Here is a 57671-nt window from a genome sequence, read left to right as displayed (position 1 = left end):
CGGAGGGCGGGGCGGTCGGGGCCGCGGTCTCCTCGGGGAGCGGTGACTCGGCGGCGGAGTCGGAGGTCCCGCTGCCGAAGGGGTCGCCCGGCAGCAGCGACGGCTTCAGTGCCACGACGGCTACGACGAGGGCGAGGAGCAGACCGAGGACCGCCCACACCCGTCGGCCGCGCTTCTTCTCCTGCAGGGGCGGCCCCGGACGCCAGCTCTCGGGCGTCTCACCGCGGGCCTCCTGCTGCCGCAGGCGCTCGGTCACCATGCGGGCGCGCGCGGAGGGCTCCTTCGGAGCCTCCCGCTCGTTGGCGCGGGTGAACTGTTCCCAGACGTCGTCGGGGACTTCGGGGGTCGAGGAGGAGTCCTCGGACGGCTTGTCAGACACGACGGCAGTTCTATGGGCTGGGAAAGCACTTTTACAAGCGCAATCGAAATGTGACTCAGGCCACATAAGGTTTCTGTGAATGCGGGGGCAACCATTCACAGGCTTCGCGAATCAAACCAGGCGAACCAAGGGCCACACCCGCACCCCACAGGCGGGGCCCACCACGCCCCACTCGCGTGCCGCGCGTCGCAGCACGCCGGACTTCCTGAGGTCATTCATGAAGCTTCGCCGTGCCATGGCCGCAGCGGCCGCGACGGCTGTCATAGCCCCGCTCGCGCTGCTGTCCGCGCCTGTCGCGTTCGCGGACGAGACGACTGCGACTCCCACCGAGACGGTCACCACCACGCCGACGGACGAGCCGACCGACACGGCCGACCCGACCCCGACGGACACCTCGCTGCCCACCGACACCGCGCTCCCGACCGACACGGCGACGGCCACCGCCACCGCCACGGCGACCGACACCGCGACGGCCACCGCCACGGCCACCGAGTCGGACGAGCCCGAGCCCTCCGAGTCGGCCGAGCCGAGCGAGGAGCCGACCGACCCGGACGTCCCGTACTGCGAGGAACTCGACGAGGACTTCACGGACGCCAAGGTGTCCGCGGACATCAAGGGTCTGCCCGGCAAGATCGTCGCCGGTGACGGCTTCCACAACTTCAAGCTGGCAGTCACCAACGACTCCGGCACCACGGTCGACGGCGTCGCGTTCTACGCCGAGATCGAGAACTACGAGCTCGACGAGGCGAAGTTCCTGAGCCCGTACGTCGACCTGGAGTTCAAGAACACCGAGACCGGCACCTGGGACCGCATCGGCTCCGACGAATGGGCCGGCGACTACTTCTTCTACGTCGACTCGCTGAAGGCCGGCAAGACCAAGTCGGTGGACCTGCGCGTCAGCATCGGCTCCAAGGCCCCGGCCGGCGACGCCTACTCCTTCGGCTCCGGCGCCTACCTGGACAACATCGACGGCCAGGACTGCATCGCCGAGGGCTGGGCCCAGTACGACTTCGAGGTCCTGAAGGCCGGCTCGGACAACCCGGACCCCGGTACGGCCGACCCGAGCGACAACGGCTCCAAGGACTCGGTGAAGAAGCCGCAGGGTGACGTCTCCGAGCTGCCGACGGGCAACCTCGCCGACACCGGTTCCAGCTCGGCGCTGCCGACCATCGGTCTCGTCGGCGGTGTCGCGATCGTCGCCGGTGCCGGCGCCGTCTTCGCCATGCGTCGCCGCAAGGTGGGTGCGGAGGGCTGAGAGCCCCAGAAGCATCACCGCAAGAAAAAGAGAGAAGGACCTGCGTTCGGAGGGGGATGCAGGTCCTTCTCTCTTTGCGCGTGCGCTACTTCTTCGGCGGCACCGCCGGCATCCCCAGGAACGGCAGCCGCAGCGCCCCGAACGCCTGCGCCGGTACCGCCGCCGTCCGCGGCTCGACCGGCTTCAGACGTTCGTACGCCGCTCCCTGCGCCGGACGCGGGTCCGCCTCGCCCTTGTTGGGCCAGTACGACATCGCCCGCTCGGCCTGTGCGGTGATCGTCAGGGACGGGTTCACCCCGAGGTTCGCCGAGACCGCGGCGCCGTCGACGACCGAGATACCGGGGTGGCCGTAGAGGCGGTGGTACGGGTCGATCACACCGTCCTCGGCGGTGGCGCCGATGGGGCAGCCGCCGAGGAAGTGGGCGGTGAGCGGGGTGCCCATCAGCTCGCCGACGTTGGAGCCCGCGAAGCCGTTGATCTCGGCAGCGATCGCCGACGCGCCCTGTGAAGCGGCCCTGATCTGCTTGGGGTTGGGGGCTCCGTGGCCCTGGCGGGCGGTGAGCAGGCCCTTGCCCACGCCGTCCGGCTTCAGGTACGTCGTCAGGGAGTTGTCCAGCGACTGCATCACCAGGCCGATGATGGTCCGCTCCGACCAGCGGCGGTTGGAGAGGGAGCGCAGCACCAGCAGGGGGTGGCGGGCCGCGTTCGCCACCCAGCCCAGGACCCGTGAGGAGCCCTCGGTGTAGGGGACCTGGAGGATGGACAGGCCGCCCATCGAGTTGGAGCCCTTGCCGTAGCGGACCGGCTCGATGTGGGTGTTCGCGTCCGGGTGGATGGACGAGGTGATGGCGACGCCCTGGGTGAAGTCGGCCCTCTTGTCGCCGGTGGCCTTGCGGTAGCGCCGGTCGCTGGTCTGCGCGCCGACCAGTGCCTCGGAGTTGGTGCGGGTCAGCTCGCCCAGCTTCTCGGAGAGGTGCGGCAGTTGACCGCCCGCCTTCATGCGGTGCAGCAGGGTCTGGGTCCCGTAGGTGCCGGCGGCGAGGACGACACGGCGGGCCTTGAAGGTCCGGCCCTTGCCCTTGCGCTGCTGGTCCGTCGGCAGGGTGGCGATCGCGTACCCACCCTGCGAGTCGTCCGTGACCGAGACGACCGTCGTCATGGGGAACACGACCGCGCCCGCCTTCTCGGCGAGGTAGAGGTAGTTCTCGTTGAGGGTGTTCTTCGCACCATGACGGCAGCCGGTCATGCACTCACCGCACTCGGTGCACGCCTTGCGGTCCGGTCCCGCGCCACCGAAGTACGGGTCCGCGACCCGCTCGCCGGGTTTCGCCCTCCCCGTGCCGTCGGCGTCCCGACCGTCGCCGAAGAACACCCCGACGGGCGCCATGTGGAAGGTGTCACCGACGCCCATCCGCTGGGCCGCCGCCTTCAGATGGACGTCGGACGGGGTCATCGTCGGGTTGAGCCGTACGCCGAGCATGCGCTGTGCCTGGTCGTAGTACGGCTTCAACTCCTCTTCCCAGTCCGTGATGTCACGCCACTGCGGGTCCTCGAAGAACGGCTTCGGCGGTACGTAGAGGGTGTTGGCGTAGTTCAGGGAACCACCCCCGACCCCCGCACCCGCGAGCACCATCACGTTGCCCAGCAGATGGATGCGCTGGAGCCCGTACATGCCGAGCCTGGGTGCCCAGAGGTAGTTCTTGATGTCCCAGGAGTTCTTGGGGAGGGTGCCCGGGGTGAAGCGGCGGCCGGCCTCCAGGACGCCTACGCGGTAGCCCTTTTCGGTGAGGCGGAGGGCGGTGACGGATCCGCCGAAGCCGGATCCGACGACGATCACGTCGTAGTCGTAAGCGTCCTGAGGCACGTGCGTTCTCTCCTTTGAGCGTGCAGTGCGGGTCGGTACTAGCGGAACCGGAACGCCTTCATGAGGCGCAGGCTGCGGCTCATGAACTGGGCGTACGCCTCGTCACTCATCCCCAGCGACGGCGCCATCGGCAGCAGCCGCTGCTGGGCCACCGTCTGGGCCTCCGTGTACTTGAGGATGCCCTCGGAGCCATGGCGGCGGCCGAGGCCGGAGTCCTTCATGCCGCCCATCGGGGACTGGACGCTGCCGTAGGCGGGCGCGTAGCCCTCGTTGACGTTGACCGTGCCGGTGCGCAGCCGGGAGGCGACCTCGCGGCCGCGCCTGCCGTCCTTCGTCCAGACCGAGGAATTGAGGCCGTACGACGTGGAGTTGGCCTGTGCGACGGCCTCGTCGTCGGTCTTGAAGCGGTAGATGGAGACGACCGGGCCGAAGGTCTCCTCGGCGCAGATCGCCATGGGCTCGGTCACGCCGTCCAGGATCGTCGGCTCGAAGAAGTACGGGCCGATGTCCGGGCGGGCGACACCGCCGGCGACGACCTTGGCGCCCTTGGAGACGGCCTCCTCGACATGCCGGGTGACGGTCTCCAGCTGGCGCTCGCCGACGAGGGAGCCCATGTCGGCGCCGTAGGCGAGGGACTTGCCGAGCCGCATGGCCTTGGTGCGGGCGGCGAAGCGCTCCAGGAAGGCGTCGGCGACGGACTCGTGGACGTACAACCGCTCGATGGAGATGCAGAGTTGGCCGGCGGAGGAGAAGCAGGCACGGACCGCGCCCGCCGCCGCCTTCTCGATGTCGGCGTCCTCCAGTACCAGCATCGCGTTCTTGCCGCCGAGTTCGAGCGAGACGCCGACGAGGCGGGCGGCGGCGCCCTGGGCGACCTCGCGGCCGGTGCGGGTGGAGCCGGTGAAAGAGACGTAGTCGGCGTGCCGGACGACCTCGGGGCCGACGACAGGGCCCTCGCCGAGGACGATCTGGAAGACGTCGGCGGGCAGCCCGGCCTCGATCAGCAGGTCACGCGCCCACAGGGCGGTCAGGCAGGTCTCGGTGTCCGGTTTCATCACGACCGCGTTGCCCGCGACGAAGGCGGGGAGCGCGTCGCCGACGGACAGCTCCAGGGGGTAGTTCCAGGGGGCGATCTGGCCGACCACGCCCCGCGGGTGGCGCAGCTCGGTGACCTTGGTGAGGGTCGGCATGGCGCCCGCGTGCCGCTTGGGCCGCAGATAGGAGGGCGCCCTGCGGCCGTAGTGGCGGGCGGCGACCGCGACGGCCTGCACCTCCTCATGGGCGTGCAGACGGGCCTTGCCGGTCTCCAGCTGGATCAGGTCGAGGACCTCGGCCTGGCGGGCGAGCACCAGGTCGTGGAAGCGGAGCAGCACGGCCGCGCGCTGCCGTACGGGCGTCCGCTCCCACACGGCCTGCGCCTTGCGGGCCGCCGCGTAGGCCTTCTCCACGTCCTGCGGCGTCGACTCGGGCAGGTCGGCCAGCTTCTCGCCGGTGAACGGCGTGTGGTTGGCGGTACGACCGGAGCCGACCACACCCTTGGTGAGCTGTGCGACCAGCTCCGGGGTGACCACGTCGGCGGCGGTCCGGGCGCCCTCAGGGGCGGGGGCGAGGGGGTTGGTGGCCTGAGCCGAAGCCTTCGAGTCCGTCATGACGCGCAGGGTATGCCGGAGCGGGGGCTTTGGGTACCCGTCGGTAATCGGGATTCACCGAGTACGCACACGCCGCCAGTGATCACTGGCGGAAAAGCCGCTGATCAGTGCGTTGTTCGGTGTCGATCACCGGCCGTTCACCCTTTTTCGATCACGAGCCGGTCACGGGCCGCCTTGAACAGCGCCATGCCCTCCTTCTCGGCCGCCGTCCCCTTCGGCATGTCGACACGGAGCTCGTAGAGACGGCCGTCGTCGGTCATGACGAACACCTGCATGACCCGGGCCGGGCCGGCGCCCTTGTCGTCGTAGGTGGTGTCCGCCTGGACGGCGAAGTCGCCCTGGAGACTGGTCTGCGTGAGCTGGGTATCGGCCTGCGCGTGCGTCGCCCAGGCCTGCTTCTGCTGGGCCGCCCGGCCCATGGGCGAGGTGGCGGCCTGGTCCCACATGCTGAGGCGGAGGTCGATGCCGCCCTCCCCGTAGATCACCATCCGCGGCTGGTCGGTGGCGCTGCCCTGCCGATGGGTCTCCCCGTACCGGCTCGGGACGGCGAGCGTGGCCTTCAGGGCCTTCTCGGAGTGCTTGTCCCAGGGCTCGTCGGCGATGTCGGTGGCGGCGGGCGTGAGAGGGGCCGAGGTGTACGTCGGCTCGGCCACGTCGGCGGGCTCGGGCTCGGCGAAGAAGTAGGACGTACCGAGCCAGGCGCCGCCGACGAGGGTGACCCCGAGCAGGGCGGCCGGGAGGGGACGGCGCAGGAGGTGGGGCTGCGGTGGCGACGTCGTCGGTACGACGGTGGTGTCGGGCTGCTTCGGTTCGGGCTCGGGTTGCGGCCCCCGCAGGCGTAGGGTGCCGGAGTCCTCGCCCAACTCCCTTATTCGGTCAGGAACTTGGGGCGATGGTGTGGCGGGCAGCGGTGGCACCGGCCACCCCTCCGCCGCCGCCTCCAGGATCTTGGCGGCCTCCTCGGCGTCCGGCCGCAGATCGGGGTCCTTCCCCAGCAGCCCGCTGATCAGAGGGCTCAGCGGACCGGCCCGCCTGGGCTCGGGCGGGTCGAAGGAGAGGATCGCGGCGAGGGTGGACTCCAGCGTCGTACGCCGGAAAGGCGGTTCACCCTCCACGGCGGCGTACAGCAGGACGCCCAGGGACCACAGATCCGAGGGCGGGCCGGCGCCCCGCCCGGACATCCGCTCGGGGGCGACGAAGTCGATGGAGCCGACGAACTCGCCGCTGACGGTGAGGGATTCCTCGCCCTGGACATGCGCGATGCCGAAGTCGGTGAGGACGACCCGGCCGTGCGGGCCGAGCAGCACGTTGGCGGGCTTCACATCGCGGTGCACGATCCCGACGGCGTGCGCGGCGCGCAGGGCACCGAGGACGGCCAGGCCGATCCGGGCGGTCTCGGCCGGGGCGACCGGGCCACGCCGGAGCACCTCGTGCAGGGACTCCCCGCGCACCAGCTCCATGACGATCCAGGGCAGTCCGTCCTCGACGACCACGTCATGGATGGACACGGCGGCGGGATGGTCGACCCGGGCGGCGGCACGGGCCTCCCGGTAGAGCCGGTGAGAGGCCCGCTGATGGGCCTCGTCCTCCGGATCACCGGGCAACCTGGGCTGCTTCACCGCGACCTGGCGGTCCACCAGCTCGTCGTGGGCCCGCCAGACGGTGCCCATGCCGCCCGACCCGATGCGCTCGGCCAGACGGTAACGGCCGCCTATCAGTCGGCCCTTCGGGCTGGTGCCGCCCCGGTCGTTGCTCATGCCCCATCAGTACCTTGTGGGGCGGTTGCTTGTCGACGCGGGTCAGAGCACGTCCACGTCGAGGTTCGCGATCGTCGTCCTCGCCACCTCTTGCCCGCGCTTGGTGAAGTCGCCCTTGCCCGGGTAGCTGATGGTGAGCTTGTACATGTCGCCCTTGGAGGTCTTGTAGTAGAAGATCTGCATCTCGCGGGGGCGCGGGTTCTGGCTGTCGTCGGTGATGTACGTGATCGTGTTCTTGGCGGCCTGTTTCCCCTGGTACGTCACCTCGTCGTCGGTGTCCGTCGTCGGGTTCTCCGGCATGCTGAGCCCGTACTCGCCGTTCTCCTTGAACTTCTTGTCGTCCTCGTACATCTCCGCGGCCGCCGAGCCCGCGATGGTGTTGCCCGAGTCCTCGGCCTTCCTGTCGAGCCTCAGCCCGATCCAGATGCTGCCGCTGTCATCGGTGTACGTGACCCAGTGCGCCTCGTCCGTCTTCCGGTCGGGCACGTCCTCCTGGTACGCGTGGGGCACCGCCAGCGTCGCGGCGACGTCCTTCACCTTCTTCGTCGCCCAGCCGTCCGGCAACGGCCCCGCGAACGGGTCCGCGACCACCAGATACGCCGCCACCGCGGCCGCGACGACCGCGGCACCGAGCCCGATCAGCGACTTGCGGCCCAGCCGCACACCGCCCTTCGGGGCCCCCTCGGCGAGCTGCACGACCTGCGTCGCCGCCGGAGCCGGCGGGTTGGCGGCCGTCTCCAGCAGCGCCCGCACCTGGGCCGCGTTCGGGCGACGCGCGGGGTCCTTCTGGAGGAGGCCGGTGATGACGTCGGCCAGCGGACCGGAGGCGGAGGCCGGTGCGGCGGGCGTGGCGTTGAGGACCGACTGGAGCGTGGCCGGCGTGTTGCTGCGGCGGAACGGCGAGACGCCCTCGGTGGCCGCGTACAGGACGACACCGAGCGACCACAGGTCCGACGCCGGTCCCGGCCGCTGCCCCAGCACCCGCTCCGGCGCGATGTACTCGGGCGAGCCGACGAAGCCGCCCGTGTCGGTCAGATTGGTCTCGCCCTCGATCTGGGCGATGCCGAAGTCCGTGAGGACGACGCGGTCATGACGGCCGAGCAGCACGTTGTCCGGCTTGACGTCCCGGTGCAGGATGCCCGCCGCGTGCGCGGCCTCCAGCGCGCCGAGCACCTCCAGGCCGATTCTCGCCGCCTCCCGCGCCCCGAGGGTGCCCTCCTGCAACGCGTCGCCCAGCGAACGGCCCCGCACCAGCTCCATGACGATCCACGGCTGGCCGTCGACGACGGCGACGTCATGCACGTTCACGACGGCGGGATGGTCGAGCCGGGCCGCGGCACGCGCCTCGCGGCGCATCCGCTCGAACGCGTTGGCGCGTTCGCGGTCGGGAAGATGATCGGGTACACGGGGCTCCTTGACGGCGACCTCGCGGTCCACCGTCTCGTCCTTGGCGCACCAGACCGTACCCATGCCGCCGTGCCCGAGCTTGGCGAGCAGACGGTAACGACCACCGATCAACCGGCCGGTACCCGGCTCCGGTTCGGGCGCGGAGGGTGCCGTCTGGTGCGGTACGACCTGGGTGGGCGCCGCGTACGGGTTGTCCGGGTGCGGCACGGCCGCGGGCGGGTTCGGCGGTTGCAGACCAAAACTCGTTGGCTCGTCGGACCCGTAAGGGGCTCCCCCGTTGCTGCTCATGGGTCCGTTCATATCGCGCCAGCAGCGTCCGAATCCACTCAGAGGGCGTTGCGGTCACAGACCCGTGACTCAGGAGGTCGCTTATCTCCCTTTTATGTGAGCTCGCTATGGAGTCTCGGATTCAGTGAAGGAAGGTTTCGCCACAGAGGGCGCCACGGAGTGCGTCACGGAAGGCGTCACCGTCGGACTCGAACCGGCCGAGCCGCTGACCGACGTGGGTGACGGCGACGGCTCACCCCCGCCCCCCTCCTGATGCATGATCAGCGCCGCCCCCGACACCCCCGCCCCCGCCATCGCGGCGACCAGCACCACGGCCGTCAGCACACCCCGCAGGGAACGCCGCTCGGCGACCGGCAGGCGCCCCGTCTCCAGAAAGGCCCGCAGCATCCGCTCGGCCGACTCCGCGTCCAGCCGGTGTGCCGGATCGCGCTCCAGCAGTCCTCGTACGACGGGCAGGATCGGCGCGGCCTGCGCGGGTGGACGTATCTCCGCCGCGAGGACCGCGTGCAGGATGCCGCTCAACGAGTCCCGGCGGAACGGCGATTCACCGCTCAACGCCGTGCACAGGAGCGCACCCAGCGACCACAGGTCGGAGGCGGGTCCGGTCCGCAGCCCGGTCATCCGCTCCGGGGCCGTGTACTCGGGTGAGCCGACGAAGGACCCGGCCTCGGTGAGGGTGGTGGCGCCCGCGACCTGGGCGACACCGAAGTCGGTGAGGACGACCCGACCGGTACCGGCCTCCATCAGGACGTTCGCCGGCTTGATGTCCCGGTGCAGGACCCCGGCCGCGTGCGCCGCGCGCAACGCGCCGAGCAGATCGACGCCGATCCGGGCGGCCTCGGCGGGCACCACCGGCCCGTGCACGGCGATCCGGTCGGCGAGGGAGCCGCCGTCGATCAACTCCATGACGAGGTAGGGCCGTTCATCCTGCTCGACGATGTCATGGACGACGATGATGTGCGGGTGCCTGAGTTGTGCGACGGCCCGCGCCTCGCGCAGGGTCCGGTCGCGCTGCCACCGGGCCTCGGCCTCGGACAGCGTCCCGTCGAGGGAGATCTCCTTGACCGCCACCCGCCGCCCGAGCAGCAGATCGGTCGCCCGCCACACGACGCCCATGCCGCCCCGCCCGAGCCTGACCTCCAGGCGGTAACGGCCCGCTATGACACGGAAGTTGTCCCCCGGGGTCCCCATGCGCCCCATGATGCCGCGCCGGACGCCCTCCTTCCGCGGCACTGACCGGCCAAGTGCGCTGCCGGCCCCTCTCCGTCCTGATCATTTTCGGCCATGGCCGGTTTTTAAATAACTGCAAAGTACGGCAAATCACCAGGCCATAAGCCCCATAAAAGGTAAATGGGGTGGCCGGAATCATGCTGTCTTGTGAATCATGGAAGCCTTATCGTTCCCTTATGGGAAACACATTGAAGCGCCTTTCCGTCACAGGTGTGGCGGCGGTGGCGATATTCGCCACGACTACCGTGACCAATGCCAGCGCGGCGAGCGGTGGAGCCGCGTGCTCGGTGACGGGCGCCTCGGGAAGCATGACTTTCACCAACTGGTCGGACGACTATGTGGACATCAGCGGTTGGGTCAAGGACACCGCTGCCGACAGTCACCATGCGGCCATTCGACTCGTTTCCCTGGACGGCGGCACCGGATGGGTGACTGAGTGGCCCTGGCGTCACGAATACGACGGCAACGGAGCGACCCTCTCCTTCACCACGTACGCGGCACCCACAGTCGATGACCTCGACTACATCGGCGTTCAGGTGGCGGTCATGGAAGGCGGGACGATAGTCCGTTCCTGCACGGACTACGCCTGATTTCCCGCTCGTAATCCTCAGCTTGCAGAAGATGCCGGGGCTTTCAACCCTCCTGAAAGCCCCGCAGCATCCGGTCGAACTGCTTTTTCGTAGTGGCCCATTCGTCGGCCGGCGAGGCCGCGTAAATGGCGTACTCGGTGCCTTCACCGTTCATGTACCCGACGTCGATCGCACGGTAGGGCCCCGGGAAGTAGTGCGGCGAGTCCTTGGCCAGCGCGTCCCAGGTGTACTCCCAGCGGGCACCCGGCAGGTCACGGAAGAGTTCTTGCTTGAGGCTCAGCCGCTCGTATTCCTGAAGCCCTGAGATCCGCTCCTCGAGGTTCCTCATGTGCTCGTACGAGCTGCTGAAGTCCGGCGCGGTGTCGACGGCGACCCGCACGAGGTGCTTGCCGTGGTCGGGCGAGTAGTCGATCTGCTGAAGGCCGTCCTGGTCGATGGAGACGGTCCGCTGCCACCCCTTGGGCAGGGAGATGCTGAAGCCCACCGGGTCCTCGCGCCGTTCCCAGCCTGCGGGAAGCGCCCCCTGACCGCCCGCGTCGCTCGGCGTGGCACTGGCACTGGCACTCGGAGTCGGCGAAGCGGAGGTGCCCGTGCCGAACTGCTGCAACGCGACCGCCACACCCCCGCCGACAACCGCCGCGAGGGCGACGACCAGGGCGAACGTACGCAGCCGGTGCCGCTTGCGCGGGGCGGGAGGGGCCGGGGCACCGATCGTGACCGGCGGATAGGGGGTGGCGGCGGCCGTCTGCGCACGGGTGCCGGTCCCCGGCGTGTGCGACGGCTCGTACCGCACCTGCCCCGTGGACATATACGCCGGTGCCGCACCCGAGGACCGCCCCTCCGCCGCCTCGGCAAGCATCCGCTCGGCCTCCGCGGCGCTCGGCCGCTCGGCCGGATCCTTGCGCAGCAGTGCGGCGAGGACAGGACCCAGCACCCCGGCGTTGACCGGCTCGGCGGGCTGCTCCTCGACGACCGCCTGCATCGTGCCGATCGGCGAGGTGCGGCGGAACGGCGAGCGGCCCTCCACCGCCGTGTACAGCGTCGCGCCGAGCGCCCACAGGTCGGAGGCCGGGCCCGGATCGTGGCCACGGACCCGCTCGGGGGCGAGGTAGTCGACGGAGCCGACGACCTCTCCGGTGCGGGTGATCGTCGTATCGCCCTCGATCTGCGCGATACCGAAGTCGGTCAGCAGGACGCGCCCGTCCTGGGAGAGGAGGACGTTGCCGGGCTTCACATCGCGGTGCAGGACCCCGGCGGAGTGCGCGGCGCGCAGCGCACGCAGCACCCACAGCCCGATCCTGGCCGCCTCGGCGGGCTCGACACGCCCCTGCGCCTTGACCGCGTCGGCCAGCGAACGGCCCTCGATCAGCTCCATCACGATCCACGGGCGGGCGTCATGATCGAGCACGTCGTGGACGGTGACGACGGCGGAGTGGTTGATCCGGGCGGCCGCGCGGGCCTCGGCGCGGGTGCGGTGGAGCAGCCGCTCCTGGTCGCTCTCGGACACGTACAGGGCAGCGGTCAGCTCTTTGATGGCGACGGCCCGGTGCAGCACCTCGTCATGCGCACGCCACACACGGCCCATACCGCCGCTGCCGATGGTGTCGGCAAGCCGGTAACGACCCGCGAGAAGCAGGCCCTGCATCTGATTCACGTTGCCCCGCAATGCTCTTGACAGAGTCAGATTAGGGACCGGCCCGGGTGCGGGGAACCACAGGGGTGCCAAGGTTTCGCGGTTGTGACAGTTATCGCTTTCGACAGCCGGAAACAACCATCACCCGGTGTGACCGGGCACCGCTCAGCCGGTGACCTCGTACGTCGCCGACGCCTGCTCGAACAGCCGCGTCACCTCGTCCCGCTCGGCCTCCGGTCCGCGCACCTGCACCACGTGGTACTTCCCGTCGACGAGCATCGCGAGATTGCGTACGAACAGCTCGCGCCCCGCGTCATCGGTCCAGGTGAACTGCCCCTCGGCCATGGTCCGCCCACCCACCTGGATCGTCTTCAGCCCGCTGGCGCTGGCCCAGCTGGAGTCGCGGTACGGCTGCAGCTCACGCTCGTCCTCCCGCTGGTACGCCATGGGGTCCTCGCCGTACTCGTCGGCGCTGTCCCTTCCGGGTACGACGATCAGGTCGAAGTCGCCGTGCGCGTACACGACCTGACCGCGACCGTTCCTGGGGGTGTGGTCCCAGCCGTCGGCGACGGCGACACGGAAGCCGGCGGAGTCCGTACGCAGGGTGAAGCCGTCGGCGACGTCCGGGCTCGTGGTCCGGTGCTCCGCGGACTCGGAAGGGCTGGCCTTCGGGGAGTTCTGGTCGGGCCGCGGCTCACTGCTGGCGGGCGCCTCGCTGACCTCGCCGGCGGAACCGGTCCGGTCGGTGTCGCCCGCGCCGCCCGTCGAGTCGGCGGCTTTGGGCATGAACAGCATGGCGTAAGCGATCACCGCGGCCATCAGCAGCAGCACCAGCAGAAGCAAGGTACGCCCGAGCCGGCGCGGCGAACGCGCCACCTCCTGCCGGCCTTGCTTGGCCCGCTTGTGCCGTCCGTGCGCACTGGTCGCGGGCAGCCCGGCGCGCCGTCGGCGCACCAGCTCGCCCCGCCGTCGTACGACGGGCAGCCGGGTGGAGTCGAGGGGCGGCGCGGCGACGACGTACGCGCCTGCGTCGGGCTCGGGCGCGGACCGCACCAGCGACCGCAGCCAGCCCCGAACCTCCTCGAAGTCCAGCCGCTCGGTGGGGTCCTGGCGCAGCAGCGACTCCACGACCGGCCGCAGCGGACCGCACTCCTCGGCGAAGGCGGGCGGCTCGGCGCACACCATCTGCACCAGCTCGGCCGTCGACTCCTCCGGGTAGGGCGCGTGCCCCTGTACGGCCCTGAAGAGCAGCGCCCCGAGCGCCCACAGATCGGTGGCAGGCCCGATCGGTGCGGCCAACTGCCAGTTCTCATGCACGGGCCCGGCCTGCTCCGGCGCCCACCGTTCGGTCACCGGTCCTACCACGGCCATCCTGGCCTGCCGCGCCCGCTCGGCGGCGAGCGCGGTGGCGGGGCCGCGGGGAGCGGGGGCCGCGGCGGCGAGCTCGTCCCAACGGCTGGGGGCGGGGGCGGTCCCTCCGGGCGGAAGAGCGGCGCTACGTTCATGCCCTACCGTCGGCAGCTCCGTGCCCCCGGCTCCACCACGCGGCACGGCCCCCTGCCAGTCGGCCCGCACACCGTACGGATCGGCCGGCTGCCCCTGGGGCATGCCGCCGGAACGGGGGTGATCCCCACGGCCGGGCGACACCGCATCACCGAGAGAAGCGGAACCCGGCGGAAGCGAAACGCCGTGGCCAGGGCCGTACACCGACTGCCCCTCGCCGCCCGGCGGAAGCTCGACGCCGTTGCCCATGGAGTACGGCGCCTGAAGCCCACCGCTGCCCGAGTCGTACGGCGATGTCGGCCCCCCGGCCATCGTCGCGGGGTCGCCCTCGGGCATCGGCCGGGCTCCGGGCAGGGCCGCGCGGCCGTTCTGCTGGGCCTCCTGGACCCGGGCGGCGGCCCGGGCACCCGCGCGATACGCGGCGATCGCCCCGGCGCGCGCGGCCCGGACTTCCCCGCCGGTCTCCACGGCCCTGCGCTCGATCGCGGCCGACGCCGCACCCGTACCGTTCGTCGCATCCCCGCCGAGCCCCGGCAGCCCACCGGCCTCCCGCGCCTCGATGGCGGCCCGCCGCGCGGCCTCGGGGTCGACGGCACTCGCCCGGGCGGCGGCACCGCCGAGACCGGCCGCTGCACCACTCACCGGACCGCCGGCACCACCCGGACCGCCGAAAGTCCCCGTGACACCCACCCCGCGCCGGTCACCGAACTCCCCGTCGCCCTCCTCGGCCGGCACCGGGTCGTACCCGCACAGGGCCTCCTCCGCCGCCCCGACCGCGAGGCCGGTCAGCATCACACGGCCGTCGTCGCAGACGAGGACCGTGCGGGCGGTGATGTTCCGGTGCACCCAGCCGTGCGCATGCAGCACCCGCAGGGCCATGAGGACGTCGGAGGCGACCTCGGCCGCCCGGTACGGCGTCAGCGGCTTCTCCGCCAGCAGCGCCGCCAGTGGCCGCGCGGCCACCAACTCGCTCACTATCCACAGCGACCCGCCCTCGGCGAACACGTCGAAGACCTGGTCGAGCCGGGGATGGTCGGGTATCGAAGCGGCGGCCTGCGCGGCTTCCACGGCCCGCCGGACGGCCGGATCAGTGGGCCGCCGTGTGCTCGTAGTACGCGCCGAGGACCGCCGAACTCCCCGGTCTCTCGGGTCCCTTGCGGTGAAACCGTCGGGCAGCCCCTCCGCGTCGAGCACCTCCGCCTCGACGACCTCGGGCAACGGCACCTGCCGGACCAGGACTTCCTGACCGCTGTAGGTGTCGAAGGCCCGGGTCTCGGTCAGTTCGTACTCGTCGGAGGGGGGCAGCGGCAGGCGGTAGCGGTCGGCGAGTACCCGTCCCGCATAGTCGTCCACGTTGCCTCCCCCGGCACCCCGGATCGGTCAATTCCGTTCGCCCCGCGTGCCGTTCCGCCCATAGTTGGATGCGTACGGTCCGCAAGCCTTCACGATACGTGCCGGAGGCAACCCGCAAAGAGGGGATGCCAGATCTCACGCCTCAAACGCGGGTCGGGTCACTTCACGATTTCGGTTCGAATGTCTGCGCGAGGGTCTGCCAGGTACCCTTCCGCAGCTCACTGCCCCAATTGGCCGCTTTCGCCGTGTACATCAGCGCATATCCGAGATGGTCGTCGACGACGAACCCCCGGTCGATCGTCCGGTACTTCGTCCCGCCCTCGACATAGGTGAACTCCCAGTCGGCCGCCGACCAGCCCCGGTAGTTCACCTTCGCTATTCGGACCCGGTCGTACTGGGAACGCGCCATGTACTGCTCCTGGCTCTTCCAGTCCGCCACCGGGTCACCCTTCGGCGTGGACGTCCAGGCCACCAACAGCTTCTGCCCGTCAGGACCGGTGAAACGATCCCCCGCCGAACTCGACGTCTGGAACTTCCACCCCTTGGGCAGCCCGATCGAGTACCCCTGACCGCCCTTGTACGTCGTCTCCGCCGTGCTGTCGCCCTCGGCGGAACCGCCGCCCTCGCTACCGCCGGTCGCGCCCGGGCTGCTGCTCGGCGACTTCTCGGCCGCCACGCCGGACCCCGCGGACTCGGTCGCCTTACCGTCCGTCTGGGCGCCGCCGCTCTCGTCCTCCTTGGTGGAGGCGCTCACGCTCGCACTGGCGGAAGCCTTGGCACCGCCGCCCGCCGAGCTCGTGGAGGAGTCGCCGTCACCGTTCAACGCGATGGCCAGCACGACCGCGACCACAGCGAGCACCACGACCACCGCGATGATCACCAGCGTCCGCCTCGGCACCACATCGGTGAGCGGCGCCCTGGGCACGGGCCGCGGCGGCAGATCCGCCGGCGGCGTCATCACGGGCCACCCCGAACTCCGCCCCCCACCAGCCGCGTTGCCCCCGGACCCCGAGCCCGCACCAGCACCAGCACCAGCACCAGCACCGGACACAGCGGCACCGGCACCGGCACCGGTGACACCCACACTGCCGGACCCCGAGACAGCCGTCCCGGACGAAGAGGCCGGCCTCGCCTGCGCACCCGTCCCCGCAGCGCCCGGCCCCGAAGCCGCCGCACCACCCGACGAACCCGAGCTGCCCGACGAACCCGAAGTACCCGACGAACCCGAAATACCAGACGAGCCCGAAGTACCCGTCCCGCTCCCGGACTTGGCCCGAGCCGCAGCCGCCGTACCGGCCGCCCCCGCAGCCACGGCCGCCTTGCGCACGGAACGAAACGCCCCGCGCAACCGCTCCCCGCCCTCACCCCGGTCGGGCTGCGGAGGCAACGGCACGACCTTCGTCGCGTCCGGCGCCGGCTCCGGCTCTTCCTTGGGCTCGGGCGCATGGATCACCGCGTTGAGCATCACGCGCGCACCGGCGTCGTCGAGCCGCTTCTCGGGATCCTTGTTGAGCAGCCCGTAGATGACATCCTTGAGCGGACCCGCGTTCTTCGGCTCCTCCAGCGGCTCGGTCATCACCGCGGTCAGGGTGGCGATCGCCGAGCCCTTGTCGTACGGCGGCACCCCCTCGACCGACGCGTACAGCAGCCCGCCCAGCGACCACAGGTCGGCGGCCGGACCCGGCTTGTGCCCGCGAGCACGCTCCGGGGAGATGTAGGAGGGGGCGCCGACCAGCATGCCGGTCGAGGTGATGGACGGGTCGCCCTCCACCTGGGCGATGCCGAAGTCGGTGAGCACCACCCGGCCGTCCTCGGAGATCAGCACGTTCGACGGCTTCACGTCCCGGTGCAGGATGCCCTCACGGTGCGCCGAACGCAGCACGTCGAGCACCGCGAGGCCGACCTCCGCCGCGCGCTTCGGCTCCAGCAGGCCGTCCTCCCGGATGGCCTCGGCGAGCGACTTGCCCTCGACGAGCTCCATCACGATCCACGGCCGGTCGTCCTCCTCGACCACGTCGAAGACGGTCACCGCGCTGTTGTTCCGGATCCGCGCGATCGCCTTGGCCTCACGCAACGTCCGCGTGATCAGCCGCCGCTTCTCCTCCTCGTCGATATTGGAGGGGAACCTCAGCTCCTTCACCGCGACGATCCGACCCAGGGTCTCGTCCTCGGCACGCCACACCGTGCCCATGCCGCCGCGGCCGAGCACTGCTCCCAACCGGTACCGCCCGGCGAGGAGACGTTCGCTCTTGCCCTGACGGGATGCCCCCGCCCGCTCCGCCTCCGACATGCGTCCCCTCATACAACCCGCCCTGACAGAGCCTCCATTGTCCCTCACCCGACAAGTGCCCGACGCCCAGGGTGCCCCTGCGGACCAGCCGCCCGCCACGAGGACCGAACGCCCGCACCCCCATGAACACGGCGCGCCACGGACCCTCACACCAGGGTGACGACAACACGCCTCGCATCACGAAGCCCGCCCCACCCGAGGACCACCGGAAGACCGGATTCCGCCACCCTGCATGATGGACCGCACACAAGGAACCACCGCAGGACCGATCGCCGCCCGAGGAACCCCCGCACGAGGAACCGGCGCAAGGAGCCAGCGCAGGACCGATCGCCGCACGAGGAACCACCGCACGAGGAACCGGCGCAAGGAGCCAGCGCAGGACCGATCGCCGCACGAGGAACCACCGCGCAAGGAACCACCGCACGGCGGACCGCCGGACGAGAAACCCCGCATGATGATCTCGGCACAAGGAACCACCGCACGAGGAGCCCCGCGTGAAGGGCCCACAGGAAGGGCCGCCCGACAAGAAGCCCCGCCAGATGAGCCACCCATGACGATCCGCGACAGGGGAGGGACCACAATGCCGCCGTTCCGGACACTAGTGGCCGTACCTGTGTCCCTCGCGCTCCTCGCCCTGGCCCCGGCCGCCTCCTCCGCGCCCACGACACCCCCGACGGACGCGCTCCTCCCGCTGCTGGTCAGTGCGGGCAGAGCCCCCGCCGCGGCCCTGCTGGCCCGCGAGGAGACCGGCACCCGCTACGCCGAGGGAGGAGGGGGCATCGCCCGCGCCGACCACTTCCGCGCCGGCAGCATGACGAAGACCTTTCTCGCGACGGTCGTCCTCCAACTGGCCGAAGAACACCGGCTGTCCCTGTCCGACACCGTGGAGCGGCATCTGCCCGGCCTGGTCCGCGGAGCCGGCAACGACGGCCGCACGATCACCCTGCGCGCCCTGCTCACCCACACCAGTGGCCTGAACGACTTCACCACGGACACCGAGGGCGTGGTCCCCCTCACTCCTCTTCAAGCCGTACGGATCGCACTCACCCACCCTCCGGCCGACCCGGGCCGCTACTCCTACTCGAACACCAACTACGTCCTGCTCGGCATGGTCATCGCACAGGTCACCGGCCACTCCTACGCAACCGAGGCCGAGCGCCGCATCATCGCTCCGCTGGGTCTGACGAACACCTCCTTCCCTGGATCCCGCACCTCGCTCCCCACCCCGCACGGCCGCGCCTACGACACCGACGGATCAGATGTCACCGATCTGGATCCGCGGGTCGCCGGGGCCGCCGGCGAGTTGGTGACCACGCTCGCCGACCTCGACCGCTTCTACGCGGCGCTGCTCGGCGGTGAACTGCTGCCCCCGCACTGGCTGCGCGAGATGCGCGACACCCGCGCCGCACACGGCCTGTACGGCATGGGGCTGTTCCCGGTGAAGCTGCCGTGCGGCACCACGGTGTGGGGGCACAACGGCCGAATCGCCGGCAGTTATGTGCGCACCGCGGCCACCGTCGACGGCCGTCGCGTCCTCACCTTCCGCGTGAACACGACCGCGATCGCAGACCCCGACCTCGAACCGGCCCTGCTCGCCGCCGAGTTCTGCCCCCGCACCTCCTAGAACGACCGGGTTCCGAACGAAGATCCCGGCTCGCGACACTCGTTCGAGTGACGTCGAACCGGGATCCGATGCCGTGCGGGAGCCCTACAGCGGCGCGATGTCCGGCGCCCCCAACCGAGCGGCGTCGGCCGTCAGGTCGTCGGGCTGCCGCTGCGACTCCCGCTCCGCCTCCACCCGCTTCTCGTAGTGCTGGATCTCCCGCTCGATGTGGTCCTTGTCCCAGCCCAGCACCGGCGCCATCAACTCGGCGGCCTCCCGCGCGCTCCGCGTCCCCCGGTCGAAGGTCTCGATGGAGATCCGCGTCCGCCGGGTCAGCACGTCGTCCAGGTGCCGGGCCCCCTCGTGCGAGGCGGCGTACACGACCTCGGCGCGCAGATAGTCCTCGGCCGCCTGGAGCGGCTCCCCGAGTGAGGCATCCGCCGCGATGAGGTCCAGGACCTCCTCCGCCAGCGAACCGAATCGGTTCAGCAGATGCTCCACCCGCACCACGTGCAGCCCTGTCCGGGCGGCGATCCGCGCTCGCGCGTTCCACAGCGCCCGGTACCCCTCGGCGCCCAGCAGCGGCACGTCCTCGGTGACACACTCGGCGACCCGCAGATCGAGCGCGTGCACGGCTTCGTCCACGGCGTCCTTGGCCATGACCCGGTACGTCGTGTACTTGCCGCCCGCCACGACCACGAGCCCCGGCACGGGATGCGCCACGGTGTGCTCGCGGGACAGCTTGCTGGTGGCGTCCGACTCCCCGGCCAGCAGCGGCCGCAGACCGGCGTACACGCCCTCGACGTCATCGCGTGTGAGCGGCACGGCGAGCACCGAGTTCACATGTTCCAGCAGATAGTCGATGTCCGCGCTGGACGCGGCGGGATGTGCCTTGTCGAGGTCCCAGTCGGTGTCGGTCGTGCCGATGATCCAGTGCCGGCCCCACGGGATGACGAACAGCACGGACTTCTCGGTGCGCAGGATCAGACCGGTCGTCGCGTGGATGCGGTCCTTGGGCACGACGAGGTGGATGCCCTTGGAGGCCCGTACGTGGAACTGTCCCCGCTCGCCCACCATGGCCTGGGTGTCGTCGGTCCACACGCCCGTGGCGTTGACGATCTGCTTGGCGCGGACCTCGTACTCCCCGCCCGCCTCGACGTCCTGCACGCGGGCGCCGACGACGCGTTCGCCCTCGCGGAGGAAGCCGGTCACCCGGGCACGGTTGGCGACCTGCGCGCCGTACGCCGCCGCCGTGCGCACCAGGGTGGCCACGAAGCGCGCGTCGTCCATCTGGGCGTCGTAGTACTGGAGGGCGCCGACCAGTGCGTCCTTCTTCAGGGCGGGTGCGATGCGCAGTGCGTGACGGCGGCTCAGGTGCCGGTGCATGGGCAGGCCTCGCCCATGTCCGCGGGCCATCGACATGGTGTCGTAGAGCGCGACGCCGGAGCCGGCGTACAGCCGCTCCCAGCCCTTGTGCTGGAGCGGATACAGAAACGGCACCGGCTTCACGAGATGCGGCGCGAGCCGTTCCAGCAACAACCCGCGCTCCTTCAACGCCTCCCGGACGAGGGCGAAGTCGAGCATCTCCAGGTAGCGCAGGCCGCCGTGGATGAGCTTGCTCGACCGGCTCGAGGTGCCCGACGCCCAGTCACGTGCCTCGACCAGGCCGACGGACAGCCCGCGCGTCACCGCGTCGAGGGCGGTCCCGGCACCGACCACGCCGGCGCCCACCACCAGTAGGTCCAGCTCGCGCTCGGCCATGGCTGCGAGCGCCTCGGCTCGCTGCGCCGGCCCCAGTGTCGCTGTCCTCACCGCTGCCTCCCGCTGTCGGTCACGCCGGTCTCACCCGTGAGGAGTGACCCGGTCCGTATCCCTCATGCCCAAATTCTGACCGCCTTGCCCGACTTCAGCCACCAGTCGCCCCCAGCCTGTGGACAACTTCCACAAGGCGTAGGCCAAAGCTTGAGGAACTCCTGCCGGAAGACACAAGGAATCAATCTCGTATTTCGGTCAGATTTACTCTTAGTCTGACATTGCGCTCGCTCGTCCAGTCCACACGGCTTGCGCACCTGTCCCGCTTCGGCTACTGGGAAGGACGGTCCAACGCCATGCCCGCAGATCTCGCCGTCATCGGACTCGGCCCCTACGGACTGCCCCTGGCCCAGGCCGCCGTCGCCGCCGGCATCCCCACGCTCGGTTACCGCACCGGGCCCGAGCCCGGCTCCCTCAGCCCCGCCGAACTGCGCCGGATGCTCTCGGGGGGCTTCCGGCCGACCACCTCCCCCGCCGAACTCGGCCGGGTGCGCACCGCGGTCATCTGCGCGCCCACCCCGCGCGGGGCGGACGGCGGGCTCGACCTCACCCAGGTGGAGTCCGCGGCCCGCACCCTGGCCGCCCACCTGCGCCCGCACACCACGGTCATCCTGGAGTCCCCGGTCCCCCCGGGCACCACGGAGGACCTCCTGCGTCCCCTCCTCGAAGGGGGCTCCGGCCTCCGCGCGGGCCGCGACTTCCACCTCGCCTACTCCCCCAGCCGCGTCGACCCAGGCAACCGCGACTTCACCCCCGCCAACACCCCCAAGGTGATCGGCGGCCTCACCCCCGCCTGCACCGAGTCGGCGGCCGCCTTCTACTCGCGCCTCACCGACAAGGTGGTACGCGCGCGTGGCCCGCGGGAGGCGGAGACGGTCCAGCTCCTGGAGACCAACTACCGCCACGTCAACATCGCCCTCGTCAACGAGATGGCCGTCCTCTGCCACGACCTGGGTGTCGACCTGTGGGACGTCGTCCGGTGCGCGGAGACCAAGCCCTTCGGCTTCCAGTCCTTCCGCCCCGGTCCCGGCGTCGGTGGCCACGCGGTCCCCCAGGACCTGACCGGTGCCGCCACCGGCCGCACCCTGCGCATGGTCGAACTGGCCCAACAGGTCAACAGCCAGATGCCGCGCTACGTCGTCCAGCGCGCCGCCGCCCTCCTCAACGAACACGGCAAGTCGGCGCGCGGCGCCCGCGTCCTGCTCCTCGGCGTGACGTACAAGCCCGACCTCGCCGACCAACAGGCCACGCCCGCACGGGAGATCGCGATCCGCCTGATGGAGCTCGGCGCCTCCGTCAGCTACCACGACCCGCACGTCCCCTCCTGGAACGTCCTGGACCGCCCGGTCCCCCGCGCGGACTCCCTGTACGAGGCGGCGGCCGACGCGGACCTGACGATCCTGCTCCAGCAGCACCGGACGTACGACTTGCAGGGCCTGTCGGTGAAGGCACAACTGCTGCTGGACACACGCGGCGCCACGCCTACGGGGGCGGCGCATCGGTTGTGAAGGGGGGCGCGTGGGTGGGCGGGCTCCGGCGGCTGGTGGCATGCGGGGCGCGGCGCGGGTACCTTACGGAGACAGGTGGAGCCCACCGCAGGGGCACTGCGGCAGGCTCCGAGATGGTTCACGGAGTGTCCGCCCCTAGTGTGTGTGGGGGCGGCCGCTCACCATCCAAAAATCCGCAAGATCCACCTCCTCCGGCACTTCACCATCCGCAGACGGAGTCGGTCCCAGCGGGTGGGCTTGCGGTGGCGGCCCACAGGCGCCCCCTTCCACGACGCCACCCAGAGGCCCGGTAGGCGACACGTCGGATCTCGGGCCGGGCCCCGACGGCCGGGGTCCGGGACCATGTCCTTGGAAGGGGGCACCCCACACAACTGGGGCGCCGATCACGGACACTAGCGACTCACTACGCCCGTTCAGCCCACATTCGCCCCGAACGCAACCACGCGCCCCTCCCGCGCAACACGCCCCCTCCAGCACCCTTGGGCACGCGGAAGGGCCGGTCACCCGCCCGGGGCGACCGGCCCTTCCGGCGCCGTACGACCTACCGCTTGTGCTGCGAGTCCGCGACCGTCACCTCGACGCGCTGGAACTCCTTGAGCTCGCTGTACCCGGTGGTGGCCATGGCCCGCTTCAGGGCGCCGAAGAGGTTCATCGAGCCGTCGGGGGTGTGTGACGGGCCGGTCAGGACCTCCTCGACCGTGCCGACCGTGCCGAGGTCGACCTTCTTGCCGCGCGGAAGCTCCTCGTTGATGGCCTCCATGCCCCAGTGGTGGCCCTTGCCGGGCGCGTCCGTGGCGCGGGCGAGCGGGGAGCCCATCATGACGGCGTCCGCGCCGCAGGCGATGGCCTTGGGAATGTCGCCGGACCAGCCCACGCCACCGTCGGCGATGACGTGCACGTACCGGCCGCCGGACTCGTCCATGTAGTCACGGCGGGCCGCCGCCACGTCCGCGACCGCGGTCGCCATCGGGACCTGGATGCCCAGCACGTTGCGCGTGGTGTGCGCCGCGCCGCCGCCGAAGCCGACCAGGACGCCCGCGGCGCCGGTGCGCATCAGGTGCAGTGCGGCGGTGTAGGTGGCGCAGCCGCCCACGATCACCGGGACGTCGAGCTCGTAGATGAACTGCTTCAGGTTCAGCGGCTCGTGCGAACCCGACACGTGCTCGGCCGACACCGTCGTACCGCGGATGACGAAGATGTCCACGCCCGCGTCGACGACGGCCTTGGAGAACTGCGCCGTGCGCTGCGGGGAGAGCGCGGCCGCGGTGACCACACCCGAGTCGCGCACCTCCTTGATGCGCGCGCCGATCAGCTCCTCCTTGATGGGGGCGGAGTAGATCTCCTGGAGGCGCCGGGTCGCCGTCTCGGAGTCCAGGCCGACGATCTCGTCGAGCAGCGGCTGCGGGTCCTCGTACCGCGTCCACAGGCCCTCGAGGTTCAGCACGCCGAGGCCGCCGAGCTCGCCGATGCGGATCGCGGTGGCCGGGGAGACGACCGAGTCCATGGGGGCGGCCAGGAACGGCAGCTCGAAGCGGTAGGCGTCGATCTGCCAGGCGATCGAGACCTCCTTCGGGTCGCGCGTACGACGGCTCGGGACGACGGCGATGTCGTCGAAGGCGTACGCCCGGCGGCCGCGCTTGCCGCGCCCGATCTCGATCTCAGTCACGTGTGTGGCCTTTCCCTGATGCGTTGCAGCGCCTTCCAGTATCCCCGACGGCCACGCCGAGGGCGGCCCCGGAGGTCCCGGGGCCGCCCTCGGGAAGCCTGGCGACTACTGGCCGACTACTTACGGCTGTAGTTCGGCGCCTCGACCGTCATCTGGATGTCGTGCGGGTGCGACTCCTTCAGACCCGCCGACGTGATCCGTACGAAGCGGCCGTTGGCCTGCAGGTCCGGCACCGTGCGGCCGCCGACGTAGAACATCGACTGGCGCAGTCCGCCGACCAGCTGATGGACGACCGAGTGCAGCGGGCCGCGGTAGGGCACCTGGCCCTCGATGCCCTCGGGAACCAGCTGCTCGTCGGAGGCGACACCCTCCTGGAAGTAGCGGTCCTTGGAGAACGACTTGCGCTCGCCGCGCGTCTGCATGGCGCCGAGCGAGCCCATGCCGCGGTACGACTTGAACTGCTTGCCGTTGATGAACAGCAGCTCGCCCGGGGACTCCTCGCAGCCCGCGAGCAGCGAGCCCAGCATCACGGTGTCGGCGCCCGCGACCAGGGCCTTGGCGATGTCGCCGGAGTACTGGAGGCCACCGTCGCCGATGACCGGGATGCCGGCCTCCTTGGCGGCCAGCGAGGCCTCGTAGATCGCGGTGACCTGCGGGACGCCGATGCCGGCGACGACACGGGTCGTACAGATGGAGCCGGGCCCGACGCCGACCTTGATGCCGTCCACGCCGGCGTCGATGAGCGCCTGGGCGCCGTCACGGGTGGCGATGTTGCCGCCGATGACGTCGACACCGGAGGAGTTCGACTTGATCTTGGCGACCATGTCGCCGACCAGCCGGGAGTGGCCGTGCGCGGTGTCCACGACGATGAAGTCGACGCCGACCTCGATCAGCGCCTGGGCGCGCTCGTAGGCGTCACCGGCGACACCGACCGCGGCACCGACGAGCAGCCGGCCCTCGGCGTCCTTCGCGGCGTTCGGGTACTTCTCCGCCTTGACGAAGTCCTTGACGGTGATGAGGCCCTTGAGGACGCCCGCGTCGTCGACCAGCGGCAGCTTCTCGATCTTGTGCTTGCGCAGCAGTTCCATGGCCTCGACGCCGGAGATGCCGACCTTGCCGGTGACCAGCGGCATCGGCGTCATGACCTCGCGGACCCGACGGGAGCGGTCGCTCTCGAAGGCCATGTCGCGGTTGGTGACGATGCCGAGGAGCTTCTTGTTGGGGTCGGTGACCGGGACGCCGCTGATGCGGAACTTGGCGCACAGCGCGTCGGCCTCGGCGAGCGTGGCGTCCGGGTGCACGGTGATCGGGTCGGCCACCATGCCGGACTCGGAGCGCTTCACCAGGTCGACCTGGTTGGCCTGGTCCTCGATGGAGAGATTGCGGTGCAGAACACCGACGCCGCCCTGACGGGCCATCGCGATCGCCATGCGCGACTCGGTGACCTTGTCCATGGCGGCGGACAGCAGCGGGATGTTCACCCGCACGTTCCTGGAGACGTACGAGGCGGTGTCGATCTCGTCGGGCGCCATGTCCGACGAGCCCGGCAGCAGCAGCACGTCGTCGTAGGTCAGCCCGAGTGTCGCGAATTTGTCAGGCACTCCGTCGACGTTTGCAGTCATGACACCTTCCCCAATGGCCTTGATCGGTGCGGATGTCCATGCTAACGGGAAGGAAGGGTCCCGAATTCCACGGTTCCGTCCGGCTACCGGCTTCGTATGTTCGTACGGAACTCAGGTACGACCTGTTCACCGAAGACACGAAGACGCAACGCCAAGGGACTACTGCTCGGCGAGGGCCCGCAGTCGGCTCAACGCCCGGTGCTGAGCCACCCGCACCGCTCCGGGTGACATTCCCAACATCTGCCCCGTCTCCTCCGCCGTCAGCCCCACCGCGATCCGCAGCAGCAACAGCTCCCGTTGGTTGTCGGGGAGGTTGGCCAGCAGCTTCTTGGCCCATTCGGCGTCACTGCTGAGCAGCGCCCGCTCCTCGGGGCCGAGGGAGTCGTCCGGCCGCTCGGGCATCTCGTCGGACGGCACCGCTGTCGAGCCGGGACCACGCATCGCCGCACGCTGCAGGTCGGCGACCTTGTGGGCGGCGATGGCGAAGACGAAGGCCTCGAAGGGGCGACCGGTGTCCCGGTAGCGCGGCAGGGCGAGGAGAACCGCGACACAGACCTCCTGCGCCAGGTCCTCCACGAAGTGACGTGCGTCGCCGGGCAGCCGTGACAGGCGGGTGCGGCAGTAGCGCAGCGCCAGTGGGTGGACATGGGCGAGCAGGTCGTGTGTCGCCTGCTCATCCCCGTCGACGGCGCGGTGAACGAGCCCACCGATCACCGTCGTCTCGTCCTCGCGCATCGGTCCATGGTGCCCTGCGGCCGATTCATCCGCGGCACCACGTCCGATGTTGTGCACCGAAGCGTTATGAGCAGGTGCGCCGGAACTCATACCCTGCGCCCTCCCCTTCCGCTCGACCGACTCGTCCCCGAGAGACTCCACACCTCAAGGATGCGGCATCGGCGCCGAAACAAGCAGCGGACACCGACGGGGCCATTTGACCGACGCCGGCATCCGCGCCCCGAAAGGGGCGCGGGGCTGCATCGACATGCGGCTACCGCCGCGTGGGCGCGACCAGCCACGAACGACCCGCACACAACAACGGCCCGCAGGACCGGGTTCTCAGCGAACCAGACCCCATCGGAACCCGAGCGCGACCGCATGCGCCCGGTCAGAAGCACCAAGCTTCTTGAACAGCCGACGCGCGTGCGTCTTCACGGTGTCCTCGGACAGGAACAGCTCACGCCCGATCTCCGCGTTGGACCGACCGTGGCTCATCCCTTCGAGCACCTGGATCTCACGCGCGGTGAGGGTGGGCGCCGCCCCCATCTCGGCGGACCGCAGCCGACGGGGAGCGAGCCGCCACGTCGGGTCGGCGAGGGCCTGCGTCACCGTCGCCCGCAGCTCCGCGCGCGAGGCGTCCTTGTGCAGATAGCCCCGCGCGCCCGCGGCGACCGCGAGCGCGACCCCGTCCAGGTCCTCCGCGACGGTGAGCATGATGATGCGCGCACCCGGGTCGGCGGACAGCAGCCGCCGGACGGTCTCGACGCCGCCCAGACCGGGCATGCGTACGTCCATCAGAATCAGGTCCGAGCGGTCGGCGCCCCAGCGGCGGAGGACTTCCTCGCCGTTGGCCGCGGTCGTCACGCGCTCTACGCCGGGCACGGTCGCGACCGCGCGGCGGAGCGCCTCTCGGGCAAGCGGGGAGTCGTCGCAGACGAGGACGGATGTCATGGCCGCCCTCCGCAGCTGATGCACGTCACCTTGAGCCTCCAGGCTGGTACGAAATCGTCACCTGTGCGGTCGACCGTCTCGGACGCCTGCCCGAGCGCTTTGTGTTTCAACCGCCTCCGCACTCTCAACGACGGTCACTCGAAAGAGTTACGGGGCCGTGTGCCATCTTCGGCACTCTACGTGAGGGTGCGGACACGGTGCAGACATGCACGACGGACCCACAACGTTTCATCACAACCAGTGCCCCATTTAGCTCCATTTCTTCCCATTTCCTGGTGTCTGAGGCTAGATTCGCAATGAGTCATATTTTCATCTCCTTAGATCGCAGATGTACGGTCGTAGACACCGTATCCGCCACAGAACGGCTACAAGGGGTCACGCAATGGCAGATTTCTCCCGCCTTCCCGGACCGAACGCGGACCTGTGGGACTGGCAGCTCCTGGCCGCCTGTCGCGGGGTGGACAGCTCGCTCTTCTTTCATCCGGAGGGCGAGCGAGGAGCGGCCCGGAGTGCTCGTGAGAACTCGGCCAAGGAGGTCTGCATGAGATGCCCGGTCCGCGCCCAGTGCGCGGCACACGCGTTGGCGGTGAGAGAGCCGTACGGCGTCTGGGGCGGGCTGACCGAGGACGAGCGCGAGGAGCTCATGGGGCGGGCACGAAACCGGCTGGTGACGGCGTCGTCGGTCGGTGGGCACGCCGTCTCGAACAACTGAAGGAACGTTTCTTCCGGAAGGGGCACGCGTACGCGTGCCCCTTCCCTACTTCCGGCCCGCCGCGTTCGCGAGCTGGTCCAGGGTCGCCGCCACCGCGGGCACCTGCGCCAGATCGGGCAGGGTCAGCGCGACGATCTCCCGCCGCACGGCCGGTTCCAGCGTGACGGTGCGCGCGCCTCGCGGCCGTACGGACTCGATGGCCAGCTGCGGCAGCACGGCCACGCCGAGGCCGGCGCCCACCAGTCCCACCACCGCCGGATAGTCGTCGGTCGCGAAGTCGATGCGGGGCGTGAACCCGGCGCCCTCGCACACCTCGACCAACTGCCCCCGGCAGCGCGGACATCCGGCGATCCAGGGCTCCCGCGCCAGCTCCCCGATGGCCACGGCCCCGGCGGACGCGAGCCGATGCCGCTCCGGTACGAGGGCGACGAGACGGTCCCGCAGCAGTGGCCGTACGACGAGGTCGTCCCACTCGCCCTCCTGGGCGGCCCCCTCGTACCGGAAGGCGAGGGCGACATCGCAGTCGCCCTCCCTCAGCATCGCGACGGACTGCGGGGGTTCGGCCTCCTCCAGGGAGACCCGCGTGCCCGGGTGCGCGGCACGCAGCGCCGCGAGCGCGGTCGGGACCAGGGTGGAGCTGCCGCTGGGAAAGGAGACGAGCCGCACGCGCCCGGCCCGCAGTCCGGCGATGGCGGCGACCTCTTCCTCCGCCGCCGTCAGTCCGGCGAGGATCCCGGCTGCGTGCCGCACGAGCGCCTCCCCCGCCTGGGTCAGCCGCATCTCTCGGCCGCTGCGGATGAGCAGCGGGGTGCCGACGGACGCCTCCAGGGCCTTCATCTGCTGGCTCACGGCGGGCTGGGTGCAGCCCAGTTCGCGCCCGGCGGCGGAGAAGGAGCCGGTGGTGGCGACAGCGCGCAGGACACGGAGATGACGGGCCTCGATCACCCTTCGAGGATAAGCCGGGCTTTGATACGGCGGCGAATAGTGCGTGGCGCCTTTGGGCACCGGTGTCCTACCGTGCCGTTATGAAGCTTCTGTCGGTGAATCTGGGCCGCGAGAAGGCCGTTTCGTACACGGACAACCCGGAGGGCGTCACCGGTATCGACAAGCGGCCGGTCGACGGACCGGTGCGGGTGGCCGCGCCCGGCCCCAAGGGCATCGGCGGGAGTGGGCTCGCCGGGGACGCGGTGTGCAAGAGGCAGCACCACGGCGGCGACGACCAGGCCGTGTACGCGATGGCGCGCGAGGACCTGGACGACTGGGAGCGCGAGCTGGACCGTTCCCTGGCCAACGGCGCCTTCGGCGAGAACCTCACGACACAGGGCATCGACGTCTCCGGCGCGCTGATCGGCGAACGCTGGCGCATCGGGCCCGAGGTGGTGCTGGAGATCTCCAGCGCGCGCATCCCGTGCGCCACCTTCCAGGGCCACATGGAGGAGAAGCGGTGGGTGAAGCGGTTCACCCGGAAGGGCGCGCCCGGGGCGTATCTGCGGGTGATCCGGCCCGGCGAGATCCGTACCGGGGACCCCGTCGAGATCGTGCACCGGCCGGACCACGAGGTGACGGTCGCCCTGGCGTTCCGGGCGATGACCACCGAACGGCCCCTCCAGCCACGGCTGTTGGCGGCGGGTGGGGCACTCCATCCGGAGGTGCGGCAGTGGGCGCTCGAGTATGTGGAGAAGCACGGCGCCTGACGGCGTCCTCGGCAAGCGGACGCTGTCGGTCCTGGTCATTAACCTTGCGTCATGACAACGGCATTGATTACGGGATCGACCGCGGGCATCGGTGCCGCGTTCGCACGGCGCCTCGCCGCCGACGGTCACAACCTCGTCCTGGTGGCCCGCGACACCAAGCGGCTGCGCGAACAGGCCACCGAACTCCACGACCGCCACGGCATCGAGGCGGAGGTCCTCACCGCGGACCTCGCGGAGGACTCCGGCATCGAGACGGTGGCCGCCCGCCTCGCCGACCGCAGGAACCCGGTCGACCTGCTGGTCAACAACGCCGGCTTCGGGAACAAGGGCCGCTACCTCGACGTCTCCATGGCCGACGAGCTGAAGATGCTCAAGGTCCACTGCGAGGCGGTGCTGCGACTGACGTCGGCGGCGACGGAGGGGATGCGCGAGCGGGGCCGCGGCGGCGTGGTCAACGTCGCCTCGGTGGCGGCCTTCGTCCCCCGCGGCACGTACGGGGCGTCCAAGGCGTGGGTCGTGCAGTTCACCCAGGGGGCGGCCAAGGACCTGGCCGGGAGCGGGGTACGGCTGATGGCCCTCTGCCCCGGCTTCGTACGCACCGAGTTCCATGAGCGGGCGGGCATGGGCACGGACAACATTCCCGGCTGGATGTGGCTCGATGCCGACAAGCTCGTGGCGGCCGCGCTGAACGACCTTGCGCGGGGGAAGACGCTGTCGATTCCGGATCCTCGGTACAAGGCGTTGATGGGAGTGGTGAAGGTGGTGCCTCGGGGGTTGCTCGGGGGGATCACTTCGAGGACGGGGCGGATGTACGGGCCTCAGTAGGGATGCGCAGAGCCTCGACTACGTAGGGGACGACTCGGGGCTCCAGCCGTGCCGCCGCCCGCAGCCCGTCCAGCCATGTGCCCTCGCCCAGCAGCGCGTGTGCCGCGAGCCTGCGGCCGAGGGCGGGCTGCACCACCGGCGCCAGCGCGTCCGCCGCTCCGCGGCTCACCCGGTCGAGACCGCTGTCGGGACGGGCGTCGACCCCGGCCAGCACCATCGCCCGGTCGATGTCCCCCGCTTCGGCCAGCGCTGTGACCAGTGTGGTCTCGGCCCTTGCCCGGGCCGAATCGGTGAGGCCGAGGTCGAGGCCGACGGTCTCGGCGTGCTCATACTGCCGCACGGCGACCAAGGTCGTCAGGAGGGCGTCGGCGCCATTCCCCGTCCCTTGTACGAATGACACGGCGGCGTCGGCCTCCTCGGCCACGGCGGCGTCCCTGCCCAAGACGTGCAGAGCGTGCAACCGGTCCATACGGTAGGCCAGTTCGCTTTCCCTCACCCACCCTGCGGATCCGGGTTCCCCGTCCGGTACCGGGGCCGCATCGAGAAGTTCGTTCGCCCGCTCGACGTGCCCCGCCGTGGCAAGTGCGGCAGCGATCGACGCGTTGGCGCGGCTCCGGTCCTCGTGATCGGGGATCAGCTCCGCGGCGGCGGCCGCCCGGTCCAGTTCACCCTTGTCGGCGAGGCCGCGTACCAGGTCAAGGGCAAGCACGCCGCCGGAGAAGCCGCTGTACTCCCGCACAACTGTGGCGGCCCGCTCGAACTCGCCCGCGTCGAGGAACCCGAGCACCATCGCGGTCCACACCCCGTGCGGCCATCGGGGGGCGGGGCACATACCCAGCAGTGCCTCCGCTCTGTCGAACTCCCCGGCATCAGCCAGTGCTTCGGCCACGTTCCAGATGAAGGACTCGTACCAGATGGTCGTCTCGGGGGGCGCGTCGGCAGGAGGCACCGGCGGGAGAAGGGCCTCGATCCCCTCCAGAACGACGGCGGCGTCACGCGGAGATCCGGCCTTCCGCAGCAGTTCCGCTGCCCGCATCCGATCCGAGGCACCCGGACCGCCGGACCTCTCGTCGCGCGCACGGGACTCCGCACGGGAGAGCACGCGGGCGGCCTCCACCCTGTTCGCCTCCGTGCCCCGCTCCGGTGCCGCCGCCCAGGCGACGACGCCACGAGCCAACGCGGCGACGGCCATGCGGCTGTCGACGGACTCGGCCACGGCTTCGGCCCGGTCGAACCGCCCTGAGCCGGCCAGCACCTCCACCACATCGGCCAGGGCCTTCGCGCGGATGGTGGGGTGTGCGATGCCCCGGACCGCTTCTTCCGCCTCGGCGGTCCGGCCGGCGGCGGCCAGCGCACGCGCCAGTGCGCCCACCCCGTCCTGCCGGTACTCGGTGCTCTTGATGCTCGCGAGCACTTCCTCCGCGCGCTCGAACTCACCTGCCTGCGCCAGTGCGGAGAGCAGCACGATGGACAGCCCTTCGCGCCCCAGCCAGGCGCCCGTCGCGTCGGCCAGTGCCTGTGTCCTGGCCCGCTCCCCCGCGTGCGCCAGCTCCCACAGCACCGCCTGGGCATTCCGGAGCGTCCGGGCCAGACGGTCGACTTCGTCGAGGAGGGCGTCGGCCTTCGCTCTTTCCCCGCAGCGCGCCAGGTCCGCCGCGTACCGGGCCAGGGCCGCCGGGACCACGGTCTCCTCCACCGACCGGGCCAGTGCCTCCGCCCGGTCCAGGCGCCCGGCCCCGACCCAGGTGTGGACCATCTCAGGAACCAGCTGCTCCTGGTCGAAGGCCTCGAAGGACAGCACCAGTTGTTCCGCTCGCTCGTACAGCCCGAGTTCCGCGAACGCCGGAAGCATCGCCCGTATCACGGGGGTGTACCCGTGTCTTCTTCGCGAGCGTTCGACCCCCAGCTCGGCCTCGGCTTCGGCGAGCAGGCCGAGGGCGCGGTGCGTCTCCCTCCGGGCAGCGGCAGCAGCGACCCCGGCGAGTGCGACGGCCGACCTCGTCGGAAACGCGCGCGCCAGGGTCTCCGCCTTCTCCATATGGCCCAACTCGGCCCAGGCATGGCACATTTCGGCAGGAATTCCCACGTTCCGGTCCTGTAGGCGGGTCCGCTGCATCGCCAGTTTCAGCAGGACCAGCAGATCGGGTCGCTCCGTCCGGGCCACCAGCTCCCCGATGTCCCGTATCTCCACCAGGGCGGCCGCGTCCGTGCCGGTCACCGCCAGCATCCGGTCGTGCCGCACGGCGTCCAGGGCGCAGTCCGTCATCCGACCGGTGTCGCCCGTCGCGCGGAGCATGCGGAAGTACCCCCGCAACAGGTATTCCGGCGTGCCCTCCGGCCAGCCCCGCCCCCGCCAGGCCTCGGCCCAGTCGTGCAACCTGCCCCGGTACCGGTCGAGTTCGGCGGCACCGAGCATCGCCTGGGCCTGGACCTGGAGTTCCTCGTGGGCGAGCAGATACACGTTCACCCGCAGGCCGAACGTCCGCCCGGCCCGGGTGCGCAGCGTGTCCCGCACCCGGTACGGAACCGCCCCGGTCAGCTCGGCCAGGTCCTCGGCCGTCAGACCGCCACCCGCCGCCGTCACCAGGGCCAGCAGGTCGTGGTCGAGGCCGCCCGCGACGATCAGCTGTTTCAGCTCGCGCTCCGCCTCCGTGCGGATCGCCTGGGCGTACGGCGACGTCGTCAGCGTCCGCGCGACCGCGGGGTCGCGCAGCGGGTGGTCGCCGGGCACGTCGCCCGGGGCCGGCGGGTTCAGCCGGCCCGCCACCAGGACGCGCATCCCCGACTCCGGCCGGGCGGGAAGCAGACTCGCGATGCTGTGGGCGTCCGGGCCCGTGGTGGCCCCGCGGTCCTCATCCAGGCCGTCGACCAGGAGGATGAGGCGCTCGCCGCGCCCGGCACAGACACGGGCCGCCTCGCCGTACAGGCGAAGGAGGTGGGCCTCGCGGGTGGCCTCGGTCAGATAGGCCGGCAGCCCCTCCCCCACCAGCTCCGCGAGTTGCTCCAGTACGACATCGACGTACGCCGTCACATCGTTCTGCGCCCCCCACCGCGCCGTCACGAAGAAGGGCACGATCCGCACGCCCTGTGGCGGGTGCAGTGCGAACCACGACATCAGTGCCGTCTTGCCGGCCCATGCCTCGGCCCGCCACCAGGCGTACGCCCGGCCGGAGTCGGTCGTGCAGAAGGTGGCGAGGTCGGCCAACTCGGCCTCGCGGCCGAGTAGTTCGGGCGGGGCATAGCCGCGCACCCGCTCCCGGTACGCCGAGCGCACCGCAGGCGCCAGCAGCACCTGGTTGTGGTCGCCCGTCACCGCCACCCCGATGTCGCCGCCCGCCGAGACGGACCGCTCCCCCCGCGCCTCCATGGCGCTCATGATGCCAAAAGGGAGAGAATGGTGCCGTACAACCGGACCCAGGGGGGCCGGAGGCGACGGTGTCATGACCTTCGTACAGCTCATCGACTGCAAGACCAGCCGCTTCGACGAGATGAACCGGCTGATGGACACATGGGTCGAGCAGACCAAGGGGAGACGGACGGCGACGCACAGTGTGATCGGGAAGGACCGGTCGGACGGGTCGCACTTCATCGAGATCGTGGAGTTCTCGTCGTACGACGACGCGATGCGGAACTCCAATCTGCCGGAGACCGACAAGGTGTTCCAGGAAATGGTCGCTCTCTGCGACGAGATGCCTACCTTCACCGATCTCGACGTGGTGCGGGACGAGCAGCTGTACGCGGCCACCGCGCGGCGGTTCTTCGAGACGCTGGCCGGGCCGGGTGAGCTTCCGCCGCTCAACGATCTGCTCGTCGAGGACTACCACGATCACGATCCCGCGAACGAGCAGGACGTCATCGGGCTCGATGCGATCCGGGGCGAGGTCGAGATGTGGCGGGGAGCGTTCGACTTCGGGTTCACCGTCCATGAGCAGATCGCCCAGGGTGACCGGGTGTGCACCCGGTGGACCTGGAACGGGACCCATGTCGGTGACTTCATGGGGATTCCGGCCAGCGGGAAGCGGGCCTCCATGACCGGGACCACCATCCATCGGTGCACGGCGGACGGGAAGATCGCCGAGGGATGGTGGCAGTACGACCGGCTGGGTCTGATGGCGCAGTTGGGTGCGCTGGATGACCTGGAGCAGTAGGGCGACAGCAAGGCGAAGGCCCGGCTCCCCTCTGGGGGCCGGGCCTTCTACGAGCTACGAGCTACTGAGCTCAGTGGGAGTGACCGTGGCCGTGGCCCGCGGCCGGCTCCTCCTCTTCCTTCTTCTCGACGACCAGGGTCTCGGTCGTCAGGAGGAGGGAGGCGATGGAGGCGGCGTTCTCCAGGGCGGAACGGGTGACCTTGACCGGGTCGATGACGCCGGCCTTGACCAGGTCGCCGTACTCGCCGGTGGCGGCGTTGAAGCCCTGGCCCTTGTCGAGCTCGGCGACCTTGGAGGTGATGACGTAGCCCTCCAGGCCGGCGTTCTCGGCGATCCAGCGCAGCGGCTCGACGACGGCCTTGCGGACGACCGCGACACCGGTGGCCTCGTCGCCGGTCTTGTCCAGACCGCCCTCGAGAACCTTGGCGGCGTGGACCAGAGCGGAGCCACCACCGGAGACGATGCCCTCCTCGACCGCGGCGCGGGTCGCGGAGATGGCGTCCTCCAGACGGTGCTTCTTCTCCTTCAGCTCCACCTCGGTGGCGGCGCCGACCTTGATCACGCACACGCCGCCGGCCAGCTTCGCGAGGCGCTCCTGGAGCTTCTCGCGGTCCCAGTCGGAGTCCGTGTTCTCGATCTCGGCCTTGATCTGGGCGACGCGGCCCGTGACGTCCGCGGAGTCACCGGCACCGTCGACGACCGTGGTGTCGTCCTTGGTGATCGTCACGCGACGGGCGGAGCCCAGCACGTCCAGACCGGCCTGGTCGAGCTTGAGGCCGACCTCCTCGGAGATGACCGTGGCGCCGGTGAGGACCGCGAGGTCCTGCAGCATCGCCTTGCGGCGATCGCCGAAGCCGGGGGCCTTGACCGCGACCGCGTTGAAGGTGCCGCGGATCTTGTTCACGACCAGGGTGGAGAGGGCCTCGCCCTCGACGTCCTCGGCGATGATCAGCAGCGGCTTGGAGGCACCGCCCTGGATGACCTTCTCAAGGAGCGGCAGCAGGTCCTGGATCGAGGAGATCTTGCCCTGGTTGATCAGGATGTACGGGTCGTCGAGGACGGCCTCCATACGCTCCTGGTCCGTCACGAAGTACGGCGACAGGTAGCCCTTGTCGAAGGCCATGCCCTCGGTGAAGTCCAACTCCAGACCGAAGGTGTTGGACTCCTCGACGGTGATGACACCGTCCTTGCCGACCTTGTCCATCGCCTCGGCGATGAGCTCGCCGACCTGGGTGTCCTGGGCGGACAGCGCGGCGACGGCGGCGATGTCCGCCTTGTCCTCGATCGGGCGGGCGGTCGCGAGGAGCTCCTCGGAGACCGCGGCGACGGCCGCGTCGATGCCCTTCTTCAGCAGCGCCGGGGAGGCACCCGCGGCGACGTTCTTCAGGCCCTCGCGGACCAGCGCCTGGGCCAGCACGGTGGCGGTGGTCGTACCGTCACCCGCGATGTCGTTGGTCTTGGTCGCCACCTCCTTCACCAGCTGGGCGCCGAGGTTCTCGTACGGGTCGTCGAGCTCGACCTCGCGGGCGATCGTGACACCGTCGTTGGTGATGGTGGGGGCGCCGAACTTCTTGTCGATGACGACGTTGCGGCCCTTGGGGCCGATCGTCACCTTGACCGTGTCGGCAAGCTTGTTGACGCCGCGCTCGAGGGCGCGACGGGCGTCCTCGTCGAACTTCAGGATCTTCGCCATGGGAGCGGTTCAGCCCTCTCGGAAAACGTGGGTGAAACGAACTGCGCCCCCGACGCCCGGCTGATTAATGGTCGCGGGGGCCAGGGGCGCAGCTCACATGCAATGTGCTTCGGTGAGGAAGCGGGTGAATTACTTCTCGATGATCGCGAGCACGTCGCGAGCCGAGAGGACGAGGTACTCCTCGCCGTTGTACTTCACCTCGGTGCCGCCGTACTTGCTGTACAGCACGATGTCGCCGGTCTTGACGTCGAGCGGCAGACGCTCGCCGTTCTCGAAGCGGCCCGGGCCCACGGCCAGGACGACGCCCTCCTGGGGCTTCTCCTTGGCCGTGTCCGGAATGACCAGGCCAGAGGCGGTGGTCTGCTCGGCGTCGAGCGGCTGGACCACAATGCGGTCCTCGAGCGGCTTGATGGCAACCTTGGAGCTGGTGGTCGTCACGATCCGACCTCCCCCTTCGGAGATCTCACGGGGTTAACTGTCTGAGGTGGCGACCAGGTGGATCCGTCGTCGCGGGTGCCGGACCTGCCCGTCGCTACTGGCACTCTCCAGGGGGGAGTGCCAGACCCGAGACTATGACTGCGATTAGCACTCGGTCAAGCGGAGTGCCAATTCACTGCGGCGCGGCGGACCGAAGACACCGGTACGAGCACCCCCACAGGCATCCCCACGGGTGCCCCTACAGGTAGTCCTCCAGCCGCCCCACCCTCAGCCCCGCCCTCCGGATCTCCCCCAGCAGCCGCTCCGTGCGCGCCACCAGCGTCAGCCCCGTCGTCCCGATCGATGCCACGGAGATGATGTCGCCGGGGAGCAGGCGGCGCTCTCCCGTCGGGTAGGTCAGCCGCTCGTCCCCCATCGACGCCCGCCACAGCACGACCGCCGCGACTCCGCAGTCGGCGGCGGCGCGCAGGGTGGTCGTGTCGTATGTGCCGTAGGGCGGGCGGAACAGGTGGGGGCGGATGCCGAAGCGGGACTTGAGTTTGTCCTGCTGGCCGCAGATCTCGGCGCGCTGCCCGGCGTACGGCAGACCGCGCAGGGCGGTGTGGTCGAGGGTGTGGTTCTGGATCGAGGCGCCAACCGACTGGAGACGGGCGAAGTGCCCGTACCCGGGGCCGACGACGCTGTCGGTGAGGAACATACTGACGGGCAGCCGCCGTTCACGGACCAGCTCGACGAAGCGCGGGTCCTTCTCCGCGCCGTCGTCGTAGGTCAGGAAGACGACCTTGTCGGAGGTGGGGGCCCGCCTCACGACGGACGGCGGACCCGTCCCGGACCCCGTCGCCGTCGCGCCGTACGAACCGCCCTTGCCCAGCCGCTCGACGGGGTCGACGGACCGGGCGCAGCCGGCGAGCAGCATGACCGCCGCCAGTGCCGCGGCAGCCGGTCCACGCGAACTCACAGGTAGTCCTCGAGGCGGGCCACCGCGTACCCCTCGGCCGTGACCTTGTTCAGGAACCGCCGGATCATGTCGGACATAGTGCCCTTCCACTCCGCCCGGCCGCGGAAGTGACTCAGCACGATGTCACCCGGGCGGATCTTCCGGTCCCACTCGCGGTAGTCCCAGCGGTCGACGAAGACCTCCTCGTTCCAGATCGGCGCGTACTTCACCCCGCAGGACTTCGCGGCGCGCAGCGTGGCCTCGTTGTAGTTGCCGAAGGGCGGGCGGAAGAGGGTGGGGCGCTTGCCGTAGCGCTTCTCGATGATGTCCTGCATGCCGCAGATCTCGTGCTTCTGGCGGGCGTAGGACAGTCCCGGCAGGTAGGGGTGGTGAAGCGTGTGGTTGTTCAGTCCGACCCCTGCGTCCTGCATGTTCTTGAAGTAGCCGTAGTCGCCCTTGACCAGGTAGTCGCTGAGGAAGGCGGTGTACGGGATCTTCAGCTCGCTCATCATCCGCAGGAACGCCGGGTCCTTCTCGGCGCCGTCGTCGATGGTGAGGAAGACGATCTTCTCCGTGGTCGGGATCGTGGTGAAGACCGGCGGGAGACCCTTCTCCTCGTGGCCGTCCACCTCGAAGCCCCTGCGGGTCGTGATCCTCGGCTTCTTCGCGGGCGGCGCGGGGGGCGCCAGCGGGACTCCGGCCAGACCCCAGCGTTTCGCGACCTTCGCGTAGGCGTGGAGCTTCGTGGCGTACGAGTCCAGGGCACGGGCCGGAGCCGCCTTCAGGAGCTGCTGACCGAGCGCCGGACGCGCCGGACGCACCTCGGCGCTCTCACCCTGCGCGCAGCCCGAGGCGATGACGGCGACGGCGACGGCGACGGCGACGAGCACGGCGATCCCGACACGGGCCCGAGGAGCACGCATCACCCGACTTTTATCATTTTGTCCTACTGATCCCATGGCGCCGGATCCTCGCAGGTCACCGCCCTGCTCCCGGGCCGACACCGCCGCCGGAGGCGGGCCGTCCACCGACTGGCCCACAATGTCCCGGTGAACGACCTCGCTCCCCTCCTCACCCCCGAGGGCCGCGCCCTCCTCGACACGGTGCGCGACACCGCCCCCGCCGACGAACTCGCCGTCGCCACCCGGCTGCGCCGCGAGCACCCCGCGGAGCTGGTGTCGGCCGCGCTCGGCCAGGCCCGGCTGCGGCAGCGGGCGGCGGTGAAGTTCGGGGCCGAGGACGCGGGACGGATGTTCTTCACGCCGAACGGGGTCGAGCAGTCGACGCGGGCGAGTGTGGCGACGTATCGCGCCGAGTGCTTCCAGGCGATGGGCGTGCGGTCCGTCGCCGACCTGTGCTGCGGGATCGGCGGGGACGCGATCGCCTTCGCCCGCGCCGGGATCCGCGTCCTGGCCGTCGACCGGGATCCGCTGACCTGTGCCGTGGCTCGCGCCAACGCCGATGCGCTCGGGCTCGCCCATCTGATCGAGGTGCGCGAGGCGGACGTCACGGAAGTGGACACGGCCGAGTACGACGCCGTGTTCGTGGATCCGGGCCGACGCGGCGGCCGTGGGCGCATCTTCGACCCCGAGGCCTACTCCCCGCCCCTGTCCTGGGCCGTGTCCGCCGCGCTCAAGGCACCGATCGGCGTGCTGAAGATCGCGCCGGGCATCCCGCACGAGGCGATCCCCGCCGAGGCCGAGGCCGAGTGGATCTCGGACCGTGGGGATGTGAAGGAAGCCGTGCTGTGGTTCGGCACGGGCCGTACGCCCGGGGCGCGGCGGGCCGTCCTGCTGCCCTCGGAGGCCGGTATCCGGGCCTCCCCCGACACCATGCTGCCCGACCCCGAAGTCCGCCCCGTCGGGCGGTACTTGTACGAGCCCGACGGCGCCGTCATCCGCGCCCACCTGGTCGCCGAGGTGGCCGAGGACCTGGAGGGCGGGCTGATCGACGCGACGATCGCCTACATCACCGCCGACGAGCTGCACGTGACCCCGTATGCGACGGCGTACGAGATCACCGACCAACTCCCCTTCAACGTCAAGAAGTTGAAGGCGCTGCTGCGGGAGCGCGAGGTCGGCATCCTGACCGTGAAGAAGCGGGGGTCGGCCGTGGAGCCGGAGGAGCTGCGCAGGAAGGTGAAGCCGCAGGGGCCGAACTCGACGACCGTGTTCCTGACCCGGGTCGCCGGGGCACCGACGATGCTGATCGGCGCCCCCGCGCGCCTACAGTGACCGCAGCCTCGCCTCCAGCAGCTCCCGCTCCCGGCCGTTGCGCGTCAGCCCCGCCGCCCGCTCGAACTCCGCCCGCGCCTCTGCCGTACGCCCCAGCCGGGCCAGCAGGTCGCCGCGGACGCTCGGCAGCAAGTGGTAGTCGCGCAGGGCGGGTTCGCCGGTCAGGGTGTCGACGATCGCCAGGGCCGGTCCGGGGCCCTCGGCCATCGACACGGCGACCGCGCGGTTGAGCTCGACGACCGGGGAGGGGGCGCGGGCGGCGAGCAGCCCGTAGAGGGTCGCGATGCTCGGCCAGTCGGTCTCCTCGTAGGTGTACGCGTGCGCGTGGCAGGCGGCGATGGCGGCCTGGAGGGCGTACGGGCCGGGGGCGCCGGTGCGGGTGGCGTCGGCGCGGCCGAGGGCGTTGATGCCGCGGGCGATGAGCATGCGGTTCCAGCGGCGGCGGTTCTGGTCCTCCAGGAGGACCGGCTCGCCGGCCGGGCCGGTGCGGGCGGCGGTGCGGGACGCCTGGAACTCCAGGAGTGCGGCGAGGGCGTGCACCTCCGGTTCCTTCGGCATCAGCGCGGCCAGGACGCGGGCCAGGCGGAGGGCATCCTCGCAGAGGCCGGGGCGCAGCCAGTCGTCGCCCGCGGTGGCGGCGTAACCCTCGTTGAAGACGAGGTAGATGACGTCGAGGACGTCTCCCAGGCGGGCCTCGCGCTCGGAGCCGTAGGGCACTTCGAAGGCGACGTTCTTCGTCGCGAGGGTGCGTTTCGCCCGGACGATGCGCTGGGCGATCGTCGGCTCCGGGACGAGGAACGCGCGGGCGATCTCGGCGGTGGTGAGGCCGCCGAGCAGCCGCAGGGTCAGGGCGATACGGGCCTCGGCGGAGAGCACCGGGTGGCAGGTGGTGAAGACCAGGCGGAGCAGGTCGTCGCCGATGTCCTCGGGGTCGGCCGGTTCCTCCGGCGGGGCCGTCGTCTCCAGGGAGCGGCCGATCTCCTGGAGCTTGCGGGCGTAGTTCTCGCGGCGCCGGACCAGGTCGACGGCGCGGCGCCGGGCAGTGGTCATGAGCCAGGCGCCCGGGTTGCCGGGGACACCGTCGCGCGGCCACTGCTCCAGGGCGGCGACCAGGGCGTCCTGGGCGAGTTCCTCGGCGATGCCGACGTCCCGGACGATGCGGGTGACGCCGGCGATGATGCGCGGGGACTCCATGCGGAACACCGTCTCGACGGTGCCGCGGGGGTCGCTGGAGGACTGTGGGCTCACAGCCCCCCATGCAACACCCCTCCCGGCGTACGGCCAAGGACAGCCGCTCAGCCCTCCGCGATCTCCCGCACCTCGCAGGTCACCGTCCAGTACTCCTCGTGGACCTGGAGGAACCGCTTGGTCCACTCGATGGCCTCGGCCTTGTCCTTGCACTGCATGAGCGCGTACCCACCGACGACCTCCTTGGCCTCGGTGAAGGGCCCGTCGGTGACGGAGATCTTCCCGTCCTCCCAGTGCACGCGGGTGCCCTGCGAGGACGGGGTCAGACCGGCGGTGTCGAGCATGACACCGGCCTTGGTGATCTCCTCGATCAGCGCACCCATCCGTTCCATCAGCTCGGGGCTGGGGCCTTCGGCGGGGGCGTTGGACTCGTCGATCTGCACGAGGGAGAGGTAGCGGGGCATCTGGGGCTCCTTGGGTCGGGGCCGGGGCTTGGTTCCGGCCGCTCAACCATGCGTCGATCGGGAGACACCGGGGTCGACACCCACGCCGAAATTTCTCGAAGATCTTTTACGAGACCGTCAGTCGGCGAAGTCCTTGAGCTTCTCGGTGTCCAGAGTGATCCCGACCGGGTCCGGCAGTTCGATCACGGACCCGAAGGCCCGGGTGGTCACGGACCGGTAGACACCGCCTTCGGGGTCGGCGTGGACGGTCACGCTGTCCAGGTCCCGATCGACGAGGAGATAGACGGGGATGCCTGAGGCCGCAAAGCCCTCCGGCTTTTCGATTCGGTCGCGCTGATCGGCGTCCCGGTCATGAGAGGTGACCTCGACGACCATCAGGACGCCGTCGGGCTCCGACCACTCACCCTTGCCGACGAAGTAGCCCTCAGGCACAAGACTCGCATCCGGCCTGGCCCGGCCCTTGCGGTAGGCCTCGACCTTCAGTCCCTGCTCCGGATAGAGCTCCAGATCGGGACGCAGCTGCATGCACCGCTTCAGGAGCCACACCACAATCGAACCGTGATTGCCGTCCGGCATGGGCTTGACCCCGATCTTTCCGTGCAGGAACTCCAGTCGCGCCGACTCCGGCGCGTGACGGGCGAGCTCCTCGAATTCCTCGACGAGCATCTGCGGACGGTCGGATGTCCTGGGGGTCATGGCGTCGCCTCCTCCCCTCCATCCTGCCCCGATCAGGGGCGGTCCGTGCTGCAAGGTCGTCATACGCCTTCTCCTTCCTCCCTACGACGTCCAGTGCGCAGGGCTGCTCGCAGCCGCCGCCCTGCATGAGCCTGGACCCGGTCGGCCGCGAGACCGGGCCGTCCACCCCGGCAGCCCGCGCACAGCCCGCCACGCATACCGCCACCGCCCTGGTCCGGCTCTCCGCACGCGGTGCACACCACCTCGTAGCGATCTCGCTGCACGGGCTCCGGCGCGGGCGGCAGCTTCTCCAGAAGCCGGGCCCGTACGAAGCCGTACGCGTACTCCACCCGCTTCGGAAGCCCGGCCACCACCGACTGCACCAGCTGCGCCTCGCTCGCGCCCCGCGCGAACCATTCCGCCGCGCTCTCCTCCAACGCCCCGCACTCCCCCGCCGAGAGCGTCAGCCGGGCGTCGATCCGCCCGAGCCGGGCGAGCACGTCGAACGCCGCCGAGCGCACCGCCTCCGGCGAGAGCCTGGTGACCGGCGCCTCACCGGCGAGGAAGGCGCCCCACCAGGCGTCGTCGCGTGCGGTGCGGGAGAAGAACGTGTGCCACACCCAGCGGGGGCAGCCGTCGACGGTGACCGGGCGCCGTACGCGGCGCAGATGACCGGCGGCGGAGAGGTTGTTGAGGGCGGTGCCGATGGCGCACTGGCCGTACGGGAGATGCTTGGCGAGCGTCTTGACGGAGATGTCCGCCCCCTCGTCGAGCCGGTCGAGGTAGGCGGCGATCGATGCCTCGCGGGTGGGGAGGTGGGTGAAGTCGCGTCCGCTGCGGGGCTCCTGGTCCGGCGCGGGCTTCTTTCCGTAGCCGGGATTGGCCTTCGGGTGGGCGGACGGACGCGGGGCAGCACTAAGCTGGGCGGTAGCCATTGGATCGAGTCCTCTTCGATCTGGTGGTGAGACCCCCGCGTGGTGCGCTAACACCCACGGGGGTCGATGCTTTTCGTGGCGCGCGCTACACGCCCGCAACAATCCGCCGCGGCCCGATCACGAAAAGTCATCTCGCCTGGCCAGCAAGGCGACTTGGGAGGGTGGGTGGGTTGAGCCACCCACCCGTTCCTTACAAAAAGGGTCTCGAATCCCGACCCCCGAAGCTCAAGCGCCGACGGGAACCGTCAACTCGGGGGCATCGCCCCGAAGGTTGAGCTTCGAGTCACGGATGGGGATCGAGGTTGTACGCCGCTCAGCGCAGCGACTTCCACAACTCGCTCGCCTCCGGCTCCTGCGCCACCACCCGGTTGGCGTCCGAGGGAGCCGGCACCACCGGCATCGTCACCGTCTTCACCTGGTCCGCCGACAGCCCCTTCAGACTCTGGCCCAGGCTCATCAGCTCGCTCAGCGAGTCGAGTCCGGTGTCGGTGGTGAGGCTGCCGGTGATCGCGTCGGCGACCTCGTAGAGCTTGGTCGGGCTGGTGAGCAGATCGGTCGAGGAGATCTGCTCGAGGAGCGCCTTCACCAGCTTCTGCTGGAGGCCTATCCGGCCGAGATCGCTGCCGTCGCCTATGCCGTGCCGGGTGCGGGCGAGCGCGAGGGCCTGCTTGCCGTTCAGGTGGTGGGTGCCGGCCTTCAGGGTCAGGTGGCTGCTGGAGTCGTCGATGTCCTCGTCCGTCGTCACGGTCACGCCGCCGAGGGCGTTCACCAGCTTCGCGAAGCCCGAGAAGTCGATCTCGATGTAGTGGTCCATGCGGACGTCCGTGATCGACTCGACGGCCTTGACCGCGCAGACGGGACCGCCGACGGAGTACGCGCTGTTGAACATCGCGTTGTAGGCCACCGCCGTGGAGCCTCCGTCGTCCAGGGGACACGACGGGCGGGTGACGAGTGTGTCGCGCGGGATGCTGACCACTGTCGCCTCGGTGCGGCCGGCGTCGATGTGCACGACCATCGCCGTGTCGGACCGGGCGCCGGAGCTGTCGCCGCCGCCGAGTTCCTTGTTCTCCTTGCCACTGCGCGAGTCGGAGCCCAGGACGAGGATGTTCAGGGCCTCGGAGGGCAGCGGGGAGGCGGAAGCGGACGCCGCCGGCGAAGGTGTCGTCACCGGCTTCGCCGGACGGTCGTCGCCGAGCGCGTTGTCGATGTCGACGCTCTTGATGTTGTCGTTGAGGTGCCAGTACAGCCAGCCACCCGTGGCGGCGCCCACCACCAGTACGCCGGCGAGAGTGAGGCCGGCGGCCTTCAGTGCACGCGACCGCCGGCCCACTCGTCTGCCTTCGTCGTCTCCGCTCACGGAGAGGAACGTAAGTCCGAATTATTACAAGGGCGCTGCTCAAGCCGCCTTTCTTCGGAAAATCTCACCTTTCTCAGCCCAGCGTCACGGTCGGCACCGGGTTGCTCCCGCTCCATGACCCGTTGAAGCCGAAGGTCACCGAGCCGCCGTCCGGCACGGTCCCGTTGTAGGAGGCGTTGGCGCAGCTGACCGCCGCGCCGGACTGGGTGCAGGTCGCGTTCCAGGCCTGCGTGACCTGCTGGCCCGCCCCGTACGTCCAGCCCACCTTCCAGGACGACAGCGCGGCGCCCGAGCAGGAGATCGTCACGTTCCCGGTGAACCCGGTGTTCCACTGGCTCTGCACGCTGTACGACGCTGTGCAGGCGCCGGTCGGCGGAGGCGTGGTCGTACCCCCGAGCGCCTCCGCGATCCCGTAGTACGCCGGTTTCGGCGCGTAGTTCGCGTCGTAGGGCGTCGCCGCGCCCTGCCCCGGGAAGGTGCTCTCCACCCAGGAGTCCGAGTCGGTGAAGCCCCAGACGGTGAGGTTGACGCAGCGCGCGACCGCCACACAGGCGGCGGTGACCGCCTTGTAGTCGGCCTTCTGCTGGGCGAGCTTTGCGCTGTCCGACGGCAGCGTCATCCGGATGTCGAGCTCGGTGATGGCCACGTCGACACCGAGGTCGGCGAAGCGCTGGATGTTCTGCTGGAGCGTGGACGGCACCTGGCCGAGGATGAGGTGGGCCTGAAGACCGACGCCGTCGATCGGGACGCCCTGCTCCTTCAGCGACTTGACCAGGTTGTAGAGGGCGGTGCTCTTCGCGTTGACGCCCTCGACGTTGTAGTCGTTGATGTACAGCTTGGCGGCCGGGTCGGCGGCGCGGGCGGCGGTGAGGGCCTGGGCGATGTAGCCGGTGCCGAGGCCGTTGTACCAGAGGGTCTGGCGGTAGGTGCCGTCCTCGTTGAACGGCTCGTTGACGACGTCCCAGGCGGCGAGGCGGCCCTTGTAGCGGCCGACCTCGGTGGCGATGTGGTCGTTCAGCAGCGTGCTCAGCTGGGCCGACGTCCAGGTGCCGTTCGTCAGCCAGCTCGGGTTCTGGCTGTGCCAGACCAGGGTGTGGCCGCGCACCTCCTGATCGTGGGCCTCGGCGAAGGCGACGATCTGGTCCGCCTCCGCCCAGTTGAAGTTCCCCCGGGTCGGCTCGACCGAGCCCCACTTCATGGCGTTGCCGGGGGTCAGCCAGTTGAACTGAGCCCCGGCGATGTCACCGTAGGTCCCGGTCAGTTTGGAGCCGGTGACCGCCGTACCCATGGCCTTGCCCTTGGCTGCCGCGAGGTCGCGCAGCGGGGTGTCGGCGGCGTGCGCGGTGGTCGCGCCGGCGGTCACCAGGGTGGCGACGGTGGCCGCTCCGGCCAGCAGAGCGGCGAGTCGTACACGTAGCGAAGTTCTGGAGGATCTCACTGCGGGTGCCTCCGAAAGTTTCGGTCGTGCAGCCGATTGACTTCGGAGGAGTGTGGGGGTGACGGCCCCACCCGTCAATACGTCAACTTCCGGCCAGCGGCGGCCCGGCGGTACTGCTGCGCACCACCAGGCTCGTCGCCAGCTCCACCCGAGTGGCCGCCGGAGAGCCCTCCTCACGCGCCAGATCGAGCACCAGCTTGGCCGCCGCCTCGGCCATCTCGGTCAGCGGCTGCCGTACGGTCGTCAGCGGCGGCCCGACCCAGGGCGCGACGGGCAGATCGTCGAACCCGACCACGCTCAGGTCCTCCGGGATCCTGAGCCCCAGCTCGCGCGCGGCCTCGTACAGCCCGAGCGCCTGGAGGTCGTTCCCGGCGAAGACGGCGGTCGGCCGGTCGGGGCGTCGCAGCAGCTCCAGACCCTGCCGGTAGCCGGCCTCGTGATGGAAGTCACCGTTCTTGATGAGCGCGGGGTCGACCGGCAGCCCGGCGGTCTCCAGGGCGGCCCGGTAGCCGTCGATGCGGGCGCGGCTGCACATCATCCGGGAGGGCCCGCTGATCGCGCCGATCCGGGTGTGTCCGAGGTCGACGAGATGCCGGGTGGCGGCGAGCCCGCCCTGCCAGTTGGTGGCGCCGATGGAGGGCACGTCGGCACCGGGGTCGCCGGCCGGGTCCATGACGACGAACGGGATCGACCGGCTGGTGAGCAGCGCGCGCTGGGACTCGTCGAGCCCGGACAGCACGAGGATCACCCCGTGCGGCCGCCGGGCGGCGACCTGATCGGCCCAGGTCCGCCCGGGCGTGAGCCGCCCCGCGCTCTCGCTGAGCACCACGCTCAGCCCGGCGTCCCGGGCGACGTTCTCCACGCCCCGGATGACCTCCATCGCCCAGGCGCTCTCCAGTTCGTGGAAGACCAGGTCGATCAGGGGCGAACGGCTCGCCTCGGCCCGCCGTCGGCGGTAGCCGTGGGCGCGCAGCAGATCCTCCACGCGGGTGCGGGTCGCCGGGGCGACGTCGGCGCGGCCGTTCAGCACCTTCGAAACAGTCGGCGCCGAGACGCCGGCCTCGCGGGCGATCTCGGCGAGCGTCGCGGTCTGCGACGAGCGGCCGGTTGCTGGGGCTGTCGCCCGGGATTCAGCGGGCTCCGGGGGTGTCATGGCGGCGATCGTATCCCTGCACGACCTCTTGACGAACCCTTCCGACCCGCCTAGGTTCCCAAAACATTCGGCATGCATTTCGAAACATTCGTTAGGCGCATTCGATTAGGGACATTCGTGAGGGCCTTCACCCTGACAGGAGTTTCATGACCACCGCCCCCTGGCGTGACCGCGCCCTGCCCGCCGCCGCCCGCGTCGACGACCTTCTCTCCCGGATGACCCTTCAGGAGAAGACCGCCCAGCTCTACGGCGTGTGGGTGGGCGCCGAGACGGACGGCGACGGGGTCGCCCCGCTGCAGAGCGAGATGAGCGCCGACTACGACTGGGAGGAACTGATCACCCAGGGCCTCGGACAGCTGACCCGCCCCTTCGGCACCGCCCCCGTGGACCCGGCGCTGGGCGCGCAGGCACTGGCCCGCGCCCAGCGCCGTATCGCGGATGCGGGCCGCTTCGGTATCCCGGCACTCGCCCACGAGGAGTGCCTGGCAGGCTTCACGGCCTGGCAGGCCACCGCCTACCCGGTCCCCCTCGCCTGGGGCGCGAGCTTCGACCCGCCGCTCGTCGAGGAGATGGCCGGGCACATCGGCCGCGACCTGCGCGCGGTCGGCGTCCACCAGGGGCTCGCCCCGGTCCTGGACGTCGTCCGCGACCCGCGCTGGGGACGGGTCGAGGAAACCATCGGCGAGGACCCGTACCTGGTCGGTACGGTCGGCGCCGCCTATGTCCGAGGGCTGGAGTCGACCGGGATCGTCGCCACCCTCAAGCACTTCGCCGGGTACGCCTCCTCGGCGGGCGCCCGCAACCACGCACCGGTGCGGGCGGGCGTCCGGGAGCTCGCCGACGTGACGCTGCCGCCGTTCGAGATGGCGTTGCGCGAGGGCGGGGCCCGCTCGGTGATGGCGGCGTACAACGAGACGGACGGCGTCCCGGCCTCCGCCGACCCGGGTCTGCTGACCGAACTCCTGCGCGAGAGCTGGGGTTTCACCGGCACGGTGGTCTCGGACTACTTCGGCGTCGGCTTCCTCCAGAGCCAGCACCGGGTCGCCGGCACCGAGGCGCAGGCCGGCCACGCGGCGCTCGCGGCGGGCCTCGACGTCGAGCTGCCCACCCTGAAGTGCTACGGCAGGCCGCTCCTGGAAGCCGTACGGGCGGGCGAGGTTCCCGAGGAGCTGATCGACCGCGCGGCCCGCCGGGTGCTGCTGCAGAAGTGCGAGCTGGGGCTGCTCGACGAGGACTGGAGCCCCGAGCCGACCGGCCGGATCGACCTGGACTCGACGGCGAACCGCGCCCTGGCGCGTCGGCTGGCCGAGGAGTCGGTGGTCCTGCTGGACAACCCGGACAGCGTCCTGCCGCTCTCCCCCGACCTGAGGATCGCGGTGGTGGGCCCACGGGCGGCGGACGCGCTGGCCATGCTCGGCTGCTACTCCTTCCCCTCCCACGTGCTGACCCACCACCCGGACGTGCCCATGGGCGTCGAGATCCCGACCGTCCTGGAGGCGCTGCGCACCGAACTCCCGGACGCCAAGGTGACGTTCGCGGCCGGTTGCGACACCTCCGACCCGGACCGCTCCGGCTTCGGGGAGGCGGTTGCGCGCACCTCCGAGGCGGATGTGTGCGTGGCGGTCCTGGGCGACCGGGCGGGCCTGTTCGGCCGGGGCACCTCGGGCGAGGGCTGCGATGTGACGGACCTGCGACTGCCCGGCGTCCAGGGCGAGTTGCTGGACACCCTGGTCGCCACCGGCGTACCCGTCGTCCTGGTCCTGCTGACGGGCCGGCCGTACGCGCTGGGCCGCTGGAACGGCCGGCTCGCCGCCGCGGTCCAGGCGTTCTTCCCCGGCGAGGAGGGTGGCCCGGCGGTCGCGGGGGTGCTCTCGGGCCGCGTCAACCCCTCGGGCCGGCTCCCGGTGAGCGTCCCGCAGGTACCCGGCGGCCAGCCGTGGACCTACCTCCAGCCGCCGCTGGGTCTCGCGGGCGATGTCAGCAATCTGGACCCGACGCCGCTGTACGCGTTCGGGCACGGAAGGTCGTACACGTCGTTCGCCTGGGAATCCGATGCCGCCGACACGGAGATCGGCACCGACGGCTCCTACGACATGACCGTGACCGTCCGCAACACCGGTGACCGCGAGGGCGCCGAGGTCGTCCAGCTGTATCTGCACGACCCGGTGGCGTCGGTGACCCGCCCCGACACGCGCCTGGTCGGTTACCAGCGCGTGGAGTTGGCGCCCGGCGAGGCGGCTCGGGTGTCCTTCCGCTTCCACACGGACCTGTCAGCCTTCACAGATCGTTCACGCCGCCGAGTCGTCGAACCGGGCATTCTGGAGCTGCGGTTGGCGGCGTCCAGTACGGACGTACGGCACACGACCCGGCTGAACCTCACAGGACCGGTACGGGTGCTGGGCCCGGACCGTGTACTGCGCTGCGAGACGGAGGTGTCGGGACCGGCCTGACCCTCCGCGCCTGGGGGAGGCTCACCATGGACCGATACGTCCACCATGAACTGCGGTCCGTGTACACCGCGTTGGCCGCTCTCGCCGTCAGTCTGGCGGTGACGGGCGGCGTACGCGGTGCGCCGATGACGGCCTACGGGGCGGGAAGGTTCGCCCTCGGCCTGATCGCGTTCACGGTGGTGTTCACGCTGCTCGGCGCGACCCGGCTCAAGTGGGTCGGCGAGCTACGGGACTTCGAAGCCGCGGTCCCCCTGGAGACGGCCCCGGCGGAGGTCGTCTCCCTGCGCCGCCACCCCCTCAACTGGTGGCTCTTCACGGTGATGTCGGTCCCCACGCCCGTCCTCGCCGTCGGCTGGGAACCGTGGATCGCCCTGCTCCCTCTGTGGCCGGCACTGTCCTGGCTGGGCCAGGCCTGGCTGGCCGCCGAGTGGGAGCGCAGGAACGGCAAGGTGCTGTGGCGGGGATACGACACGGACGCACCGTGGAAGCTGTCGTACTCCCCCGGCGGATCCCGCCACGAGGTCCCCGCCGGGACCACGTCGGCATAGGACCCGCCGTTGCCCGTACCGGCGTCCGTTACTCCGAGCCCACCGACTCGAACCGCCACCGATGCACGGCCCGGCTCGCCAACTCCGCGTCCGGCTCGGGCAGTTCCGGCAGCTCGGCGTCGAGTCCCGCGTCCCACCACGTGATGACGAGCACCCGGTCCTGAGGTGCTCGGAGGGTCTCCCGGCGCAGGGGTGCGGGCGCGAGTTGCTGTTCCCGCGCCCAGGCGAGCAGCTCGTCGCCCCGCCCGTCGACCGCCCGGGCCTCCCACATCAACGCGACCGTCACGAGTACAGATTCTCCTTGCTGACCTCGTGCACGTGGTCGTGGCCGGGGACATGCGGATCCGTCACCGGCAGCGAGGAGTCCGCCGACAGGTCCCAGCTGGAGGCGGGCCGGTTCCGGGCGACCATCTCCGCGCCCAGCGCGGCCACCATCGCCCCGTTGTCCGTGCACAGCTTCGGCCGCGGCACCCGCAGCCGGATCCCGGCCGCCTCGCACCGCTCCTGGGCCAGCACCCGCAGCCGGGAGTTGGCGGCGACACCGCCGCCGATCATCAGATGGTCGACGCCCTCGTCCTTGCAGGCACGGACGGCCTTGCGGGTCAGCACGTCCACGACCGCCTCCTGGAAGGACGCCGCCACATCCCGCACCGGCACCTCCTCGCCCGCGGCCCGCTTGGCCTCGATCCAACGGGCCACGGCGGTCTTCAGGCCGGAGAAGGAGAAGTCGTACGCCGCGTCACGCGGCCCGGTCAGCCCGCGCGGGAACGCGATCGCGCTCGGGTCGCCCTCCTTCGCGTACCGGTCGATGACCGGACCGCCCGGGAAACCGAGGTTCAGCACGCGCGCGATCTTGTCGAACGCCTCGCCCGCCGCGTCGTCGATGGTCGCGCCCATGGGCCGCACATCGGAGGTGATGTCACTCGACAACAGCAGGGACGAATGGCCCCCGGACACCAGCAGCGCCATCGTCGGCTCGGGCAACGCCCCGTGCTCCAGCTGGTCCACGCAGATGTGCGAGGCGAGGTGGTTGACGCCGTACAGCGGCTTACCGAGCGCGTAGGCGTACGCCTTCGCCGCCGACACGCCGACCAGCAGTGCGCCCGCCAGACCAGGGCCGGCGGTCACCGCGATGCCGTCCAGGTCCTTCGCCGTGACACCGGCTTCCTTCAGCGCGCGCTCGATGGTCGGCACCATCGCCTCCAGATGCGCACGCGAGGCGACCTCGGGCACGACCCCGCCGAAACGGGCGTGCTCGTCGACGCTGGAGGCGATCGCGTCCGCGAGCAGGGTGGTGCCGCGGACGATACCGACGCCGGTCTCGTCGCAGGAGGTCTCGATGCCGAGGACGAGAGGTTCGTCAGTCATTGATCTCGGTTCCTTGTTCGGAGGTGGAACCCGCGGCGGAGCCGCCCTTGGATTCCGTGGTCAGTCGCATGACCAGGGCGTCGACGTTGCCGGGCTGGTAGTAGCCGCGCCGGAAACCGATCGCCTCGAAGCCGTACCGCTCGTACAGCTTCTGCGCGCGCACGTTGTCGACCCGGCACTCCAGCATCACTTGGGCGCACTCGAAGGCGGTGGCCGCACGCAGGAGTTCGGTCAGCAGCCGCCCGCCGAGTCCGGTGCCCCAGTGGTCGCGGGCGACGGCGATGGTCTGCACGTCCGCGAGGTCCCCGGACGCGGCGAGCCCGGCGTACCCGACGAGCCGCCCACCGTCCTCGGCGACGACATAGCGCCGGGTCGCCGAAGCGCCGCGCGCATGGGCCAGCTCGGACCAGAACATGCCCCGCGACCAGGCGTCCTCGGGAAAGAGGTCCTTCTCCAGCACCAGTACGGGATCGATGTCCCACCAGCGCATCTCGCGCAGCACGGAGGTCACTTGGGGGTGACCACCTTGTAGTTCTTCGGCACCTGGGCGTCGGGCCGGCGCAGATACAGCGGCCGCGGGGCGGGGAGTTCCGCACCGGCGGCGAGTCTCTCGGCGGCGAGCGCGGCGAGCGCGGCGGCGCAGACATGCTCGGGCTCGCGCGCGACCGGGAAGGTGTCCGGGTAGAGCAGCGCACCGGCCCCGACGGCGGGCAGACCCGCGACCTGCTCGGCGATCTCGGCGGGCCGGTCCACGGCCGGGTCGGTCAGCCGCGTACGGGAGTCGGCGTAGCGCGCCCAGTAGACCTCCTTGCGCCGCGCGTCGGTCGCGACGACGAAGGGGCCCTCCTCGATGTCGGCGGCGTAGGCGAGCCCGTCGAGCGTGCACACACCGTGCACGGGGACGCCGAGCGCGAGCCCGAAGGTGTCGGCGGTCATCAGTCCGACGCGCAGTCCGGTGTAGGGGCCGGGCCCGATGCCTACGACGATGCCGGTGACGGCGTCGAGTTTCAGCCCGGCCTCGGCGAGGACGCGGTCGACGGCCGGCAGCAGCAGCTCGCCGTGCCGGCGCGCGTCCACCTGACTCGAAGAGGCGACGACGTCCGTACCGTCGTGCAGCGCGACGGTCACGGCGGGGGTGGCGGTATCCAGAGCGAGCAAGAGCACGCAAACAGCCTACGGCTCCCGCGCCGCGCGTATCGCCGCCCCGGTCGCGGGCCCCCCGACTGCTAACGTCGCCGAGGATCACGCCGTACGACAACGAGGTGGACGACCGTGTCAAGCACCAGCGCCGGGATTGTGACCGGGCTCACCACGGCGGCCCTGATCACGGTGGGTGTCCTCGCCTACCAGGCCTCGGCGGGCGCCCCGGTCGCGCTCGGCACCTCGCACGGAAGCGGCGAGCCCGCGGCCGCCGCCTCGAAGGCGCCCCGCGACACGGTGCACCCCACCGCCCTGCCCGCCGGTTCCGGCAAGGGTGAACGGGTCGTGTACTCGGTGGACGACGACCGGGTCTGGCTGGTCCGCAAGGACAACGGGGTCCAGCGCACCTTCAAGGTCACCGCGGGCACGGTCGACCCGCTCCCGGGCTCCTACTCCGTCACGTCCCGCTCGAACTCGGTCACCGGCACCGACGGCATCCCCATCGAGCACGTCGTCCGCTTCACCAGCGTCGACAGCGTCACGATCGGCTTCAGCGCGGCCGTGGACGGCTCGGCACCGGAGAACGACCCCACGGCGAAAACGGGCGGCATCCGCGAGTCCCGCGAGGACGGCAACGCAATGTGGGACTTCGCGACGATCGGCCAACGGGTCGTAGTGATCCGCTGAGCGATGGCAGCGCCCCCTTTAGGGGCGCGGAACTGCGCGACCAGCCCCCACCGGCCCGCAGGCAAAGAACCAACCTCAGGCGGCTTTGCGCTGCCCGGCAGCAGACGACCGCACAGCCTCCCGGTCAGGCACCCGCGGCGGCGTGGAAATCACGTTCGCCGCAGCACAGGCCGCCAGCAAGTCCCGCATGGGAACCGGCACCGCGGACACCACACGCGGCGTCGCCTCGTCTCGTTCCGTGGCCGCCATGGACGCCTCCTGAGCACCGGGGGCGGACGTAGTTAGGTAGACCTAACTACGAACTGGGTACCATGTGACCACGCACACGACCGCAAATGCAATAACTTGCCGACGTCTTGTCGGAATATTCATCCACCGATGCTCAAGCGGCCAGCGCGCGCAGGCTCAGGCGGTCAGCACACCGAGGTCGACGGCCGCCCAGCGCTCCCCCAGCCCGGTCAGCGTCAGGTGCCGCACCTCGTCGGTGGTGTCCCCGACGGCACGGTGGATCCGCACCTGGAGCCGGTCGTCGGTGAGCTCCTCGACCTTGCCCTCGCCCCACTCCACGACGATCACCGAGTCGGACAGCGAGACATCGAGATCGAGGTCCTCCATCTCGTCGAGCCCGCCGCCCAGGCGGTACGCGTCGACGTGGACGAGCGGCGGACCGCCGCCGAGGGACGGGTGCACCCGGGCGATCACAAAGGTCGGGGACGTGACGGCACCCCGCACGCCCAGTCCCTCCCCCAGCCCCCGGGTCAGCGTCGTCTTGCCCGCCCCGAGCTCCCCGCTGAGCATCACGAGATCCCCGGCGCGCAGCAGCTTGGCCAGCTTCAGGCCCAGCTCACGCATCTGCTCGGGGGAGGTGACGGTCAGTTCGGTCTCAACCGGGTTGTGCGGTGCTGCTGGTGCTTCCATAGCCACCCACGGTAGCTCCTGCCGGCACGGCGCCCGCCCGTCTCCCACCACCACCCTTATACGGCCGCGCTTCGCGCCCTTTCTCTTCCGCGGGTGAGGAGGTCGGCGATGCGGTCGGTGACCACTTCCGGGTGTTCCAGCATCACCAGGTGCCCGGCGTCCGGCACGAGCACCAGTTCGGCGTCCGGCAGCAGCCCGGCGATGGCCTCGCTGTGCTCGCTGGGCGTGACGAGGTCCCCGATCCCGGCCAGCACGAGCACCGGGAGGTTCGCGAAGTGGGCGAGCGCCTCGGTCTTGTCGTGGTCGGTGAACGCCGGATAGAACTCGGCGACCACGTCGATCGGCGTCCCCTCGATCATCCGCTCGGCGAACCGGGCGACGGCCGGGTCTACGTCCCGGCTCGCGAACGAGTACCGCTTGATGATCCCCGCGAACAGATCGGCGGTGGCCTGCCGCCCCTTCTCCACCAGCTCGGCCCGCTGCCCCAGCGCCTTCAGCACCCCGGGCAGGATCCGTCGTACGGCATTCACTCCCGCGACGGGCAGCCCGAAGTTGACCTCGCCGAGCCGCCCCGACGACGTGCCGACGAGGGCGACGGCGACCACCCGCTCACGGATGAGCTCGGGAAACTCGTCGGCGAGCGCCATGACGGTCATCCCGCCCATGGAGTGCCCCACGAGCACGATCGGCCCCTCGGGCGCGGCGGCGTCGATGACGGCCTTCAGATCGCGCCCCAACTCGTCGATGCTGACCGGCACATCGTCCTGCACCTGCTGCACCCCGCGCGCGGAGCGGCCGTGGCTGCGCTGGTCCCAGTGGACGGTCCGCACGACCCCGCGCAGTGCTGCCCGCTGGAAGTGCCAGGAGTCCTGGCTGAGGCAGTAGCCGTGGCTGAAGACGACGGTGACGGGCAGCGGGGCCTTGCGTCCGAAGAGCCGGCGCCGGCGCGGGGCGGACCCGCCCTCCGGCTCCACGTCGTCGACCTCGTAGTACAGCTCGGTGCCGTCGTCGGCGTACGCCTTGCCGGGCATGCCGCGCAGTGAGCCGTAGGGCCCGGCGGAGTCGAGCGCGAGCCGCGCCTTCTTCCGCATGCCGCGCCCGACGGTCATCCGCTCGAGGGCGACACCGGCCGCCGCTCCCGCCGCGACCACGCCTATCGCGGCACCCGCGATCCCGGTCGCCCTGCGCCAGTTCCCGGCCGCCCCCGTGGCGGAGACCACGGCTACGACAGCCTCCGCGCTGCTCTCGCTCACGTACCGCTCCTCTTCGCCGGACTGCTGGACCACCACTTGCTGCTGGGTCGGTTACCCCGGTTGTCCCTCATTCACATAGACGCGGGGAACGCGGCTTCCGATCCGGGTGACGATTTCGTACGCGATGGTCCCGGCCGCCTGTGCCCAGTCCTCGGCGGTGGGCTCACCGCGGTCGCCGGGCCCGAAGAGGATCGCCTCCGAGCCGGTCTCGGGCTCGTCGCCGCCGAGGTCGACGACGAACTGGTCCATGGCGATCCGTCCCGCGACGGTCCGCCACTTGCCGCCGACCAGGACGGGTCCGGTGCCGGAGGCGTGACGCGGGACGCCGTCCGCGTAGCCGACGGGCACCAGGCCGAGGGTGGTCTCGCCGGGGGTGACGTAGTGATGGCCGTAACTGACGCCGTGCCCGCCCGGGACCCGCTTGACCAGCGCCACCGAGGCGCTCAGCGTCATCACCGGGCGCAGCCCGAAGTCGGCCGGGCTGCCGAGCTCGGGGCTCGGCGAGATGCCGTAGACGGCGACGCCGGTCCGCACGAGGTCGAAATGTGTCTCGGGAAGCGTGAGCGTGGCCGGTGAGTTGGCGATGTGCCGCACCTCGGGACGGGCCCCGGCCTGTTCGGCGTACGACACCATCTCGCGGAACAGGGTGAGCTGGGCGGCGATGGAGGGATGCCCGGGTTCGTCGGCGCAGGCGAAGTGCGACCAGAGTCCGGTGATGCGCAGGAGGCCTTCTTCCTCGGCGCGCAGGGCGTGGGCGACCAGCTCGGCCCAGTCGTCCCCCGGCTGGCATCCGTTCCGCCCCAGGCCGGTGTCGGCCTTGAGCTGCACGCGCGCGGGGGCACCGGCCTCCCGGGCGGCCGCGACGACCTCCTCCAGGGCCCACATCCCGCTGACGGAGACGTCGAGACCGGCCTCGACGGCTTCCCGCCAGGGTCCGCCCGGAGTCCAGAGCCAGCACATGATGCGAACGTCGCGCAGGCCCGTGTGCCGTAGCTCCAAGGCCTCCTCGGGCGTCGCCGTGCCCAGCCAGGTCGCCCCCGCCTCGACGGCCGCGCGGGCACACGGCACCGCCCCGTGGCCGTACGCGTCGGACTTGACCACGGCCATCAGGGCCGCGCCCGGCGCGAGGGCGCGCAGGGTCCGCACATTGGCCCGCAGGGCGGCCAGATCGATCTCGGCGCGGGCACGCAGGGGCGTGCTCCGCGGGGCAGGTGTCTCACTCATGGCACCCCCAGTCTCTCAGAGGGGTCCGACAGTCCCCGCGGACGCCTACGCTCCGGGTCGCCGCCCCCAGACATAGACCCGGTCGCCCTTCTTCAGCACACCCCACAGCGTGCGCGCGTCCCCGATCCGCAGATTGACGCAGCCCATGGAGCCGACGGTGGTGAAGATGGAGCCGTAGACGGCGTGGAAGGCCTGTCCGCCGCTGAAGAACTGCGCGTAGGGCATGGGTTGGTGGTAGAGCGTGGACACATGGTTCTTGTGTTTCCAGTAGACCTTGAACCAGCCCGTACGGGTCTTGTACCCGGCCCGTCCGCTCCGCATGGGCACCGGCCCGAAGACGACCTTCTTCCCCTTCTGCACCCAGGTGATCTGCCGGTCGAGATCGACGCAGGCGACGCGGTACGTGCGCACCGGACACTTCTTGGCGGCATTGGGGTTCTTCTTCGCGGACAGGTACTGCATCCGGGACCAGGTGATCGGCCCCGCGAACCCGATGGCGGGCTTGATCTTCTGCTTGACCTGGAAAGCCCTGATGGCCTTGCAGTCGGCCTTCGACTGCTTCCCGTCCACCTTCAGCTTCAGCCACCGCTCGATCTGCCGCTGATAGGGCCCGCGTGACGTGGTGCACGAGACCCGGGCGACGGCGTCGGCGAGCGGCACGTACTCGACCAGGTCGTACGCCCCCGGAGCGGCCTGCGCCGGCTCGACGGCGTCCTCCTGGGCGCTGGGCTCGTACACCTGCGGCGCGAGGGCCTGGTCAGGGCTGTCGATCTGCCAGGGCTGGTACTCGCCGGGGACGAGTTCGGCCTCGGAGCCGGGGGCGGGGGGCGGGGGCGCGGCGGAGGCGGTTCCGGCGGGCAGCACGGTGGCGGCCACGAGGAACGCCGCGACGCTCCGGCGGGCGATACGTCTGCTGATCATGCGATCAGAGAAACGTGGGCCCCGCGAGGACAGGGAGTACCACGCGGGGAGGTCACTCGTACGTACGCAGCCCGGCTACCGGCGTACGCAGCCCGGTTACCGGGCCCGCACGTCCCTCCAGGCCCCCCGAATCCCCTCCGCCACGTCATGCGCCCCCACCGGCGACCCGTCCGCCGCGAACCGCCCCGCCAGCC

The 57671-nt window shown here is 70.7% G+C and carries 46 protein-coding genes and 1 pseudogene (1 of these 47 running past the window's edge); 12 read left to right on the top strand and 35 right to left on the bottom strand.

Annotated elements, in window-relative coordinates; genetic code table 11:
* Positions 1-379, bottom strand: partial view of a hypothetical protein gene (locus TN53_RS28870; protein ID WP_046261632.1) — the 5' end (the start) only. Its footprint begins 734 nt before the window's first position; the window shows 379 of its 1113 coding nt (coding positions 1-379); it begins with the start codon at positions 377-379; its stop codon lies off the left edge, out of view.
* 217 nt (positions 380-596) lie between these two features.
* Here TN53_RS28870 and TN53_RS28865 point away from each other — a divergent pair, with 217 nt between their 5' ends.
* Positions 597-1634, top strand: a complete 1038-nt coding sequence (locus tag TN53_RS28865; RefSeq protein ID WP_052745330.1) for an LPXTG cell wall anchor domain-containing protein — start codon at positions 597-599, stop codon at positions 1632-1634.
* 85 nt (positions 1635-1719) lie between these two features.
* Here TN53_RS28865 and TN53_RS28860 read toward each other — a convergent pair whose 3' ends face one another.
* The 5 genes from TN53_RS28860 to TN53_RS28840 all read right to left on the bottom strand — a co-directional run bounded on the left by TN53_RS28860 (position 1720) and on the right by TN53_RS28840 (position 9790).
* Positions 1720-3498 (bottom strand): GMC family oxidoreductase N-terminal domain-containing protein, encoded by a 1779-nt coding sequence (locus tag TN53_RS28860; RefSeq protein WP_046261630.1) that lies wholly within the window; start codon positions 3496-3498, stop codon positions 1720-1722.
* A 38-nt stretch (positions 3499-3536) separates the two neighbouring features.
* Positions 3537-5147, bottom strand: a complete 1611-nt coding sequence (locus TN53_RS28855; protein WP_046261629.1) for a succinic semialdehyde dehydrogenase — start codon at positions 5145-5147, stop codon at positions 3537-3539.
* A 137-nt stretch (positions 5148-5284) separates the two neighbouring features.
* Positions 5285-6904, bottom strand: a complete 1620-nt coding sequence (locus TN53_RS28850; RefSeq protein ID WP_046261628.1) for a serine/threonine-protein kinase — start codon at positions 6902-6904, stop codon at positions 5285-5287.
* A gap of 42 nt (positions 6905-6946) precedes the next feature.
* Positions 6947-8599, bottom strand: a complete 1653-nt coding sequence (locus TN53_RS28845; protein WP_095046790.1) for a serine/threonine-protein kinase — start codon at positions 8597-8599, stop codon at positions 6947-6949.
* Between the two features lie 105 nt (positions 8600-8704).
* Complete coding sequence (locus TN53_RS28840) at positions 8705-9790, bottom strand: serine/threonine-protein kinase (protein WP_046261626.1); 1086 nt, start codon at positions 9788-9790, stop codon at positions 8705-8707.
* 215 nt (positions 9791-10005) lie between these two features.
* On the opposite strand from TN53_RS28840, the gene TN53_RS28835 reads away from it, so the two are divergent.
* The gene (locus tag TN53_RS28835) at positions 10006-10419 is read left to right on the top strand and encodes a hypothetical protein (protein WP_159038215.1); all 414 of its coding nucleotides are present in this window, start codon (positions 10006-10008) and stop codon (positions 10417-10419) included.
* 43 nt (positions 10420-10462) lie between these two features.
* Here the strand turns inward: TN53_RS28835 and TN53_RS28830 are convergent, their stop codons facing one another.
* From TN53_RS28830 to TN53_RS28820, 3 genes are all read right to left on the bottom strand, one after another.
* Positions 10463-12064 carry a serine/threonine-protein kinase gene (locus TN53_RS28830; protein WP_046261625.1) on the bottom strand — a complete coding sequence of 534 codons (1602 nt, stop codon included), beginning with the start codon at positions 12062-12064 and terminating at the stop codon, positions 10463-10465.
* Between the two features lie 153 nt (positions 12065-12217).
* Positions 12218-14908 carry a protein kinase gene (locus TN53_RS28825; RefSeq protein ID WP_046261624.1) on the bottom strand — a complete coding sequence of 897 codons (2691 nt, stop codon included), beginning with the start codon at positions 14906-14908 and terminating at the stop codon, positions 12218-12220.
* Between the two features lie 163 nt (positions 14909-15071).
* Entirely contained in the window at positions 15072-17198 is a 2127-nt protein-coding gene (locus TN53_RS28820) for a serine/threonine-protein kinase (RefSeq protein ID WP_046261623.1), read from the bottom strand.
* A gap of 580 nt (positions 17199-17778) precedes the next feature.
* On the opposite strand from TN53_RS28820, the gene TN53_RS28815 reads away from it, so the two are divergent.
* On the top strand, positions 17779-18822 hold the full coding sequence (locus tag TN53_RS28815; RefSeq protein WP_046261622.1) for a serine hydrolase domain-containing protein: 1044 nt from the start codon (positions 17779-17781) through the stop codon (positions 18820-18822).
* Between the two features lie 84 nt (positions 18823-18906).
* Here the strand turns inward: TN53_RS28815 and TN53_RS28810 are convergent, their stop codons facing one another.
* Positions 18907-20613, bottom strand: a complete 1707-nt coding sequence (locus TN53_RS28810; RefSeq protein ID WP_046261621.1) for a glycerol-3-phosphate dehydrogenase/oxidase — start codon at positions 20611-20613, stop codon at positions 18907-18909.
* Positions 20614-20909: 296 nt separating this feature from the next.
* Here TN53_RS28810 and TN53_RS28805 point away from each other — a divergent pair, with 296 nt between their 5' ends.
* Complete coding sequence (locus TN53_RS28805) at positions 20910-22121, top strand: nucleotide sugar dehydrogenase (protein ID WP_046261620.1); 1212 nt, start codon at positions 20910-20912, stop codon at positions 22119-22121.
* Between the two features lie 541 nt (positions 22122-22662).
* Here the strand turns inward: TN53_RS28805 and TN53_RS28800 are convergent.
* From TN53_RS28800 to TN53_RS28785, 4 genes are all read right to left on the bottom strand, one after another.
* Positions 22663-23787: a GuaB3 family IMP dehydrogenase-related protein gene (locus TN53_RS28800; RefSeq protein WP_046261619.1), complete on the bottom strand. Its 1125-nt coding sequence runs from the start codon at positions 23785-23787 to the stop codon at positions 22663-22665.
* A 116-nt stretch (positions 23788-23903) separates the two neighbouring features.
* Complete coding sequence (guaB, locus tag TN53_RS28795; protein WP_046261618.1) at positions 23904-25409, bottom strand: IMP dehydrogenase; 1506 nt, start codon at positions 25407-25409, stop codon at positions 23904-23906.
* 159 nt (positions 25410-25568) lie between these two features.
* Positions 25569-26234: a sigma-70 family RNA polymerase sigma factor gene (locus TN53_RS28790; protein ID WP_420719135.1), complete on the bottom strand. Its 666-nt coding sequence runs from the start codon at positions 26232-26234 to the stop codon at positions 25569-25571.
* A gap of 231 nt (positions 26235-26465) precedes the next feature.
* On the bottom strand, positions 26466-27077 hold the full coding sequence (locus TN53_RS28785; protein ID WP_003948568.1) for a response regulator transcription factor: 612 nt from the start codon (positions 27075-27077) through the stop codon (positions 26466-26468).
* Positions 27078-27459: 382 nt separating this feature from the next.
* Between TN53_RS28785 and TN53_RS28780 the strand changes: the two genes are divergently transcribed.
* Positions 27460-27789, top strand: a complete 330-nt coding sequence (locus tag TN53_RS28780; protein ID WP_046261616.1) for a WhiB family transcriptional regulator — start codon at positions 27460-27462, stop codon at positions 27787-27789.
* A gap of 45 nt (positions 27790-27834) precedes the next feature.
* Here TN53_RS28780 and TN53_RS28775 read toward each other — a convergent pair whose 3' ends face one another.
* Entirely contained in the window at positions 27835-28734 is a 900-nt protein-coding gene (locus TN53_RS28775; protein WP_046261615.1) for a LysR family transcriptional regulator, read from the bottom strand.
* 80 nt (positions 28735-28814) lie between these two features.
* Between TN53_RS28775 and TN53_RS28770 the strand changes: the two genes are divergently transcribed.
* Positions 28815-29483, top strand: a complete 669-nt coding sequence (locus TN53_RS28770; RefSeq protein WP_046261614.1) for an MOSC domain-containing protein — start codon at positions 28815-28817, stop codon at positions 29481-29483.
* A gap of 51 nt (positions 29484-29534) precedes the next feature.
* A complete protein-coding gene (locus TN53_RS28765; protein WP_046261613.1) occupies positions 29535-30308 on the top strand; it encodes an SDR family NAD(P)-dependent oxidoreductase in 774 nt (257 codons plus the stop codon).
* Here the strand turns inward: TN53_RS28765 and TN53_RS46940 are convergent.
* On the bottom strand, positions 30271-33684 hold the full coding sequence (locus TN53_RS46940) for a hypothetical protein (RefSeq protein WP_159038214.1): 3414 nt from the start codon (positions 33682-33684) through the stop codon (positions 30271-30273). The genes TN53_RS28765 and TN53_RS46940 overlap by 38 nt on opposite strands.
* Positions 33685-33748: 64 nt before the next feature.
* Between TN53_RS46940 and TN53_RS28755 the strand changes: the two genes are divergently transcribed.
* Complete coding sequence (locus TN53_RS28755; protein WP_046261611.1) at positions 33749-34456, top strand: ester cyclase; 708 nt, start codon at positions 33749-33751, stop codon at positions 34454-34456.
* 70 nt (positions 34457-34526) lie between these two features.
* On the opposite strand, the gene groL is transcribed toward TN53_RS28755, so the two are convergent.
* From groL to TN53_RS28735, 4 genes are all read right to left on the bottom strand, one after another.
* A complete protein-coding gene (gene groL, locus TN53_RS28750) occupies positions 34527-36149 on the bottom strand; it encodes a chaperonin GroEL (protein ID WP_046261610.1) in 1623 nt (540 codons plus the stop codon).
* Between the two features lie 129 nt (positions 36150-36278).
* Entirely contained in the window at positions 36279-36587 is a 309-nt protein-coding gene (gene groES / locus TN53_RS28745) for a co-chaperone GroES (RefSeq protein ID WP_003998759.1), read from the bottom strand.
* 238 nt (positions 36588-36825) lie between these two features.
* Positions 36826-37545 (bottom strand): polysaccharide deacetylase family protein, encoded by a 720-nt coding sequence (locus TN53_RS28740; RefSeq protein WP_420719134.1) that lies wholly within the window; start codon positions 37543-37545, stop codon positions 36826-36828.
* Positions 37542-38447: a polysaccharide deacetylase family protein gene (locus TN53_RS28735; protein ID WP_046261609.1), complete on the bottom strand. Its 906-nt coding sequence runs from the start codon at positions 38445-38447 to the stop codon at positions 37542-37544. The genes TN53_RS28740 and TN53_RS28735 overlap by 4 nt, the downstream gene beginning before the upstream one ends.
* 126 nt (positions 38448-38573) lie before the next feature.
* On the opposite strand from TN53_RS28735, the gene TN53_RS28730 reads away from it, so the two are divergent.
* Positions 38574-39758 (top strand): class I SAM-dependent methyltransferase, encoded by a 1185-nt coding sequence (locus TN53_RS28730; protein ID WP_046261608.1) that lies wholly within the window; start codon positions 38574-38576, stop codon positions 39756-39758.
* On the opposite strand, the gene TN53_RS28725 is transcribed toward TN53_RS28730, so the two are convergent.
* The 7 genes from TN53_RS28725 to TN53_RS28695 form a co-directional block, all read right to left on the bottom strand.
* Positions 39750-40952, bottom strand: a complete 1203-nt coding sequence (locus TN53_RS28725; RefSeq protein WP_095046791.1) for an RNA polymerase sigma factor — start codon at positions 40950-40952, stop codon at positions 39750-39752. The genes TN53_RS28730 and TN53_RS28725 overlap by 9 nt on opposite strands.
* Before the next feature lie 101 nt (positions 40953-41053).
* Complete coding sequence (locus TN53_RS28720) at positions 41054-41410, bottom strand: YciI family protein (RefSeq protein ID WP_046261606.1); 357 nt, start codon at positions 41408-41410, stop codon at positions 41054-41056.
* Positions 41411-41527: 117 nt separating this feature from the next.
* Positions 41528-42106 carry a Uma2 family endonuclease gene (locus TN53_RS28715; protein ID WP_046261605.1) on the bottom strand — a complete coding sequence of 193 codons (579 nt, stop codon included), beginning with the start codon at positions 42104-42106 and terminating at the stop codon, positions 41528-41530.
* A 59-nt stretch (positions 42107-42165) separates the two neighbouring features.
* On the bottom strand, positions 42166-43020 hold the full coding sequence (locus TN53_RS28710) for a hypothetical protein (RefSeq protein ID WP_046261604.1): 855 nt from the start codon (positions 43018-43020) through the stop codon (positions 42166-42168).
* A gap of 313 nt (positions 43021-43333) precedes the next feature.
* Positions 43334-44377: an LCP family protein gene (locus TN53_RS28705; RefSeq protein WP_046261603.1), complete on the bottom strand. Its 1044-nt coding sequence runs from the start codon at positions 44375-44377 to the stop codon at positions 43334-43336.
* 73 nt (positions 44378-44450) lie between these two features.
* Positions 44451-45815, bottom strand: coding sequence for an endo-1,4-beta-xylanase (locus TN53_RS28700; protein ID WP_046261602.1), 1365 nt, complete (start codon positions 45813-45815; stop codon positions 44451-44453).
* A gap of 82 nt (positions 45816-45897) precedes the next feature.
* Positions 45898-46968 (bottom strand): LacI family DNA-binding transcriptional regulator, encoded by a 1071-nt coding sequence (locus TN53_RS28695; RefSeq protein WP_046261601.1) that lies wholly within the window; start codon positions 46966-46968, stop codon positions 45898-45900.
* A 146-nt stretch (positions 46969-47114) separates the two neighbouring features.
* On the opposite strand from TN53_RS28695, the gene TN53_RS28690 reads away from it, so the two are divergent.
* Positions 47115-49418, top strand: coding sequence for a glycoside hydrolase family 3 N-terminal domain-containing protein (locus tag TN53_RS28690; RefSeq protein ID WP_046261600.1), 2304 nt, complete (start codon positions 47115-47117; stop codon positions 49416-49418).
* A 26-nt stretch (positions 49419-49444) separates the two neighbouring features.
* A complete protein-coding gene (locus TN53_RS28685; RefSeq protein WP_046261599.1) occupies positions 49445-49966 on the top strand; it encodes a hypothetical protein in 522 nt (173 codons plus the stop codon).
* Positions 49967-49994: 28 nt separating this feature from the next.
* On the opposite strand, the gene TN53_RS28680 is transcribed toward TN53_RS28685, so the two are convergent.
* The 4 genes from TN53_RS28680 to tsaB are packed head-to-tail and all read right to left on the bottom strand — an operon-like array spanning position 49995 to position 52498.
* Positions 49995-50252, bottom strand: coding sequence for a hypothetical protein (locus TN53_RS28680; RefSeq protein WP_046261598.1), 258 nt, complete (start codon positions 50250-50252; stop codon positions 49995-49997).
* Positions 50249-51334: a tRNA (adenosine(37)-N6)-threonylcarbamoyltransferase complex transferase subunit TsaD gene (gene tsaD, locus TN53_RS28675; protein WP_046261597.1), complete on the bottom strand. Its 1086-nt coding sequence runs from the start codon at positions 51332-51334 to the stop codon at positions 50249-50251. Before tsaD ends, TN53_RS28680 begins: the two co-directional genes overlap by 4 nt.
* The gene (rimI, locus tag TN53_RS28670; protein ID WP_046261639.1) at positions 51327-51824 is read right to left on the bottom strand and encodes a ribosomal protein S18-alanine N-acetyltransferase; all 498 of its coding nucleotides are present in this window, start codon (positions 51822-51824) and stop codon (positions 51327-51329) included. The genes tsaD and rimI overlap by 8 nt, the downstream gene beginning before the upstream one ends.
* A 17-nt stretch (positions 51825-51841) precedes the next feature.
* A complete protein-coding gene (tsaB, locus tag TN53_RS28665) occupies positions 51842-52498 on the bottom strand; it encodes a tRNA (adenosine(37)-N6)-threonylcarbamoyltransferase complex dimerization subunit type 1 TsaB (protein WP_046261596.1) in 657 nt (218 codons plus the stop codon).
* 108 nt (positions 52499-52606) lie between these two features.
* Between tsaB and TN53_RS28660 the strand changes: the two genes are divergently transcribed.
* On the top strand, positions 52607-53161 hold the full coding sequence (locus TN53_RS28660) for a hypothetical protein (protein WP_095046788.1): 555 nt from the start codon (positions 52607-52609) through the stop codon (positions 53159-53161).
* Positions 53162-53566: 405 nt separating this feature from the next.
* On the opposite strand, the gene tsaE is transcribed toward TN53_RS28660, so the two are convergent.
* From tsaE to TN53_RS28640, 4 genes and pseudogenes are all read right to left on the bottom strand, one after another.
* Positions 53567-54079 (bottom strand): tRNA (adenosine(37)-N6)-threonylcarbamoyltransferase complex ATPase subunit type 1 TsaE, encoded by a 513-nt coding sequence (tsaE, locus tag TN53_RS28655; protein WP_046261594.1) that lies wholly within the window; start codon positions 54077-54079, stop codon positions 53567-53569.
* Positions 54045-55332: pseudogene (locus TN53_RS28650) on the bottom strand (alpha/beta fold hydrolase). Before TN53_RS28650 ends, tsaE begins: the two are co-directional and overlap by 35 nt.
* A 51-nt stretch (positions 55333-55383) precedes the next feature.
* Positions 55384-56556: an alanine racemase gene (gene alr, locus TN53_RS28645; RefSeq protein ID WP_046261593.1), complete on the bottom strand. Its 1173-nt coding sequence runs from the start codon at positions 56554-56556 to the stop codon at positions 55384-55386.
* Between the two features lie 45 nt (positions 56557-56601).
* Positions 56602-57477 (bottom strand): L,D-transpeptidase family protein, encoded by an 876-nt coding sequence (locus tag TN53_RS28640; RefSeq protein WP_046261592.1) that lies wholly within the window; start codon positions 57475-57477, stop codon positions 56602-56604.
* Between the last annotated feature and the right edge of the window lie 194 nt (positions 57478-57671).

Origin of the sequence: Streptomyces sp. WM6386 (assembly GCF_000972385.1) — a bacterium.
Taxonomy (GTDB): Bacteria; Actinomycetota; Actinomycetes; order Streptomycetales; family Streptomycetaceae; genus Streptomyces.
Note: the sequence above shows the minus strand (reverse complement) of the source record. Positions and strands in the feature narration are given on the sequence as shown.

What these genes read in the sequence shown, in the direction of transcription:
- TN53_RS28725 (WP_095046791.1), bottom strand. Translation starts at nt 40,952, where the DNA reads ATGGAGTCCCCGCGCATCATCGCCGGCGTCACCCGCATCGTCCGGGAC.
- alr (WP_046261593.1), bottom strand. Translation starts at nt 56,556, where the DNA reads ATGAGTGAGACACCTGCCCCGCGGAGCACGCCCCTGCGTGCCCGCGCC.
- TN53_RS28765 (WP_046261613.1), top strand. Translation starts at nt 29,535, where the DNA reads ATGACAACGGCATTGATTACGGGATCGACCGCGGGCATCGGTGCCGCG.
- TN53_RS28830 (WP_046261625.1), bottom strand. Translation starts at nt 12,064, where the DNA reads ATGCAGGGCCTGCTTCTCGCGGGTCGTTACCGGCTTGCCGACACCATC.
- TN53_RS28710 (WP_046261604.1), bottom strand. Translation starts at nt 43,020, where the DNA reads ATGGCTACCGCCCAGCTTAGTGCTGCCCCGCGTCCGTCCGCCCACCCG.
- TN53_RS28735 (WP_046261609.1), bottom strand. Translation starts at nt 38,447, where the DNA reads ATGCGTGCTCCTCGGGCCCGTGTCGGGATCGCCGTGCTCGTCGCCGTC.
- TN53_RS28755 (WP_046261611.1), top strand. Translation starts at nt 33,749, where the DNA reads ATGACCTTCGTACAGCTCATCGACTGCAAGACCAGCCGCTTCGACGAG.
- TN53_RS28865 (WP_052745330.1), top strand. Translation starts at nt 597, where the DNA reads ATGAAGCTTCGCCGTGCCATGGCCGCAGCGGCCGCGACGGCTGTCATA.
- TN53_RS28770 (WP_046261614.1), top strand. Translation starts at nt 28,815, where the DNA reads ATGAAGCTTCTGTCGGTGAATCTGGGCCGCGAGAAGGCCGTTTCGTAC.
- TN53_RS28715 (WP_046261605.1), bottom strand. Translation starts at nt 42,106, where the DNA reads ATGACCCCCAGGACATCCGACCGTCCGCAGATGCTCGTCGAGGAATTC.
- TN53_RS28695 (WP_046261601.1), bottom strand. Translation starts at nt 46,968, where the DNA reads ATGACACCCCCGGAGCCCGCTGAATCCCGGGCGACAGCCCCAGCAACC.
- rimI (WP_046261639.1), bottom strand. Translation starts at nt 51,824, where the DNA reads ATGCGCTGGTGGGACATCGATCCCGTACTGGTGCTGGAGAAGGACCTC.
- TN53_RS28690 (WP_046261600.1), top strand. Translation starts at nt 47,115, where the DNA reads ATGACCACCGCCCCCTGGCGTGACCGCGCCCTGCCCGCCGCCGCCCGC.
- TN53_RS28820 (WP_046261623.1), bottom strand. Translation starts at nt 17,198, where the DNA reads ATGTCGGAGGCGGAGCGGGCGGGGGCATCCCGTCAGGGCAAGAGCGAA.
- TN53_RS28790 (WP_420719135.1), bottom strand. Translation starts at nt 26,234, where the DNA reads ATGAGTTCCGGCGCACCTGCTCATAACGCTTCGGTGCACAACATCGGA.
- TN53_RS28835 (WP_159038215.1), top strand. Translation starts at nt 10,006, where the DNA reads ATGGGAAACACATTGAAGCGCCTTTCCGTCACAGGTGTGGCGGCGGTG.
- TN53_RS28780 (WP_046261616.1), top strand. Translation starts at nt 27,460, where the DNA reads ATGGCAGATTTCTCCCGCCTTCCCGGACCGAACGCGGACCTGTGGGAC.
- guaB (WP_046261618.1), bottom strand. Translation starts at nt 25,409, where the DNA reads ATGACTGCAAACGTCGACGGAGTGCCTGACAAATTCGCGACACTCGGG.
- TN53_RS28815 (WP_046261622.1), top strand. Translation starts at nt 17,779, where the DNA reads ATGCCGCCGTTCCGGACACTAGTGGCCGTACCTGTGTCCCTCGCGCTC.
- TN53_RS46940 (WP_159038214.1), bottom strand. Translation starts at nt 33,684, where the DNA reads ATGAGCGCCATGGAGGCGCGGGGGGAGCGGTCCGTCTCGGCGGGCGGC.
- groL (WP_046261610.1), bottom strand. Translation starts at nt 36,149, where the DNA reads ATGGCGAAGATCCTGAAGTTCGACGAGGACGCCCGTCGCGCCCTCGAG.
- TN53_RS28720 (WP_046261606.1), bottom strand. Translation starts at nt 41,410, where the DNA reads ATGCCCCGCTACCTCTCCCTCGTGCAGATCGACGAGTCCAACGCCCCC.
- TN53_RS28805 (WP_046261620.1), top strand. Translation starts at nt 20,910, where the DNA reads ATGCCCGCAGATCTCGCCGTCATCGGACTCGGCCCCTACGGACTGCCC.
- tsaE (WP_046261594.1), bottom strand. Translation starts at nt 54,079, where the DNA reads ATGGAAGCACCAGCAGCACCGCACAACCCGGTTGAGACCGAACTGACC.
- tsaD (WP_046261597.1), bottom strand. Translation starts at nt 51,334, where the DNA reads ATGACTGACGAACCTCTCGTCCTCGGCATCGAGACCTCCTGCGACGAG.
- TN53_RS28840 (WP_046261626.1), bottom strand. Translation starts at nt 9,790, where the DNA reads ATGGGGACCCCGGGGGACAACTTCCGTGTCATAGCGGGCCGTTACCGC.
- TN53_RS28785 (WP_003948568.1), bottom strand. Translation starts at nt 27,077, where the DNA reads ATGACATCCGTCCTCGTCTGCGACGACTCCCCGCTTGCCCGAGAGGCG.
- TN53_RS28855 (WP_046261629.1), bottom strand. Translation starts at nt 5,147, where the DNA reads ATGACGGACTCGAAGGCTTCGGCTCAGGCCACCAACCCCCTCGCCCCC.
- TN53_RS28845 (WP_095046790.1), bottom strand. Translation starts at nt 8,599, where the DNA reads ATGAGCAGCAACGGGGGAGCCCCTTACGGGTCCGACGAGCCAACGAGT.
- TN53_RS28850 (WP_046261628.1), bottom strand. Translation starts at nt 6,904, where the DNA reads ATGAGCAACGACCGGGGCGGCACCAGCCCGAAGGGCCGACTGATAGGC.
- TN53_RS28640 (WP_046261592.1), bottom strand. Translation starts at nt 57,477, where the DNA reads ATGATCAGCAGACGTATCGCCCGCCGGAGCGTCGCGGCGTTCCTCGTG.
- TN53_RS28685 (WP_046261599.1), top strand. Translation starts at nt 49,445, where the DNA reads ATGGACCGATACGTCCACCATGAACTGCGGTCCGTGTACACCGCGTTG.